A 57,671-nucleotide genomic window follows, 5' to 3' on the forward strand; every position below is an offset into this window, starting at 1 on the left:
GATTCCTTTTGTGAAATTATCCAGATGGAAGTGTTCATTAGGGGCATGGAGATTCTCTGTCGGAAGACCAAAACCCATCAATACGACAGGGGCATCCAGGACACGTCCAAATACTTCCACGATGGGAATGGATCCGCCTTCTTTCGGAAACAGCGGACGCACCTTGTAGACATCCTCATAAGCCTCTGCCGCAGCCTGGATAAAGGAGTTTTGAGAATCCATGGCGACAGGGTCCGCTTGAATGAATTTCTCCAGACTGACTTTGGTCCCGGCAGGCTTATGCTGCTTCACATGGCGTTCTATTGATTCATAAACCGCCTGTGGATTTTGATCACCAACGAGACGGCAGCTGATTTTGGCGGAGGCTTCCTTTGGAACAATCGTCTTCAGTCCCTCGCCCTGGAAACCGCCTGTCATGCCATTGATCTCGAGCGTCGGGCGGATGCCTGTTCTTTCTTTAAATGAAAACCCGGCTTCTCCGTAAAGGTCGTCTATATCCAGTGCGCGTTTCGTTTCTTCTTCGTCAAAAGGAACGGCAGCGACTTCCCGGCGGAGTTCTTCGGTCGGTTCCGGAACGCCTTGATAAAAGCCCTCTACAGAGACTCTCCCCTCTGAATCATGAAGGGAATCCAACAGGTTGACGAGCGAATGAACCGCATTCGGTACGCCGCCTCCATATGTACCAGAGTGAAGATCAGAGTTTGCGGTCCGGACCGTCATTTCCATCGCCAGCGCCCCACGAAGGGAGGTGCAGATCGCCGGCTGGTCTTTGCCGCTGAAGGAAGTATCACTAATCACGACAGAATCACAGGATAAACGCTCTTGATTTTCCTCAATGAAAGGACCGAGATGCGGACTGGCCACTTCTTCCTCCCCTTCGATGATAAACTTCACGTTCACAGGCAGCGCTCCATGCTCTTTCATCAGAAGCTCGGCCGCCTTGATATGAATGAACAGCTGGCCCTTGTCGTCGGTCGCTCCACGTGCATAAATCCTGCCGTCTTTGATGACCGGCTCAAACGGCGGTGTGTCCCAAAGGTCAACAGGGTCTTCCGGCTGGACGTCATAGTGACCGTACACCAGCACGGTCGGCTTATCAGGGGCATGGAGCCAGTCACCATAAACAAGTGGATGACCATTCGTTTCGATGACTTCCACATGCTCCATTCCGGCCTTTTCCAAAGCTTCGGCGGTCCATTCCGCCGCCCGGCGAACCTCTCCTTTATATGCAGACAGCGACGAAATACTCGGTATACGCAGATACTGCTTGAGTTCTTCGATAAATTGTTCCTTATGTCGTTCCACAGCTTCTCTCACTTTATTACCTCCCTTTTTCAAACCATATCCTCATTATACATGATGCAGACGGCTGTCCTTCTTTCTCCCATTGTCATCCTGCAGAAGAAAACGGACGGTGCAAGTCGAATGCACCGTCCGGATGTACTTCCTATATAAGAGAGATAATAAAGCTGATTACTACTATTAAGCCGATAATCATCAGGATCGTACGAATCATGCGATCACCTCATTGTGTTTGGATTTTCTTTTACTATTCCCTTAATCCTGCATTTTTGAAACAACGAAGAAAAAAAAGCTGCCGGAAAAATTCCCCGGCAGCCTGAGAACGGACAAATCCATCCTCCATTTTATTTTTTTACATGACTTCACGATCCCAGAAGCGGTGGGCGGCAACAGCTTCACCAAACTGTTTGGCGAACTGCTCTGCGTTGTCTCCTGTAATGACGCCGCTTTGGCCGTCCATATCGTTCTGCTGCACATATTCCACACCTTCGTGAGTCGCTCCAATTGGTTTGAAGTGCATGAACGCTTCAGACAGGAAGTTACCGGACTGCTTGGCGAACGTTTGATCCGCATCAGCACCTCCGACAGCATAAATCGCATCATAAAGAACGGAATCCACCGTGAGGAACGTATGGTCCACTTTCAGTTCTGAATTGTCATCACCTTTCAGCATCCCTTGACGGTTACTGATAATGTTTGTGATGATCCCTTGGGATTCCAGCTGCTCCAATGTCTGTCTCACATCCTGACCATTAAAACCGTCAGCAAGAATGACACCCACCGTCCTCGTTGCCGGAGAGTGAACCGTATTCGCCTGGCTGAGCGCCGGGGAAGATTTCGTCACGTTCGAACCACCGGATTCCGGAGGGGTTACACCGATGTTCTTCGCAAAGGACTGGGCGAGCTCAAGGCTTACGTTGGAGAACATCTCTACGATTTTCTCACGCACATCCTCACTCTGTACTTTTCCAAGTTCAAAGCTGAATGCATTGATGATGTGATTCTTTTCATGATCACTCATGCTGTTCCAGAACAGGGTCGCCTGGGAGAAGTGATCCTTAAAGCTTTCACTTCGTGCACGGACTTTATGGCCGTCCACTTTTTCCTGATAATGCTCAAAGCCGCCTTCTGCTTTGCTCGCAGGTGCCGGCGTGTTGCCAGCCAGACCATTTTTGTGATAAGCCACAGGTCCTTTATTGATCGTCTGACGTCCATAGCCGTCACGCTGATTGTTAAAGAACGGGCAGACCGGACGGTTGATCGGCAGTTCGTGGAAGTTCGGGCCGCCGAGGCGGATCAGCTGCGTATCCGTGTAGGAGTGAAGACGCCCCTGTAGCAGCGGGTCATTCGTAAAGTCGATGCCTGGTACAAGATGGCCCGGGTGGAAGGCGACCTGTTCGTTTTCAGCAAAGACGTTATCGACGTTGCGGTTCATCGTCAGTTTACCGACGATTTCGACAGGTACGTCTTCTTCCGGCCAAAGCTTCGTCGGATCAAGAAGGTCGAAGTCAAACTTATATTCATCTTCTTCCGCAATCACCTGGAAGCCAAGTTCATATTCCGGATAATCCCCGTTTTCAATAGAGGTCCAAAGGTCACCCCGGTGGAAGTCCGGGTCTTTCCCATTAATTTTCTGAGCCTCGTCCCAAACGAGGGAATGCGTTCCAAGAACAGGTTTCCAATGGAACTTCACAAAGTGTGCGACGCCTTCTTTGTTCACAAGGCGGAAGGTATGTACACCGAAACCTTCCATCATACGCAGACTGCGTGGAATGGCACGATCGGACATTGTCCACATCACCATATGCGCAGATTCCTGGTTATGGGCAACAAAATCCCAGAACGTATCATGGGCGGATGCCCCCTGCGGCATACCGTTATGCGGTTCAGGCTTAACAGCGTGAACTAAATCGGGGAATTTGATCGCGTCCTGGATGAAGAAAACGGGAATGTTGTTTCCTACAAGATCAAAGTTCCCTTCCTGCGTATAGAATTTCGTAGCAAAACCTCGGGCGTCACGAACAGTCTCCGCAGAGCCCTTGGACCCCTGCACGGTAGAAAAACGTGTAAACGTCGGGGTTGTCTTCGATGTATCCGTCAAAAAGTCAGCACTCGTGTATTTTTCAAGTGATTTATATAATTGAAATTCTCCATGAGCAGAAAAACCTCGGGCGTGCACAATACGCTCAGGGATACGTTCATGGTCAAAGTGGGTCATTTTTTCGCGAAAGTGAAAGTCCTCCATAAGAGTAGGGCCGCGCTCACCAGCTTTGAGGGAGAATTCATCCTCAGATACTTTCACTCCCTGGTTGGTGGTCATATGTTTACCAGAATCATCTACTCTGTACTGATCCAGCTGCTCATCCTTTTTTGTACGCTTGTCGCTCATTGTGCTCCTCCTCTGATTATGTTTAGAATGGTAAGTAAAAAATAACCATTACAATCTAAAAGTACCCGAGGGTCCGACAACTTAAACGACATTATTATTATTTTTAGAAAACAAAAACAATGAATCAGGTAGACCATAAAAAAAAGGGGGGACATCGTTGTCCCCCCTTTTTGATAGTTAAGGCAGCTGCGTCGTACCCATCAAGTAACGATCACATTCACGGGCTGCTTCACGGCCTTCATTGATTGCCCACACAATCAAGCTTTGTCCGCGTCGCATGTCGCCCGCTGCAAACACGCCATCTACATTGGTCGTGTATCTGCCATATTGTGCAGCTACATTGGAGCGGACGGTCGTTTCTATGCCCAGCTTCTCAATGAGATCCTGCTCCGGCCCGCTGAATCCAATCGCAAGCAGGACAAGGTCCGCCTTCCACACTTTTTCCGTCCCCGGAATTTCCGTACGTACTTTGTTCCCTTTTTCATCATAGGAAAGAGCGACATCAATGGTATGCACTTCCTTGATGCGGTTGTTCTCGTCACCGACGAATTTTTTCGTCATGACTGCATAAGCTTTCGGATCTTTCCCGAATTCAGCTTCCGCTTCTTTCTGCCCATATTCCACACGGTGGATAATTGGATACTGCGGCCACGGGTTTGTTTCATTATCGCGGACGCTGCTCTTCTTATCGTAGATATCAAATTGGGTCAGACTTTTACATTCATGGCGCATGGATGTGGCCATACAGTCTGTTCCTGTATCTCCCCCGCCGATCACGATCACATTCTTACCCTTGGCACTGATATAGTTGCCGTCTTCATGGTCCGAATCCAAAAGACTTTTCGTATTGGAATGAAGGAAATCCATCGCATAGTGAACGCCTTTCAAGCTTCTTCCACTTACGTCGATGTTCCTCGGTGTCGTAGCACCGCCGCATAGAATGACCGAATCATATTCTTCATTCAAGCGGGAAACAGGGTAGTTACGACCTACCTCTGTGTTGGTCAGGAATTGAATGCCTTCCTGCTTCAGAATGTTCACACGGCGTTCCACGACGGAGTACGGAAGCTTCATTTCCGGAATGCCGTAGGTCAGCAGTCCGCCGACACGGTCATTCCGCTCGTATACCGTCACCCAGTGCCCGGCTTTGTTCAACTGCGCAGCGGCAGCAAGGCCGGCCGGACCGGAACCGACAACCGCCACTTTTTTACCTGTGCGGGAGGCCGGCGGCTGAGGAGTTACCCAGCCTTCCGAAAAACCTTTTTCAATGATTGAACGCTCTACACTACGAATCGCAACAGGCGGCTCATTTATGCCAAGCACACAGGCGCCTTCACATGGAGCCGGACAGGCAAATCCGGTAAACTCCGGGAAATTGTTCATTTCATGTTCTTTCTCAAGAGCTTCCTTCCATTTCCCTCGATAGACGAGGTCGTTCCACTCGGGAATCAAGTGATAGACCGGGCATCCAGTCGTAATGCCGTTGATTTCCATTCCGGAATGACACGTCGGAACGCCGCAGTCCATGCAGCGGGCCCCCTGCTTTTGTACTTCTTCATCTGAAAGGGGAAGCGTGTAATCTTCCCAGTCTTTCGTTCGAACTTCAGGATCACGCTCAGGTATAGCCTGGCGCGTATATTCCATAAATCCAGTTGACTTTCCCATCAGGTCTCCCCCTCCGCTGTTATTTGACGGTTTCCACCGGTTTGTTTCTCTCTTCAAAAGCTGTCATTTCTGCGTCAAATTTGTCCAGTCCGCTCTCTTTCAGGCGCTGAATGCGTTCCTGCATGTGCAGGTAATCTCTTGGAATCACTTTGACAAATCGGCTCACGTACTGCGGCCACTCCGCAAGGATCTTCTGTCCCAACGGGCTGTTTGTATACGATACGTGACGATCGATCATATCATAAAGCTCCTGGATTTCCTGTGAATCCTGCAATTGCTGCAGAAGCACAAGCTCCTTGTTGCACTTCGTTTCAAAACGGTGGGCTGTTTCATCAAGAACGTAGGCGACGCCTCCGGACATACCAGCAGCAAAGTTACGTCCGGTACCTCCAAGGACGACGACCCTTCCACCCGTCATATATTCACAGGCGTGGTCCCCGACACCTTCGACGACGACATCCGCCCCACTGTTCCGTACACAGAAGCGCTCCCCGGCAAGACCGTTGATATAGGCTTCTCCAGCGGATGCTCCATAGAAAGACACGTTTCCGATAATCGTGTTTTCTTCCGGACGGAACGAAGACTTGGATGAAGGGTGGACGATGATCTTCCCTCCGGACAGTCCTTTACCGACATAGTCATTGGAATCTCCGATCAGGCGCAGTGACATCCCTTTAGGAATGAAAGCTCCGAAGCTCTGTCCTGCTGAACCTTTGAATGTCAGGTTGATCGTATCTTCAGGCAGGCCTTCTGCGCCGTAGCGGCGGGTAATCTCACTGCCCAAAATCGTCCCTGTCACCCGGTGGATGTTGCGGATCGACCCGGTATATTTCATCGGTTTACCCGTTTCGATCGCATCTTTACATAACGGGAGCAGTTCTTCCATATCGAGGGTCTTATCCAAACCGTGATCCTGCTTACGCACAGCAAATAAACCATAGTTGTCCGGTACATCGGGCTGGTAAAGAAGCGCAGACAAGTCCACACCCTTCGCTTTCCAATGATCGATGGCTTCGTTTGTTTCAAGCACATCCGTCCGTCCGATCATTTCGTTGATCGTACGGAAGCCGAGTTCTGCCATGATCTCCCTCGCTTCCTGGGCAATGAAGCGCATAAAGTTTTCAAGGTGATCGGCTTCACCGGTGAATTTCTTCCGAAGTTCAGGATCCTGGGTGGCTACACCAACAGGACATGTGTTCAAATGGCAGACACGCATCATGACACAGCCTAGGACAACAAGAGGGGCTGTGGAAAATCCATACTCCTCCGCTCCAAGAAGAGAGGCGACAACGACATCTCGGCCGGTCATCATCTTACCGTCTGTTTCAACGACAATGCGGTCACGAAGCCGGTCGAGCACAAGTGTCTGGTGGGTTTCAGCCAGACCGATTTCCCACGGAAGACCGGTATGCTTAATACTTGTACGCGGCGCAGCCCCTGTTCCACCGTCATAACCACTAATCAGAACGAGATCGGCACGGCCTTTCGCTACACCAGCAGCAATGGTTCCTACACCGACAGCCGATACAAGCTTCACGCTGACACGAGCCTTTGGATTGGCATTTTTCAAGTTGTAGATCAACTCAGCCAGATCCTCGATGGAATAAATATCATGGTGCGGAGGCGGTGAAATCAACTCAACGCCTGGCGTGGAGCCGCGGACTTCGGCTACCCACGGGTACACTTTCTTACCAGGAAGGTGTCCACCTTCCCCGGGCTTCGCCCCTTGGGCGACCTTGATCTGGATTTCATCGGCATTCACTAAATAGTGACTATTTACGCCAAATCGTCCGGAAGCTACCTGTTTAATAGCGCTTCGTTTCAGGTCACCATTTTCTTCCGGTTCAAAACGGGCCGGGTTCTCCCCGCCCTCTCCGGAGTTACTGCGGCCTCCGATCCGGTTCATCGCGACAGCAAGCGCCTCGTGGGCTTCCTGACTGATGGAACCGAAGGACATCGCACCGGTTTTAAAGCGCCGGGTAATGTCTTCAACCGATTCCACTTCATCCAACGGAATGGACGGCCGTTTTTTAAAGGATAAAAGTCCACGCAGGGATTGAAGGTTATGCTTTTCATCCGTCAGCATCTGCGAGTACTGCTTGAAAAGATCATAATCATTGGCACGGCAGGCGTGCTGCAGTGTCGCGATCGTCTGCGGATTGTACTGGTGATCCTCACCATTTTTGCGGTATTGATAATCATCACCCGCATCAAGCGTACGGTTTCCGCCACGGCCCTCACTGAAGGCTGTTTCATGACGCATCAATACTTCTTTTTCAATGATGTCCAGACCGATTCCGCCGAGACGGGAAGCCGTCCGGGTAAAGTATTGATCAATCACATCCATCCGAATACCGACAGCCTCAAAAATCTGGGCTCCCCGGTAACTTTGGATGGTTGAAATCCCCATTTTGGAGAGGACTTTAATAATACCGTCTGTTGCCGCTTTAATGTACGTCTGTACAGCTTCGTTATGGGAAACGGCTTCAATCTGACCGGTTTCAAGAAGGTCACGCAGCGATTCATAGGCAAGGTAGGGGTTGATCCCTTCTGCCCCGTAGCCCAGAAGTGTTGCAAAATGATGGACTTCACGCGCTTCCCCTGTTTCCACAAGCAGACTGACTTTCGTTCTCGTCCCTTCGCGGATCAGATGGTGGTGGAGACCTGAAACAGCAAGCAGCGTCGGGATGGCTGCATACTCACCATTCACACCGCGGTCAGAAAGGATAATCAGTGTCGCTCCGTCTTCCACCGCTTGATCGGCCTCTTCAAATAAACGGTCGAGCGAAGCTTTCATTTCATTTTCTTCCGCTTTAAATAACGTCGACAGTGTGACCGGTTTGAATCCTTCCACCGTCTGCTGGCGAAGCTGTTCGAGCTCTTTATTCGTCAGAATCGGTGTCTTCAGACGAATTTGACGGCAGCTGTCCGGTTTTGGAGCCACCAGGTTCCCTTCGGCACCAATGGTCGTTTCCACCATCGTAATCAGTTTTTCACGAATGGCATCGATTGGAGGGTTGGTCACCTGGGCAAACAGCTGCTTGAAATAGCTGTAAAGCAGCTGAGGTTTCTTGGAAAGGACAGCCAGCGGAGAATCATATCCCATCGAACCGACCGGATCTTTTTTATCCGTCACCATCGGCATGAGGATCTTATTCAATTCCTCTGTCGTGTATCCGAAAGCGAGCTGCTGATCGATCAGATTTCCGATCGGTCGGTGTTCTGCAGCCGGCTCAGGCAGGTCTTCCAAATCGAATTTATGATCATCAATCCATTCCTGGTACGGATGCTCACGGGCAATCTGAAGCTTGATCTCTTCATCCGGGATGATTTTCCCTTCTTCAAGATCGACGAGCAGCATTTTGCCAGGGTGCAGTCGATCTTTGTACAAAATATCATCAGCGAAAATATCGAGCGCACCAACTTCAGACCCGAGCACGATCATGCCGTCCTTCGTTACATAGTATCGGGCAGGACGCAGACCATTACGGTCCAGACAGGCACCAATCTGCTTCCCGTTCGTATAGGCAAGGGCTGCCGGGCCGTCCCATGGTTCCATCAGCGTACTGTGATATTCATAAAAGCTCTTCTTATCTTCCTGAATCGTCTCATCATTGGACCATGGCTCAGGGACCATCATCATAGCCGTGTGGGCCAGAGAACGACCGGATAAGTAAAGAAACTCAAACGCATTATCGAACATGGATGAGTCACTTCCGTTGGCATCAATGACCGGCAGAAGCTTATCCAGATCTTCTTTGCTGAAGTATTCAGACTCACAAAGCTCCTGCCTCGCTCTCATCCAGTTCACATTTCCGCGGAGGGTGTTAAACTCTCCGTTATGGATGGTATAGCGGTTTGGATGTGATCGTTTCCAACTCGGGAAGGTGTTCGTACTGAATCGAGAGTGTACTAAGGCGAGGGCGGTTTTAAAATCAGGATGGTTCAAATCAATATAAAAGGAGTCCAGTTGTTCAGGAATCAGCATGCCCTTATACACAATCGTATTGGAAGACAGGCTGCTGATATAAAAGTCATCATACTGGTCCAAGGAAGCAATTTCGCTTTCCGCACGTTTGCGGATGATGTATAAACGGCGTTCCAGATCCATCTGTGTCTGGATATTTGCAGAAGGAGCTACAAAAGCCTGACGAATGAATGGCTTCGTCTTTTTCGCATCTTTTCCTACGAAGGAGTCGTTGACGGGTACAGTACGCCAGCCAAGGAACTGCTGTCCTTCTTCCTCAACGATACGCTGAAAGCGCTGCATACAGTCGACTCTCAAGCCATGATCTTCCGGGAAGAACACCATGCCGATCCCGTATTTCCCAGCCTCCGGAAGGTATATATCTTCTTTCTCACATTGTTTTTCAAAGAATTTATGAGGAATCTGGGTTAAAATACCGGCACCATCCCCTGTACTGATATCCGCGGACTGACCGCCCCGGTGCTCCAGATTACATAAGATCGTGATGGCATTTTCTACAATACTATGACTCTTTGTCCCATCGATGTTGGCAATAACTCCGATACCACAAGCTTCATGCTCATTTTCCGGATGATACAGCCCCTGCGGAACAGGATATCCGTGTTTTTGCATTATCTTTCCCCCTAGCGGACTTATTCTTGAAGGTTGCAGGCAATAATAGAAAAATTCTGTCTTTTCAGTTTCTTACTAGTATAGCATGAACATATGGAAGAATCACGCCCTCATCAGGCATAACCGCTGAATTTTCATGCAAATACGACAATGACAATCCTTTACAAATCCACTTATAAAAACGATGTAAGCGCAACCAAATATTTTTTGAGATTTTTCAAAAGAAAATTTATTTTATTCACTTTTCCATACAAAAAACCTTTATCTACAAGCGTTTGAACGTATATTAAAACCTAAGGATGTATTTTCATACATAAAAAGGAATTTCATCTCTGCATTTAGAAAGTAGTAGGAAGGCAGGGAGGGTTTATGGATGGGAACAAAAACAAGAACATACGGAATTACAATTGGAGAGATGCAGACGGGGAGGCGAAATCAAATTACCGATGTACCCGGTGTCAAAGTCGGTCATCAAACACTGACAGACGGAGACACACACACAGGCGTAACGGTCATCCTTCCGCATGAAGGAAACCTTTTCAAACAAAAGCTGCTGGCCGCCTCGCATGTCATCAATGGCTTTGGGAAAACCACCGGATTAATCCAGATCGAAGAAATGGGAACGTTGGAAACCCCTGTCGCCTTAACCAATACGTTCGCAGTCGGCCGGGTTTACGATGCCCTCGTTGATTACAGCTTGGAGCGGAACCCTGAAATCGGACGGACGACAGGGACGGTCAACCCCGTCGTCGGGGAGTGCAATGATATGCATTTGAATGATATCCGAAACCGCAGTGTAGCGAAGGAGGATGTCTGGCATGCGCTGCAAAGGGCGGAAGATGAGTTTGAAGAAGGAAGTGTGGGGGCAGGGACCGGCATGGTATGTTACTCCATGAAAGGCGGCATCGGGTCAGCTTCGCGTAAAATCGACCTCGCCTACGGATCGTATACCCTCGGCGTTCTGACATTGACCAACTTCGGGACGCTGAGTGACCTGCGGATCGATGGAAGAGCGGTTGGGAAAGAGCTGAACGAAGCACATCAGGTACAGGAGAAGGACCGCGGTTCGGTGATGGTCATCTGCGCGACGGATCTCCCGGTCACAGAGCGGCAGTTGAAGCGGATACTCAAACGGGCAGCAGCCGGATTATCGAGGACGGGGTCTATTATCGGTAATGGCAGTGGTGAAGTTGTCATCGGTTTTACAACCGCTGGAACCATTCCGCATAACAAACCGGACCAGCCCCTGTCTTTAGAAATGCTTCATGAAGAGGATATTGATGCGGCATTCCGAGCTGTACGCGAGTCCTGCGAGGAGGCTGTATTGGAATCACTGCTTCATGCAGAGCCCGGGAAAGGAAGAAATGGACATGACCGGCCGACGCTGCCTGAACTTCTTGAGAAATTCAACCTTTCCCTCCATTAAAAAAGGAGGTCTCCTCATAGGACGGGAGACCTCCTTCACATTTAAGCCGCTTTTGATTTCCTGCCTCCGTGGCGTCGGTGATAGACGACATTGATTTCCGCACCGACCATTAAGATGATACCGGTCAGGAAGAACCAAAGCATAAGAATGATGACACCACCGAGACTTCCATACGTTGCAGAGTAGTTTCCAAAGTTCGTTACGTAAAACGAGAAAGCCAGGGAAATGACCTGCCAGAGAAGCGCAGTAATCACTGCCCCCGGAAGAATATGCTTGAATGGAATGTTCTTGTTTGGGGCGAAGTGATAAAGGGCCATCAATACGAGACCGATGACCGATATACTGATCACCCAGCGCAGCACCTGCATCAGTATTTCCGTCTGAGCTGGAAGGTTGATGAAATCAATCAAGACTTGTCCGAACACTGGGAGCGCAAGAGCGACGACAATCGCTACTATCATGCCTATCGTCAACGCGACCGCCAGCAGTCTCACTTTGATGAACGACCTCGTTTCTTCTACTTCATAAGCTTCATTGGCCGATTGTATGAACGCATTGATGCCACTGGAAGCGGACCAGAGCGTACCCAGAATACCAACTGTAAGAAGCCCCCCGTTCGGCTGTTCCACTACTGCAACGATATTTTCACGGAATACATCAACGGTGCCGCTCGGAAGAACGTTGCCCATGGCCTGGATCGCCGTTTCTGAATCAATATTCAAATAGGGGAGTATAGATAATAGCAGAATCAACATCGGAACAATGGATAGTAAGTAATAATAAGCCTGGGCAGCCCCAAGCAGAGGGACGTTATCTTTTTGAAATTCCTTGATGACCGCTTTCGTATAATCAATGATCTTCTTCAACGTTTCTCTCCTCCTTCACTCCACTTTAATAGTCTATCCCCCATTCAGGAGAAGATTAACCTAGGAATGTAGGAGGTGAAGCTTTTTGGACGTGTCCTTCCTGCGTGAGGAGGATGGAATTTTCATAGTTTCCCTGTATTTGGCTACCGTCCTTCTGGATATGTGAAGACCTTCCTGTTGAAGCAGGAGGCGGCTGATGCTTTGGTCGGAATATGGTTTCCTTTTATTTTCCCCCTGGATCATCCCGGTGATCCTTTCTTTCACATAACCCGATGAATATCCTCTTCCGTCCTCCCCTTGATACCCCGTGACGAAAAAGCTTTTCAAGGGATACAGTCCTTTTGGTGTCTGCATGACTTTATTGGCAGCCGCACGACTGATGGTGGACTCATGAACACCGAGCTGATCTGCCACATTCTTCAGCGTCAACGGCTGCAGCGAACGGCCCCGGAAAAACTCCTGCTGATGACGGACGACGACCTCGGCCGTCTGCAGGAGAGTGTTCTTCCTGCTTTCCAGGCTTTGAATCAGCCATCGGGCCCGTTTATAGTCTTCTTCAAAAAAACCGGCGGCCTCTGCTTTGGTATCGTATAACTCAAGGAGTTCGTGGTCCCACCCAAGGTATTTCGTCATGGAATAAGGGTCGTGAAGCTGATACCCTTCTGCCGTTTCTTCCAATATTAAATCAGGCGGGAGAGATGGAATGGATGGAGATAAAGTGGAAGCCGGCGGTCTCGGATTCAACTGCTTTAACCGCAAAAGTGCTTCCTCTCCTTCCTTCCGCTGTATGCCTGCAGACTTTTCAATCTCCTCCCAGTTTCCAAGGGCCAGATCATCCAAGTGATGCCGGATGATCAGCGGCAGTTTTTCATCCTCAGGAAAGCGCCGGGCAGCCTGAAAAACCAAATACTCCCTTATGTTCCGGCAGCCTACACCTTCGGGATCCAGGTTGAACATAGACATGCGTATGCTCCTCGCTGATTCCACCGTCGTAAGAAAGGTTTCTGCTGTCTCCTCGTCCGATGCTTCACAAAAACCGTCATCATTTAGATGCCCTGCAAGAAAAATCAGCATCTCTTTCGTCTGTGCAGGCACCTCCAGCAGCCTGATCTGGTCCCCTAGATTATCCCTCCATGATGCTTGATCAGGAGTCATCTCTTCCATAAAATTCATCGATCCACCTTGCTTGTAGAACATGGATGAAGCGTCGACAGAAAAATGAAGGAGCGGGTTTTCATCAACCTCCCGCTGCACATACTCCCATAACTCACCCGCTGAAAATTGAAGCATTTGAACGGCCTGGCGCATTTCCGTTGTCATAAATAACCCTGTCGTTTGTTTCTGAACAAGCTCAAGCTTCATGAGAACACCTCTTTGGTAACGCTTTCATAATGATGTACTTCTATGATGCTTGAACGGCAGTCATTTTTCAATAGCAAAAGCCTTCTTCCTTTATACGGAAGAAGGCTGCAAAGGTCATAATACATGTTCAGCCAGTGTTTGTTGAACGGATTCGATCGGGCTGTCCTTCTTGAAAAGTTTTCCGATCGGCTCGGATGACCCTGAAATCCATATCTTCAGCTCAGCATCCATATCGAAGCTTCCCGCTGTTTCTACGCTGAAATGGGTGATGCTTTTATACGGGATGGAGTGGTACTCCACTTTCTTCCCCGTCATGCCCTGCTTATCCACGAGAAGCAGCCGTTTGTTTGTGAAGATAAACGAGTCGCGGAGCACTTTATAACCGCTCTCTACCTGCTCTCCACCGGCAAGGATATCTTTCAAATCCTTTTCAAGCTTCGTTACGTCCACTTCGGACGCGTTTCCCATTAATCCATCTAAGAAACCCATTGGTTACGCCTCCTATTTCATTAACCTTAGAATCATATTCTCTGACGGATCCAGTTTGATCGTCAGCCAGTTATTTTTCGAACTGAATATACTTTTCTTGTTCTCCAGCTGCTGCCATTTCCCTTTTTGAATGGGGATATTAATCTCCCGCTTTTCCCGGAGGTTCCGGTTGAACAAAAAGAGAATCCGCTCGTCCGCCGCTTCATTTCCAAAATGGTCGACATTGTTTTCATTCCATCTCTCAAATCCGAAAACATCATCATCCAGGGCAAAGGACTTCCAATGCCCTGTACGAAGAACGTCATGCTCTTTCCGCCAACTCCCGATTTTGGTATACCAGTCAAGCAGTTCCTGGTTTTCTCTTCCCCACGGATAAGGTTTACGGTTATCCGGATCTGCTCCGCCTGTCAGCCCGGCTTCATCGCCATAGTACAGGGAAGGCACACCCGGAAAAGCATAGATCCATAGACTGAGAGCCTTGATCTGCTTGAAGATGAGCTGCTCTTTCTGCTCATCGGAAAAGTCATCCGGCAGAAAGTCTGCCAGCATCGTATAAATTCTTTCGACATCATGACTGGAGAGCATGTTCATGACGGCATAGAAGTATTCTTTCGGATAGTGCTCACATAAAGTCATCAAGCGCCTGTGCACCGTGTAGGCATCCATGTCCCCCTTAATAAAGTCGAGCAGGATCCGCCGCATCGGGTAATTCATCACTGAATCCAGGACGCCCCCGAGAAAATAGTCGCGGCGTTTTCCATAGGCTGATTTGTTGGACGCATCCTCCCACACTTCCCCAAGCAGCACACTGGATGAATCCTTCTCCTTCAGCTGGGTATAAATCTGCCGGATCAAGTCATCGGTCAACTCGTCCGCTACGTCAAGACGCCAGTGCTTCATCCCTGACTTCTGCCACGTTTTGATGACACTGTCTTCATCGTGAATCAGGAAGTTCTGGTAATCTTCATTTTCCTTCCGGAGTGTAGGGAGAGTCCCTACTCCCCACCAGGCATCATATTCGTTGGGATAGTTGTGGAATGTATACCAGCTGTAATAAGGGGAATTTTTGGATTGATAGGCGCCAAGGGAGTCGTACTTCCCTTCCCGGTTGAAATAAATACTGTTGCTCCCGGTATGACTGAACACCCCGTCCAGCATAACTTCCATGCCTCGTTTTTCCGCTTCTTCAATCAGCGCCTCGAAGTCTTCCTTTGTACCGAGCAGTTCATCAATCTTATGATAATCTCCCGTATCATACCGGTGATTACTTTCGGCTTCAAAAATTGGATTCAAGTAAAGAACGGTAATGCCCAGTGTCTCGAGGTAATCAAGTTTTTCCGTAATGCCTTTCAGGCTGCCACCGAAAAAGTCCCAGCGGATGACTTCTCCTCGCTCATTGCGGATATAAACAGGGTCATTCTCCCAATGGGCATGTACAAGGCTCGTTTCCGGTGCTTTTTTCATATCAATGTCACCGGCTGCATAAAAACGGTCGGGAAATATTTGATACATCGTAGCATTCTTCCACCATTCCGGCGTTTCGTAAACAGGATCATAAACCGTAATCTGCCAGGAAGGGGGGATATGATCATAAATCCGGCCTTCCCCGCTCTCATTACTCCGCTCCCGTCCGTAAAAAAGGGTGCGGTCTTCGGAGATGATTTCAAAGAAATACCAGATCAGCTGTGGACTTTCCGGCATTTTTATGGTCGTTTCATATGTCGTGCACTGGTGTTCCTCGCTGCATACGTCCATTTCCTTCGTCTTTTCATGATCCGTACGGTCAAGGATATAGTGAAGGATGACGTGGGATACACGATGGCGGTTGAGCACATCCAGTTTCAGTGTAACAGCAGAACCTTTCGGCGCAGCACCGAAAGGCTCTCTATAGGATTCCTCAAAGCTGTTATGATACATTTCCTTTTGTCTCACAAATCCGTCCCCCTATATAACTACTTCAGCGCCCCGACACGATTGATTTTCCAAATCTCCCCTGCGTATTCCTGGATCGTGCGATCACTGGAAAACACACCGGATTGGGCGATGTTTACGAGACTCTTCAAGTTCCACTGACGCTTTCGCTGATAATCCTGACTGACTTTCTTCTGAGCCAGCAGATAATCTGGAAAATCTTTCAGTACAAAGTACTCGTCATTATAGGTGACCAAAGCATCGTAAATGGCCTGGAATTCCGTTTCGCCTTTAGAAAAAGGACTGTAGTGAATCAATTCATCGAGAATACGGCGGATCCGGTCGTCATTATGATAAATCTCACTGGAAGAGTAGGAGCCTTGATTGTAATACTCCCAGATCTCCTCAGAAGTGAGACCGAAAATGTAAATGTTATCATCCCCGACGTGGTCGTGGATTTCGACGTTCGCCCCGTCCATCGTCCCCACGGTCACTGCGCCGTTCATCATGAATTTCATATTCCCTGTACCCGAAGCTTCCTTCGTAGCCATGGATATCTGCTCACTGATATTGGTCGCTGGAATGATTTTCTCTGCCATGGACACGGAATAGTTCGGAAGGAACACCACTTTTATATAATCGTTTACAGCAGGATCGTTGTTGACCACTTCTGCAATACGGTTGATCAATTGGATGACCGTTTTCGCGAAATGATAACCCGGGGCTGCCTTGGCTCCGAAAAAGAAAGTCCTCGGTACCATTTCCATGGCAGGGTCTGCCTTCAATTCATTGTATAAATGCATAATATGAAGAGCATTAAGCAGTTGACGCTTATAACCGTGGAGCCGTTTAATCTGGACATCGAATATGGAGTGCGGATTGACGGTGATTCCCTGCGTCTGCTGCACCCACTCTGCAAATTCCACTTTATTCTGGTGCTTGATATCGTGAAGCTGATCAAGGAAGCTTAAATCATCTTTCCGGCTCATCAGCCGGCTTAACTGCTGCGGCTCGTGGATCCAGGTGTCGCCGATCGCTTCCGTAATGAGTGACGTCAGTTTACGGTTGCTGTGCATCAGCCACCTGCGGTGAGTAATTCCGTTGGTTTTATTGTTGAAGCGATCCGGGAATGTATGGAAGAATCGTTTCATTTCGCGATGTTTTAAAATTTCTGTATGGAGTTTTGCCACACCATTAATGCTGTGACTTCCGACAATGGATAAATGGGCCATTTTCACCTGACCGTCCGCTACGATGGCAAGGTCGGCAATGCGGTCGAAATCGCCTGGGTAAGTGCTCCACAGCTCCTGACAGAAACGCTCATTGATTTCATTGATGATCATGAAAATCCGTGGCAGCAGCGAGCGGACAAGACCTACAGGCCAGGACTCAAGCGCTTCACTAAGGGTTGTATGATTCGTATAGGAAACCGAGGACCGGGTGATCTCCCATGCCTCCTCCCAGCCGATTCCTTTCTCATCCATAAGGATCCGCATCAGTTCAGGAATGACGAGGGCCGGATGGGTATCGTTGATATGGAGGGCTGCTTTTTCAGGGAAGGAGGACCATGGCACTCCCAGTTTTTCAAAATAGCGGACAACCGACTGGACACCGGCGGAAACGAGGAAATATTCCTGCTTTAAGCGGAGGCGTTTACCGTCTTCTGTAGAATCATCCGGATATAGGAAATCCGAAATAGATTCCAGCGAACGTTTATGGCCGAGAAAATGACCGAGCTCCCCTTCTTTTTCAGCACGGGACATTGTGTCTCCGACAGATGGTTCTGCAGACCACAACCGGAGCGTATTCACGGTTTCGTTTTTATATCCGGCAATCGGGACATCATAAGGCACCGCCTGGATCGGTTCGTAGTGCTCATACTTAAAATGCAGCTTTCCGTCCTTGTCACGGGTGGAAGATACCTGTCCGCCAAAACGGACTTCGATTGCTTCATCCGGGCGCCTCACTTCCCAGACGAAGTCTTTGGAAAGCCAGTAATCAGGAAATTCCACTTGTTTCCCGTCGATGATATGCTGATCAAACATGCCGTACTTATACCGGAGGCCATAGCCGTGACCAGCCATCTCCAAAGAGGCCAGGGAATCCAGAAAACAAGCCGCCAAACGGCCGAGACCGCCGTTGCCGAGTCCTGCGTCACTTTCCTTCTCTTCCAACCCGGACAGGGACAAACCAAGCTCCTCCAGTCCTTCTTCTACAAGTGTCAGAACATCCATGTTTAATAGATTGTTCCCAAGCAGACGCCCCATAAGGAATTCCATCGAGAAATAAAACACCTGCTTCGTTTTATTACGCTTGTAATGCTGCTGGGTGTGAAGCCATTTGGCATTGATTTTCTCCTGAATCAGCGTCCCTAACGCGCGGTACGTATCATACTCCGAAGCTGTCTCCAGCGTCCGCCCATACCGGTCCTCCAACTGCTCCTTAAACGCGGCCTTGAATTCCTTTTTGCTACTGAACATCACCATAAAGGTTCCTCCTATCAGCTCTACCGGAACATCGTTTGATACAAATCCATGTACTGCTCCGCAGAGTTTTTCCAAGTGAACTTACTCTTGCAGATGTTTTTTACAAGATTCTGCCAAGAAGCAGGCTCCTGATAGAATTCGACGGCCCGGCGGATCGTGTACAGCATGTCGTGGGCGTTATAGTTTGTAAATGAAAATCCGTTCCCTTCCCCAGTCTCTTCATTATATGGCTGGACGGTGTCCACAAGTCCCCCTGTTTCCCTTACGATTGGAGCAGACAGATACCTTAAGGCAATCAGCTGACCAATCCCGCACGGTTCGAAACGGGAAGGCATGAGGAACATATCACTGGCCGCATAAATCTGACGGGATAATGGTTCTGAAAAACGGATATTCGCTGACATTTTTTCGGGGTGTCTGTGCTGTACCCATTGAAGCAGCTGCTCATATTGATATTCACCCGTACCAAGCAGGACGACTTGAACATCATCATGATAAAGCAGCTCGTCAATCACCCTTCCGATCAAGTCGAACCCTTTTTGTTCCACCAATCTGGAAACGATGCCAATCATCGGTACTTCCTTACGTACAGGCAGACCTAATTCAGCCTGCAGCCACATCTTGTTCTGAGCCTTCTTGATCAGGGAGCTGCGATACGGAAAAGCAAGGGCTTCGTCTTTCATAGGGTTATAGTTATGCTCGTCGATGCCGTTGACGATTCCGATTAATTCGTCAGTCCGTTTTCTAAGTACTCCGTCTAGGTTTTCCCCATAATAGGGCGTTTGAATCTCTTTTGCATAAGTTTCGCTGACCGTTGTAATAAAATCGGCGTAGTTCAAAGCACCCTTCATGAAGTTGATGTTCCCGAAAAATTCGAACGCATCATCTCTCATCATGCTTTCATCAAAGTCCATCAGATCATGCAGGACGGACTGCGGATAAATCCCCTGATACTTCAAATTATGGATCGTGAAGACCGTTTTCATACCTTGAAGCTTTTCCACATCCTTATAATGGGTATGTAGGTAGACAGGGATGAGACCGGTCTGCCAGTCATGGCAGTGCAGGATATCCGGAGTCCATTCCAGCGTGCAGATAAAGTCCATAACCGCTTTATTGAAGAAAACGAACCGCTCGGCTTCATCTCCATACCCATAAAGATTGGAACGTTTAAAATAATATTCGTTATCTATGAAATAGACGGGAATGCCCTCATAGTTGATATATTCGATTCCTGCATACTGGCTCCGCCAACCAAGCGTGATATCCAGTTCATCCAGGTGGGTCAGCTGTTCCTTCCAGTGATCATCCATGTTCTCATATTTCGGCAGGACGACACGGACATCGGCGCCCTGTTTCTTCAAGGCATGCGGCAGAGTACCGAGCACATCAGCAAGACCACCGGTTTTTACAAAAGGGGTGCATTCTGAACCAACCATTAAAATATTCACGTATATCCACTCCTTATCTTTGTTCAATCCATCACTTAACCATTGTTAAAGAAAAAGGACTGCCCGAGCGGTAAGGTCCAGACAGTCCCTGACAAAGGGGATTACATTGATCGCCGCTTCGCTAGTACGTACGGCTTTTCAGGTGCTCCAATCAGCGTCTTGCCACTGGAAATGGTGCAATCCTTATCAAGAATGACATTTTCCAGGACCGCTCCTTCTTCGATCTCACAGCGCTGCATGATGATGGAGTTTTTAATGACCGCCCCTTCTCCTACTTTGACACCGCGGAACAGGATGCTGTCCTCGACTTCCCCTTCAATGACACACCCGTTGGCCACCATTGTGTTTGTCACGTGTGATGACTGGGTATAATTCGATGGTGCTTCGTTTTTCACCTTCGTGTAAATCGGGGCATCCTCTTTGAATAACTCATCATGCTCAGAGGCATTCAACAACTTGGAGCTGTTGCGGTAATAACTTTCCACCGAATTGATCAGCGCATGAGTGCCGTGGTACTCATAAGCATTGATATGAATGTTCGGAAGCTTTCCTTTGATCCCATCCAGGAAGAAGTTGGAGCATCCATGGGCAATGCACTTCTCAATCAGATTGTATAGAAATTCCTTGTCAATGATGTACATATCCATATAGACGTTATGGCTGCTTCGATCATTGTGAATATTCGTCACACGGTTATTCCCATCGATATCGAGCTTGTGAGCGCGCTCATGCTCGGAATACATTTCGTCCACTTTTTTATAAATGACCGTTACGTCCGCCCCTGATTCCTTATGCTCCTGCAGGACATCCTGATAATCGATGTTGCAGATGTGCTGGGAACCGGAGATGACGATATAATCCGCCAGCGTCCGGTTGATGAAATCGATGTTGTTATGGAAATGCTGCAGATCCCCGCGGGAAATATCGGTCGGATCATTCCAATCAGGGGGCAGGATAAAAAGGCCGCCCCGTTTGCGGTCCAGATCCCAGGCTTTTCCTTGTTCGAGATGGTCCATCAGCGAACGGTATTTTCTTCTTGCAAAGACAGCTACGGATTCAATCCGGGAGTTGGTCATATTGGAAATAGCGAAATCAATCATCCGGTAGCGTCCGGCAAAAGGAACCGCTGCCCCGCAGCGGAAGTATGTGAGTTCATCGAGCATATCCTGCTCATGGTCCAGGTTAATAATTCCAGCGATACGATCCATAATATCCTCCTCAAAAATCAGTTTGTAGCATAGCTTGTTGCCAGAACACTTCCTTCATCTGCCACCAGCGTGATTTCGCTGTCTGGTGAAGGATCACCGATCACGGCTCCATCCTCAATCACCGTTCCTTTGGAGATGATGGCACGGTTGATCGTGACATTTCTGCCGATTTTGACATCCGGCATGATGACAGAATCTTTCACAACGGAGGATTCACAAACGTGAACACCATAGAAAATCACCGATGTATCCACCTTGCCGTAAATCCGGCACCCTTCATTAATCAGCGCATTTTTCACAGAAGCTGACGGTGCAATATACTGCGGCGGCTGGTTTGGATTTTTAGAATAGATCCGCCATCTGGAATCACTGAGGTTCAGTTCAGGATTCTTCTTAAGCAGGTCCATATTGGCTTCCCAAAGGCTGTCGACCGTTCCGACATCCTTCCAATAGCCTTCGAATGTATAGGCCATCATCTTTTTATAATCGTTAAGAAGAGATGGAATGATATCCTTCCCGAAATCATGGGAGGAATCTTCTTTTTCCGCATCATCAATCAAGTACTGCTTCAGTACATCCCAGCGGAAAATGTAGACGCCCATGGAAGCCAGGTTGCTCTTCGGATATTCAGGTTTCTCATCAAATTCTGTAATCTTCCCGTTATCGTCTGCGTTCATAATTCCAAAACGGCTCGCTTCCTCCCAAGGAACTTCAATAACAGAAATCGTCACGTCCGCATCCGTTTCCTTATGGTAATCAAGCATCGCGCCGTAATCCATCTTATAAATATGATCCCCGGACAGCACCAGCACGTGCTCCGGATCATACTGGTTCAGGAATTTCAGGTTACGGTAGATGGCATTCGCCGTTCCTGTATACCATCCTCCGCCTTCCGACTGCATGAATGGAGGGAGCACCGACACGCCTCCGAATTTACGGTCCAGGTCCCATGTATCTCCAATGCCGATGTAATCATTTAAAATAAGCGGCTCGTACTGTGTAAGTACGCCGACTGTATCAATGCCGGAATTCGTACAATTGCTCAGCGGAAAATCAATGATCCGGTATTTACCGCCGAAATATACGGCAGGTTTGGCGATCTGTTTCGTCAATGATTTCAATCTGGTCCCCTGCCCACCAGCTAGAAGCATCGCTACACATTCTTTATTTTTCATGATTCTCCTCCTTGATTTACTGATGTTCTTTTCAGGAAGCTCACACCGAGCGGGGGAACCGTCATGGTGACATGCTGGTTCTGGCCCTGCCATGGAGAGGATATCGTGTCCAGGGGCAGTCCATTTCTCTGCCCGGAACCACCAAAGTGCTCCGCGTCACTCGAGAAAATTTCCTCGTATGAGCCTTGTTCAGGCACTCCGACTTTATAATCGTGGTAGACCTCCGGAGTGAAATTGCATACAATGACTAATTGATCGTTTGATGTCCGGCTGTTCCGTACAAAAGATATAATGCTCTGCTCATAGTTATTCGGATCGATCCATGTGAACCCTTCTGGTTTATGATCGAGCTCCCATAATGCAGGCATCTCCTGATACATCTGTTGAAGCTGTTTCGTGTACTCCAAAATGGAGGCGTGGGAATCGTATTCCAGCAGCTCCCAGTCCAGGTCCTCCAAGTCCTTCCACTCGTCGAATTGTCCGAATTCACCTCCCATGAATAGAAGCTTCTTACCGGGATGGGCGTACATATAAGCGAGAAATGCACGCAGGTTGGCGAATTTCTGCCAATAGTCGCCCGGCATTTTATTTAATAACGATTTCTTTCCATGGACGACTTCGTCATGAGAAATCGGTAATACAAAGTTCTCGGAAAAGGCGTAATGAAGAGAAAAGGTAATTAAATTATGATGGTACTTCCGGTGGATCGGGTCCATTTCCATATACTTGAGCATGTCATTCATCCAGCCCATGTTCCACTTATAATTGAACCCGAGTCCGCCGATATGTGTCGGGGCACTGACAAGCGGCCAGGACGTCGATTCCTCCGCCATCATCAGCGTATCCGGAACTTCTTCAAAAACGGCTTTATTCATTTTTCTGATGAAGTCGATGGCTTCAATATTTTCACGCCCGCCGTATTCATTCAGCTCCCACTCTCCGTCTTCCTTACCGAAATCGAGATAGAGCATACTGGCAACAGCATCCACACGCAGTCCATCCAGGTGATACTCTTTCAGCCAGTACACAGCATTGGAGATGAGAAAGCTCTGTACTTCATTTCTGGCAAAATCAAACGTAAGCGTCCCCCACTGTGTTTTCTCAGCTTTACTAGGATTGGCATATTCATAAAGCGCTTCCCCGTCAAACCTGCGAAGCCCGTGTTCATCCTTGCAGAAGTGGCCCGGTACCCAGTCCAATATGACACCGATTCCAGAATTGTGACATTGATCGACAAAATACTTGAAGTCATCCGGGGTGCCGTAACGGGAGGTCACGGAAAAGTATCCGGTCGCCTGATAGCCCCAGGAGCGGTCAAACGGATGCTCCGTCATAGGTAGAAGTTCGATATGGGTATAGCCGAGTTCTTTCACATAAGGAATCACCATATCTGCATATTCACGGAAATTGTAAAAAACCTCCGACTCTATGTACTTCCAGGACCCTAAATGAAGTTCATAGATCGACATGGGTGATTCATAGGGATTACGTCCTTTCCGCTGGTTCATCCAGTCATGGTCGCCCCATGCATAATCATCCAGCGGATAGACAACCGAAGCGGTATTTGGACGGAGTTCGCTTGAAAATGCATACGGATCAGCTTTCAAGCGGAGATGTCCGTGAGGAGTTAAAATTTCGTATTTATAAATCGTTCCTTTTTCCAGACCGGGAAGAAAGGCGATCCACATGCCGTTGTCATTGATCTTTTCCATTGGGTGTTCCCGTCCGTCCCAGTTGTTAAATGGACCGACGACACTGACCTTAACGGCGTTCGGAGCCCAGACCGCAAAACGGATGCCCTGCTCTCCGTTTCTTGTATCCGGATGAGCCCCCAGCAGTTTGTGGCTGTACCGGAGGTTCCCTTCATGGAATAAATAAATATCATGTTCTAAAGATGTATCCTGGACCACACCATCACTCCTCGTCTCAATAATCAAACTTTATGACTAGACCTGCTGCCTATCAATCAATTCGGAAACGTTTGTTATCTCCTATATTCATCATAAAATCACCTGTATAGATTTACAATTACAATTGATAAAAATATTCTGAAAAGTTTTGTCGAAAAATGTCGAATAACCATGGCATCCGTCCATTTGTTAATTTTTCGTTAAGAACCTTTATAAGTAAGCGTTTACATATTTTGTTCTATTCCCCGGCTCACAAAATTAGAAACCACCGATTCTCTGAGTCTATGGGCCCCCTCCTTTTATCTTCTATCATGGACTGGCAGATATTTTCTTTTCCAGAAGCGTTTCAGCAAAAAAGAATAGTGGTATAGCTTTTACAAACCGAATTTAAGAGAGGTGGAACGAGATGTCATTAGCAGGACTTGGACTACTCATCATCGCAATTGCATTTGCCTTCATCAGTATCTTTGTTGTGAAAACATTAAAGACAGCATCCCATACGATGTCCAGTGTTTCCAATACATTGGAGAAAGTGGAAGGCCAGATTCAGGGGATTACATCTGAATCAGAGAGCCTGTTGAAAAAAACCAATTCAATGGCGGCTGATCTTGAAGAGAAAACCCAGAGCATCAACGGCTTGATGGATGCCGTCAACAATGTGGGCTCGACCGTAGGAAATGTGAACAGTTCCCTTCAAGGGGTTTCAGAAAGTGTGGCCCACGCCTCCCACGAGCGTAATGAGAATGTCATTAAAGCCATGCAGTGGGGCGATGCAGCCATTGATTTATATGTGAAATGGAAACGAAAGAAAATAAAGGAGTGAGGTTGGCATGGATTTTCTAGGAATCGGCGTACTCATCATCGGAATCGCTTTTGCTGTGGTCTCTATTTTTCTTATTAAAGCTCTTAATAACCTTGCCGGTGTTTTAAGCGGGGTCCGCGAAACCGTGGATCAGCTCCCGGAACAGTTGGACTCCGTCATGAAGGAAACGACCGGCGTCCTGCATAACAGTAATGATACACTGGCCGATGTGAATGAAAAGATTAAAGCATTGAGCCCGTTATTCTATATCGTTGGGGATATTGGGGAATCCTCCAGGAAGCTCACTTCTTCTCTTGTAGATATGACCTCTTCCTTGAAGAATACCACCTTTGAAGGCGAACAAAAAATTAATGAAGAAGGCTGGCGGGGCATTTATGGAGCGCTTGCCATGACCTATTACCTGTCTCAGAAAAGAAAGGCGCTCAAATCAGCCGCCCAGCTGGACCGTACGACATCATGAAGACTCTTGAATGGATATCAGGATTGACGGCAGGGGCTTTGACAGGCGTACTTATCCACTCCCTTACGCGTGATCCATCCATTGCCAAAATGAGGGTGGAGCGTAAAAAGGGTGAATTTTACCAGGCAGGCAGAATTCAGTATGAAGACATTCAGACCGCCAGAGAAACAATGAGGAATGAAGCTCAAAAAAATATAAGGATAGAAAGGTGATTCAATTATGACAACTCAACAGACGACCAAAAAAAGCGGGAGCAAAAAGCTTCCTATCGCTATTGTAACCGGAGCTCTTATCGGAGGTGCGATCGTTCTGGCGAAAGACCCTGAACAACGCCGCCGTTTGAAAGAAGGATCCCGTGCCAAGAAGGATTCTGTAACGGAATACGCTTCTGAGGTAAAAGAAAATCCATCAGAGAAAAAAGATGATCTTGTTACACGTGTCCGCAATATCGTCAATATCGCATCTGAAGCCGCTGCCACAGTACAGGAGGTTTTCAACAACCAAGGCAGAGAAATCACCGACAAAGTGAAGGACATTAAAGAAGAGTCTGAAGAAATTGTTTCCACAGCTAAAGACGCCGGCGAAGAACTGCAGGAAGTCGGAGACAAAGCCAGAGAAGCGAAAGAAGAGCTTTCCAGCGATGAGGAAGAGCAGACCACTCCAACAGCAGGAAAAACCTTCACCCCTTCCAACACACAGGACAACGTCACTGAAATCAATACACGCTCTTAATAGAAAAAGTCCCTGAGACAGCCGCCTCAGGGACTTTTTTTAGGAAACGCTGAAGCTTCCCTTTACGAACAAATCATTCAATCAGCCATCGCTGTCAACTGCTGGGAAGAAGCCGCTACTTTACCAACGGCATCATTGATTTCATCAATAACGTGCGAAAAATGCTGCAGCTCCTCTTCCATACCTGCATTGTAGGCTTTGTTCTGCCCCATCGCCGTAACAATTTCCGTAAAGAAGTGATTGATCTGTTCCATACTGTCCGCACCCTCTGCAATCATCTCATCGATACTGCCTACATGACCGGACACGTTATGGATCTGTCCACTTGTAGAATGAATCAACTGGGAAACTTCTGCAGCAGAGGTTTGTGTCTGCTCCGATAATTTACGTACTTCAGCGGCTACAACCGTAAACCCTGCTCCATGCTCCCCTGCTCGCGCAGCTTCAATTGAAGCGTTCAGGGACAACAGGTTGGTCTGTTCAGCGATGGAAGAAACGATCGTCACAATTTTACTGATTTCTTCAGCTATCCGGCTCAATTTTTCCATATCCCCGGAGATTTCCCTGATGGTCTGTTGAATCTGATTCATCTGCCGCTGGTGTACTTCCAACTGCTTCTTACCATCAAGCGACTGCTGCTCCACTTGGCGGGCTACCGCTGTTCCATTTTTAGAGTCGGTGACCATTTTTTCCGTTTGATCGGTCAGCTGTTCGGTAGAAGCACTGGCTTGCTGGGAAACAGCAGCCACTTCTGCGGACATCTGATCCACTTTCAGGTAAGCTTCTTCTCTTTTCTCTATTTCTTTTTCCCGTAAAGCATCCACTTCTCTTTGAAACATTTCCAGGACGAGCTGCTGTTCGATGCTCAGTATTTTTGTCGTCGCTGCAACCGCCTGCCGGTAATCGTCTTCTTCCAAATGCCTGTCGTATACCTCCAGGAAGGAGAGCAGTAAATCCTGAAAAGCAGACATGTACCATTTAGGCTCCAATCCGATTTTCAAGTGTACCGCGGCAATACGCTTCCTTTTTTCAATATATGACTCATCGATGACGCCCGAAAACATCTCTTCCATATGAACAGCCAGTGTTTTCCGCAGGCGCTCAACGGTACTGTGTTCCTCAATCATTTTTTGAAGCGCCGGCTCACTTTCAAGATTCACGTAAAATTTCTTCACAACCGCTTCCATTTCCACGCTTACCAGCGGCTGCAGGTCCTGCAAAACAGCGAGGTCATCTGTCGTCAGCTGAATCATTTCACATTGACGATGAACAGCCGATCCTTCCGGGACGTCGATCACCCCTGTTCTTCCCTCTCCCAGCTTCTTACGCACGGCCTCTTTTCTCTTATTCCACCAACCCATTCTAAATCCCCCTGCATGTCTTTTTTTCTTATATCGTCGTCTTAGTAACAACAGTTAAGGGGGAAAGGGCTGCACTACTCCTCCAGATGGTTTTTGATTTTTTGCAGCATCTCCTGCATCTGCTTGATTTCTGTGGGTGTCAGCGGATGGGTCACTTCGCTTTCTAAATCGTAGCGGATATGCTGAAGCTGCTCCTTCCGCTCCTTACCAAGAGACGTTAAATGAATCAGTTTCGTGCGGGCATCCTTTTCAAGCGATGCTTTATAAACCAGATCCTTTTGGATAAGTATATCAATCAGCTTGGACAAAGAAGAAGCTTTGATTCCAAGCTCTTTTTGCAGATAGGACTGCGTCACCCCGTCCTTCTCATAAAGAACGAACATGACATTCACATGAGAAACGCTCAAATCTTCCTTTTGGAGCCTCTCGTTCTGAAGCTGTTTGATTGAATGGGATATTTTCTGAATCTGATAGCCAATATCCTCATTGTGTGATTCATTCATCGCGTTCACCCTTTCTGCCGCTATTTTATCACAAACCGACTGCATTGGATGATCATTTAATTAGTTTCCTAACTAAATGTGTGTTATGATGATTTTCGAATGGCTAAAGGAGGTATGTACGATGAAACCATTATCCAAAACGGGGGTATTTGCCTTAATGCTCGCGGCCAGTCTGACTGTCATGGTCGGCAGCGCCATTACTCCCGCCTTACTTGATATATCCCAGCACTACAATATGGAGGACTCAGCCGCCTGGTTGACGACACTCCCTTCGCTCGGCGTTGTCCTGTTCGCTCCGCTCGCCGGTAAATTCATCGACAAGTCCGGACCCTACAGGGCTTTGTGTACCGGGCTGATTTTATACGGAGCATTGGGGATAAGCGCCATCTGGCTGGACGGGACGGTGTTGGTCTTCGCCGACCGCATTCTCCTCGGCGGGGCAACGGCTGTCGTGATGTCTTCGGCTACCGGGCTGCTTGCCGAATTTTTTGAAGGAGAGCAGCGACTGAAGATGATGGCTCTGCAGGGCATGTCCATTGAAGCTGGAGGTATCATCTTCCTGAGTATCGGAGGCATCCTCGGAAGCTTCGGATGGCAGTTCCCATTCCTGTTGTATCTTCTCGGTTGGATCGCTCTTGTTTTTCTATTATCTTTCGTGCCCTTTACAAGAAAAGAAACCGGAGGGGAAGAGGAAGCCGATGGTGGAACTTCTTCCGAAAAAATCTGGCCGGTGCTGTTATCCGCTATGCTCGCCATGACCATCTTTTTTGTAACGATGGTCTCTGTGCCCTTTTACCTGGCTGAGCACTTTCACATGACTTCCACAGGAACGGGATACTTTTTGGCGATGATCTCTCTTGTGGCCGTCATATCAGCCAGTCAGATGCCTAAGGTGGTCAATAAAATCAGTGACTACTCCACGCTGATGACCGGGTTCTTTTTATTCGGAGGCGGCTATCTGCTGCTTGGGCTGAACCAGACCTCCCTCCTGCTTGCCGCAGGGGCGGGAATTTTGATTGGCTTTGGCTTTGGCTTTACCATTCCACTTGCCAACCACATGACCGTGGAAAAAAGCAGCGCCGCCAAGCGCGGGAAAAATCTCGCCTACTTTTCTTCCGCTGTTTTTCTTGGACAGTTTTTATCCTCTTTTGTAGACAGTATTTCCGACGATCTGTCCGTCGTCTATCTTTTAACGGCTTCGGCCGGATTGTTGATCAGCGCCATTTACTTCATCACAATGAAAAATGTGCGCACGGGAGTGCAGAAAAAGAAATCCCCTTCTGAAGGGTGACAGCAAAAGGCCTGTCCATGAATGGACAGACCTTTACTTATGCGTCGCCTTTATAGCCAAGGCGGGCACGGTCGATATATTCATCCGGCTCGGAACCGAATTCAGTACTGTGATTCTTAAATTGAGCCAGCCGCCCGTTACGGTGCTCACCGTGACTATTGCGTTCCTTGAACTGCCGGTCGTGCTTCTTGTCCTTCTTGCTCATCCCAATCACCTCATACAAGCTTAAGTGTTACACGCTTAGTTTGGGAAAAGCGGGCATCGCTTATGCATGGTGAAGAACGGTGGAACTTCCCCATTTCTCCAAATGCTTCCTGAATAAGGCCATCACCACAAGGTGTGCTTTCGCCTGGGTGTATTTATAGAAAAACCAGGGCAGCGAAGGCATGTAGTCGTGAATTGCTACAATGGCTTCCTGACGGCCGGGGATTTTCCTGAATTCCAGGCGGCCGCGCACATTTTTTCCGCTGTCGGCGAGCATACCTCCGGAAATGTAATAAAGAGCACGGTCCCCGGTACTTCTGTCTTTGGCATAATCGAAGGATAAAAGCGGAGACTGTTTAAAGACGACCCCGATTTTACAGCAGTTGTCTTCATCCACTTCCGTTTTCACCCACGGATTGAGTGTGTTTTCCAGCCATTTCACATAGTAACGTCCAACCCAGTCTGCATCATATCCTTCTGGAATCGGAATACGCTGGACAGACCGGACATCCTGCTGCATCGGTTGAAACATCGGAAGGGCTCTCTTTCCATCTTTGTTCTCTTCTTCCTTTGCAAGAGCTTCCCTGGCCGCCTCTTCAAAAGAAATGCGGCCTTCACTTAACCCTTCCACTTTATTTTCTTCTTGTGTGACCATAGGATGGGTCAAGCTTTCAATCAGGGGATAGACCATTTCCTTCGGCGAGCCCGTGACAAGACGCACCCACAATTTGGAGAGTTCAACGGTTAAAAAAGGAACGTTAATGGTGAGCGGCTTTCTACCCATCACAGCAGCCGTCCGTTTCATCATCGTCTCGTAGGTCATGACATCCGGACCGCCCACGTCTACCGGACGTCCTTTCACCTCTTCATTTCCAATGCTGCTGTCCAGGGCATGCAGCACATCCGGAAGGGCGATCGGCTGGGTCTTCGTCCGGGTCCATTTTGGCAGAATCATAAACGGCAGCCGTTTAACCAGCTTTTTCAGAATCGGGAAGGAAGATCCTTTCGGCCCCACAATCAGCCCGGCCCGGATCGTGGTCACGGGTACTCCGTAGGCTCCAAGAATTTCTTCCACTTCCAGTCGGCTCTTCAAGTGTCGGGACAGCTTTTTTTCCTGCTCCGGGATGATACCGCTCAAATAGATGATTTGGCGGACCCCTTGTTTCTTTGCAGCCTGGGCAAAGTTATCAGCTAAAATGACATCCATATCTTCAAACTTTCCCTGGGTCAGCTTCGCAGAAGGCAGCATGGAATGAACGAGGTAGACCGCGATGTCCACCCCCTCCAGGCCTTTTTCAGCATCCACCATGGAGTAGAGGTCACAGGAACGCCATGTTACCTGTTCCTCATCTTCTTTTTGGTCACCACTTCTGGAAAGGGCAATGATGTCGGCGTGCTTTCTCAACTTTTCCATCAGGTTCTGTCCTATATATCCACTCGCGCCTGCAAGCGCAATGACCGGTCTTTTTTCTGCCATGCTCGTCACGTCCTTTCAGGTATAATGTACGTGTACCCCGTCTGTCATCACTCTTAACCCTTCAAGAACGTATATAAAAAAAGGTGAACCACCCACACAGGCGGTCCCCCTTCTCACATTGTCCAGATTCGCATCCAATTTTCCCACTTTGGAAAGAGCATCCACTTTTATCTTCCCTGAATGAAATAGCACACCGGTACTGTAGAGACACCTTTCCGCCTCCCTCGTGTTACGTGGAGCGTTCGCTGGTGACGCCTGTGGGAACAGCGCGAGCCGAAGATCCACTGGATCAAGTGTTCTTCTTGATCCAGTTAGCTGAGGCCGTGCCCGCGGCAAGCATCCACCGATAAGCGGAGCGTACCCATCACTCTTATGTGCAGATCGGTCACGACCTTAGTGCTGACTGGTAACGTTTGTAGTAGTGTTCGACGTTATTCAGGAGCAGGAGTTCAGTATAAAGGTACGCCTTCATGTTGAAGTCCTGGAAATCGATGGTCGTCATTTCCTGGATCTGTTTAATCCGGTAATTGAGTGTATTGGGGTGGATAAACAACTCGCCGGCGGTCTGCTTTCCTTTCCCATTGTTAGCAAGATAGGTTTCCAATGTGAGCAGAAGTTCCGTCTGTTTATCCATATCATTTTTCATCAAGGCCAGCAGATCTTCACTGTAATAATCCTCGGAACTGTTTTTTTCATAAAGGGCGGCCAGGTATCTGTACAGGCCGAGCGTCGCGAATTCCCGCGGCATCGTTTCCGGGCGCGGGTTAATGAAGTTGGCCGTTTCAATGACCTCGAGCGCCTCCAAAAAACTTTTCCTCATCAAGGACAGTGTTGTATATTCCTTGCCGACGCCAATCAGGAAATGATAAAACGCTTCTTCTCCTGTTTCTTTTTTCACTTCCTCAATAAAATCCCTCGCTGTCGTTCTTGATGAAAAGCGGTCGGACGCCCTTCCCTCCACGAGCAGAATAAGCTGGAATTCTGTTTTCAGCACATACATCGGACGCGTGATCCGGAAGCGGTGCACCGTTTGTAGAAGATCATCAAGCATGCTCTTATATTGAGGTGCGGTGACCGAAAAAACGACGACGGAAAAACGGTCGGCCAGATTCAGTTTGGCGAGGGCGGCTTCGTGACGGAACTGGCTTTCACTGCCGTACTCATGCTGCAGTAGCTGCCACAAAAGCTCCTCTTTCCGTCCTTCCTTAGCATTGTCTCTCATGAACTGATCATAAATGAGTCTGCCTATATGATTGGTGATGTCTTCAAGGAACTGAAAGTCCGCGTCATCCAGCAGCAGACCGGCCTCCTGCACCCAGACATACCCCATCGTATGATTCAGGTGCCTGGCTGCCACGACGACACGCTGCTGGAAGCCAAGCTCTTCCATAGGATGGACACGGATCGGGTCCGGCTGCATTTCCAGGCGCTGGACGATGCCCTCTTTTTTCAACCGGTCAATAATGAAGATCGGGCATTTTTTGGATAGAATGGTTTTCTGCTGAGTTTGATCGAAATCATCATGAGTGGAGCTGTAGGCGATCAATTCAAAGTTTTTGTTTTCAATAATCACAGGCTTACCGAGTCTGGAGCTCAGCAGCTCCGTCGCTTTATGGATATCTTCTGCCTGCAGAATCCTATCTTTAACTTCCATGGGAATCCTAACCTTTCTAAGTAGGCTGAATGTCTTCATTCGTTACCCTCCATTATATCGGTTGTCACTGGAAAGAAAAAGAAAATGGTCAAAGGGGCGGGAAAAAGAGCCGACTTCCTTCAAATAAAAAAGGCTCCCCTGAACGGAGAGCCTTTATGAGCATGGTTTAAAACATCTCGGAAATGGTTTTCGCCTGCATGTGAAGGGCAATATAATCAGGCCCGCCGGCTTTAGAATCTGTCCCGGACATCTTGAAGCCGCCGAACGGCTGGTAACCGACAATGGCACCTGTGCAGTTACGGTTGAAATAAAGATTTCCGACGTGAAAATCGTATTTCGCTTTTTCAAGGTGGTCGCGGTTATCGGAAATGACAGCACCTGTGAGGCCATATTCGGTATTGTTGGCAATATCAATCGCTTCATCAAAGTCTTTCGCTTTTGTAAAGCAGACGACAGGTCCGAAGATTTCCTCCTGCTGCATGCGGGAATTTGGATCAAGATCGGCAAAGATGGTCGGGTTGATGAAGTACCCTTTGGAATCGTCTCCTTTGCCGCCGGTGACAAGGCGACCTTCCTCCTTGCCGATTTCCATATAGCTCATGATCTTGTCATAAGCTCCCTGATCGACGACAGGCCCCATGTAGACATTCTCTTCAGAAGCGTTGCCGACCGTTAGTTTTTCAGTGGCTGCTTTGACTTTCTCCAGTACTTCGTCATACACATCTTCGTGAACGACGGCACGGGAGCCGGACGAGCATTTCTGTCCGGAAAAGCCGAACGCCGAAACGACGATGGCATCGACAGCTGTATCAATGTCTGCCTCTTTGTCAACGACAACCGTATCCTTACCGCCCATTTCAGCAATCACCTGTTTCAAGTGATTCTGGCCTGGCTGGCGTACGGAAGCCCGTTCCATGATACGCAGACCGACATCGCGGGAGCCCGTAAAGGAAATCAATGCGGTTTTCGGATGATCGACGAGATAGTCGCCGACTTCGCCGCCGCTTCCCGGCACAAAGTTCAGGACGCCTTTCGGCAGACCGGATTCCTCCAGGACCTCTACAAACTTAGCAGCGATGACGGCACTGTTACTGGCCGGTTTCATAACCACCGTGTTTCCGGCAACGAGCGGAGCGACGGTTGTACCAGCCATGATGGCGAGAGCCAGGTTCCAAGGAGGGATGACGACCGCTACTCCAATCGGCTGGTAGACATAGCGGTTTTCCTCTCCCGGGCGGCTTTCTATTGCTTTTCCTTCTTTCAGTTCAATCATCTGACGGCCGTAATACTCAAGAAAATCGATCGCTTCAGCTGTATCTGCATCGGCTTCCTTCCAAGGCTTACCAACTTCATAAACGAGATAGGAAGAGAACTCGTGCTTACGGCGGCGGATTTTGGAAGCAGCGCGGAATAGAATTTCTGCACGTGCCCTTGGATCCCATTTTCTCCAGTCTTCAAAAGCGTCGGACGCAGACTGTACCGCTTTTTCCGCCAGCTCCTGATTCGCTTTTGAAATCGTACCCACAACCTGCTTCGTGTTCGCCGGATTGGTGGACGTAATCGTATCATCGGTCCGGACACGCTCTCCGTTAATCAGAAGGTCATGGTGCTGCCCCAGCTGCTCCTTGACCTGCTTCAATGCATCTTCAAAGGCTTTCTTGTGCTCCTGCTGTTCAAAATCCGTGAATGGTTCGTGTTTGTAAGGCTGTACCATAATAATATTCCCCTTTCTGATTGTGTGGTTTTATTTAGAGAAAATCCCTTTAACGGCAAAGGCAATGTTGGCCGGACGCTCGGCTAAGCGCCGCATGAAATATCCGTACCAGTCCTCACCATAGGGAAGATACACGCGTACTTTATATCCTTCTTCCACCAGATCCTTCTGCATTTGGTTTCTCATGCCGTACAGCATTTGAAACTCAAACTGTTCACGTGGGATGTTGTGCTCTTCTGCGAGAGCCTTTGTATACTCCACAATCCGGTCATCATGACTGGCCACAGCCGTGTAATGTCCGTTCAGAAGGTTTTTCTTGATCAGGTGCTTCAAATTATCATCCACCAGCTTTTTCTCGGAAAAGGCGACTTTCGGTGATTCTTTATAGGCCCCTTTTACAAGACGAAGATAAGGATCGCAGTCATTCAGGGCATCCAGATCTTCATCAGAACGGTATAAGTAAGATTGAACGACCGTGCCGAGATTTGGATACTTCTCCTTCAATTCTCTATAAATATCAAGTGTCTCCCCGCATCTGGAGGAGTCCTCCATATCGATGGTGACCGTAATATCGTGCTTCTCCGCTTCCTTCAAGATCAGGGACAGATTCTCGATAACGAGGTCCCGGCTGATATCAAGCCCGAGGGAAGTAAGCTTCAGTGAAACTTCCGATCGGAGTCCTCCGGAAGCAATCTGCTGGATGGTCCGGATACACTCCCCGGCGCGGTCTCTCGACTCTTCTTCACAATCAACAAATTCCCCTAAATGGTCTACAGTGACCTCGAGCCCGTCATGGTTTAACTGCTGTATAATTGGAATTGCGTGGGAGAACGTCTCTCCCCCCACGATCTTGTCAGCCCCGAACTTAGCGCCAAAACGCTTTGCAAAGCGATCTAACAGCTTGTTGTTGGAGAGGTATAAGAAAAAATTCTTGCTGATGGCTTCCAAGAACACCACACCCTTTCATCATTCTCCTATCGATTACCATGCGGGCCGTTTAGGTGGAATGTCGTATTTTAATTGTTAAGAAAATTGTAACGAATAACGCTTACATTATACAACGTGCACCAACCACAAAGATAAGCACGGTAATTTAGTGTTTAAACACAACGGATGGCTTTTTACACTCCATATATTATATTGATAAAATAAATAAGACCCACCGGATGAATCATTCCGGGGGTCTTATTCACTTTTCATGCTACGCTTTTTTCCAATAGGCCGCTTCCTTGTTGGAGCGGATCGGCGGGAACTGATCCCCGTTTTCCAGTTCAATATGTTTTTCATCTTCGGTTACGTCGTTCTCACTACCCCCATCAACTAACCCATCAAATTGATATGTTCCTTTTTCAGGTGCTTTTTCGCCAGTCTTAAAACGGTCTGCCATCTTAAAAAACTCCTTTCAAAAAGTTGGTTGTTGTTGTGTACACATCCTTTATATATCACAGAAATTCCCATGATAAACATTTTTCTCATATAAAAAAGTGTAAAAGTCTTACAAATTATAGAGGACCCTCTCCCAACCCGCCCGGAGTTGGATTGGTTTACATGGAAACAGGCCGGGTACTATCATTCTCGTAACCCATTCTCATGGGACACACTCTAAACAAGCAAAGGAAGTGAACATCATGGAATTATTTAACAACAAAGGGAGGACAGCTATCGTCACCGGTGGCGGGAGCGGCATCGGAAAAACAGCTGCGCATACCCTGGCAGAAAGCGGAGCTTCTGTAGCCCTGATTGGACGCACAGCTGAAAAAGTGGAAAAAGCAGCGGCAGAAATCAGTGAGGCAACCGGTTCTGAAGTTAAAGGTTATTCCGGCGATGTCACAGACACCTCCGATATCAAACGGGTGGTCGAGACCATCTACAATGACTTCGGACAAATCGATATTCTTGTAAACAATGCAGGAACAGCCGCGTTCAAAGATATCAACAATCTGACCGAAGAGGATTGGGACACAGTGATGAACACGAATGCCAAATCCATCTTCTTCATGACTCAGGCCGTTGCCCCTTATATGAAAGAACAGGCATACGGACGCATTATCAACACAGCTTCTGTTGCCGGTGAAGTGAGCCTGTCCTTCAGCTCTGTGTACGGCACAAGTAAGGCAGCAGCCATCCACCAGACGAAGCAGCTAGCCCTTGAGCTTGCGCCTTACAACATTACGGTGAACGCCATCAGCCCATGGTTCTTCAAAACGGATTTGAACGAAGAGGCACTTGCCGATGACAGCTTCCGTTCTGCCATTGAAGATCGTTCTCCAATGAAACGTCTCGGACAGCTGGAAGAGCTTCAGTCCTCCATTCTGTACCTCGCTTCTTCAGGTTCCAGCTATGTATCCGGCCAGAATATATTCATCGACGGCGGGATGACGTCCTACGGTTTATAAGAAGAAGCGGAAAATAGAACTCATAGAAACAAAAAGACTCTCCTCTGTGTATGCAGAGGAGAGTCTTTTTTCATCCATTTGTTATTTCATGACAAGGACCGGACACGAGGCCTGTTGGACGACTTTGCTGCTCACACTTCCGAGTAGCATTTTTTTCATGTTTCCGAGACCGCGGCTTCCGATAATAATGAGGTCCATGTCGTGCTTATTGGCATAGGCAACAATCTGGACGGCCGCGTTTTCTTTCACAGGGCTGACTACAACTTCTGTAATGACATCGATGTTGTGAGATTTGAATTCCTGTTTGAGCTCTTCCATTTCCGATTGAAACCGGTCGGCCATTTCCCGGCCAAGACTTTTGGATACGGCAGCGTTTGTAGCCGGCCCTGTTGGTGTGACGACAGCAAGCAGGTGAATCTCGCGCTGTGGAGCTTCCACCGCCTGAAGATTCGCCTCGGCCACAGCTCTTTTACTCATTTCACTTCCATCATAGGCAACAAGAATGCGTTTTGTAGTCATAGAAAAACCCTCCCGATCAAGATGGTATTCACACTTCTATCATACCACGTTGTAAGCGCTCGCTTAAGAGGATAGGTCTATTTTCTATCCGTTATGACCAAAATGATGGAAGAAACGTAACAAGGAGCTGAAATTAATGAGCCGCTTTGATATTGTTATGCACTATTCCTATTCAGCCATCATGTTTATTGGAGCTGTCACCTTTTTTATATGGAGCCAAAAGCCACGCGGAGTTTCCAAGGGAGAATACATCATTGCGATGATCATTCCTCTTTGGTCAGGAACCGCCTACTTATCCATCGCCCTCGGTCAGGGGGTTTTACTGGAGCCGGATCAAACCATTTACTTTGCCCGCTACCTGGACTGGGTGGTCACGACCCCTCTCCTGCTGCTGGCGCTTGCATTGACAGCGATGTTTTACGAGCCGAAAAAAGATAAGGCCCTGATCGGCGGTCTGATTACAGCCGATGTGTTTATGATCTTAACCGGACTGATCGCTGATTTTTCGAACGATACGCTGAAATACGTCTGGTACGGACTTGGTATAGCCGCCCTTTTCATTGTTTTGTATATCATCTGGTATCCCCTGCGGAAGATGGCTGCCAAGAGCGGGGACGGGCTGAAACGTCATTATGGGCGGATGGCCATCTACTTGACGTCTTTCTGGGTACTCTATCCGACGGCGTGGGTTCTCGGCCCTTCAGGTGTAGGGGCATTTGAAGAAGTCATGGAGATTACAGCATTCATCGTGCTGCCAATCCTCTCCAAGCTTGGATTTACGCTGCTTGATTTAAGAGGGCTCCGCAGGTTAAGAACCCCCGGCGTGGATGCCTGACGACCTGTTCCACGTGAAACACATCCAGAAACAGGGAAACACCCATGACAAGTGTCATATAAAAGTGCTGACGTTTATGTCTTCTGATACGTCTCCTTTTCCCCTATTGTTAGAATTACGAATTACTACGAAGGAGTCGTTACGATGGATAAGGAGAAAGAAAAAGAGCTGAAGAAAAGCGTCGCCCGCTTTGCAGAACCAGATCGAAACGCCGGCATCCGCCAGCTGATCAATACACTCGTTCCATTTCTAATCATATGGGCCGCAGCCTATCTAAGCATGGCTGTCTCCCCTTGGCTCGCCGGCGGACTCGGCGTGCTTGCCGGAGGTTTTGTCGTCCGTCTGTTTATCATTTTTCACGACTGTACCCACCAGTCCTTTTTCAAAAATAAAAAGGCCAACCGCGTGATCGGGACGATTACAGGGATCCTGACGCTGTTCCCTTTCGATAAGTGGAAGCGGAGCCACTCCATCCACCACGCGACAAGCGGCAACCTCGATAAGCGTGGAACAGGTGATATCTGGGTCATGACCGTCGATGAATATGTACAAGCGTCCTTCAAAGAACGCCTCATCTACCGTCTGTACCGAAACCCTGTCATCATGTTTGGTCTGGGACCGATTTATTTGTTCCTCGTGTCCAACCGTTTCAACCGCAAGGGCGCAAAGCGAAAAGAGCGTGTGAACACCCACGTGACAACGGCTGCTGCCGCATTGATATATGGAATGATCATCTGGATGGCCGGATGGGAAGCCTTCCTGATTGTGCAGCTGCCGATCCTTTATATATCCGGTGCACTGGGCATCTGGTTGTTTTACGTCCAGCACCAGTTTGAAGATTCCTATTTTGAAGAGGAATCCGAGTGGAATTTCGTAAAAGCAGCTGTTGATGGAAGCTCTTATTATAAACTTCCGAAAGTCCTGCAGTGGATTTCCGGCAACATCGGCTTTCACCATGTGCACCACTTGAGCCCGAGGGTTCCCAACTATGCACTGGAAAAAGCACATGATGCAACACCGCCGCTCCAGTATGCAACAACAATCACGCTGAAAACGAGTCTTGAGTCCATCAAATTCCGGCTCTATGACACCGAGAACAAAACGTTCCGGACGTTCAGGGAAGTCCAGCCGCTCTTGAAGAAGAAAGCAAGTGCAGCGGTTTCCAGCCGCGTGCAGAATGAAAGTTGATTCAAAGCCCATTCGTTGAGAATGGGCTTTTTCCTTCATGACAGCCGCCCGAATTTCCCATATGCTAGACACAGGAGGTAGCGTTCATGCAGAAGTGGTATCATATTATCCCAAAAAACACAGGACTCAGCATATACGTCTGGATCATCTTTTGTATCCTGCCGTTTTTCTTTATCTTCCGGGCATCTTCCATTTACGAAATTTTGACCGGACTTCTTCTCGTCTTCATTTTCTTTCTGGCCTATCGGTTTTCATTCGTATCGGACAGCCGTCTCGTTTATCTGTGGGTCAGCGTTGAGATGGCGATCAGTCTTGGAATGACCTTGTTGTTCGGCTACATTTACTTTTCCTTGTTCCTGGCTTTTTTCATCGGGAACATCCGTCACTTCGGAGGGTTTCTTTCTTTATATATTGTTCACCTGACTCTTACACTTGCAACGATCGCCTACACTTTCGTGCAGCAGCTGGATTCGATTTTTCCGAACCTTCCATTTATCATCATTACCGTCATCGGGGTGATCCTGCTGCCTTTCACTGTCCGTTACCGCAACCAGCAGCAGGATCTTGAAAATAAGCTGGAGGACGCCAACCAGCGGATTTCCCAGCTTATGGTGATTGAAGAGCGGGAACGAATTGCCCGTGACCTCCACGACACACTCGGGCAGAAACTGTCCATGATCGGATTGAAAAGTGACCTCGCCGCCAAGCTGATGACGGCCAAGCCGGACAAAGCGCAGAAAGAAGTGGAGGATATCCAGCAAACCGCCCGCAACGCTCTCAAGGAGGTCCGGGAGATGGTTTCCAACATGCGGGGAATGAAATTGAAAGATGAACTGATCCGGGTGCAGCAGATCATCGAAGCTGCGGAAATGAAGTTCACCTATGAAGGCAACCTCGGGAATACTTCCATCCCTGCCTTAACGGAAAATGTTCTCAGCATGTGCTTGAAGGAAGCCGCCACCAATATCGTCAAACACAGCCGGGCCACCCATTGTCACGTCCAGATTGCAGCCTCTGCCATGGAGTTGACGGTCACCATCGAAGATGACGGCATCGGCCTTCCGGAAACGATGGACCCGTTCCAGGGCCACGGCCTGCAGGGAATGCGGGAACGACTGGAGTTTGTAAATGGACGGCTTGATTTGGAAAGTGACCAGGGAACGAAACTGACCCTGCACATTCCCACAGTCATTCAGCAAGGGAAAAAGGAGGAACTCTTATGATTCAAATTGTCATTGCCGAGGATCAGCGCATGCTGCTCGGTGCACTCGGGGCGCTGCTTGATTTAGAAGAGGACATGGAAGTCGTCGGCCAGGCTTCCAACGGTGAAGAAGCCTGCAGCCTCGTCCGCCGTCTGAAACCGGATATCTGCATCATGGATATTGAGATGCCGGTCAAAGATGGGCTGGATGCCGCGGAAGAGTTGTATGAGGAGCCCTGCAAAGTGATCATCCTGACGACTTTTGCCCGTCCCGGTTATTTTGACCGTGCCAGAAGAGCAGGCGTCAGCGGCTATTTGTTGAAAGACAGTCCAAGTGAAGACCTGGCAACAGCCATACGTAAAATTACAGCCGGACAGCGCATCTTCGACCCTGAGCTCGTCGACCTTGCCTTCGCCGATCAAAACCCGCTCACAGAACGGGAGCGGGAAGTGATGCAGCTGATGGCGGACGGCCGAAATACGAAGGACATATCTAAAGCTTTGTTCATTACCCCCGGAACCGTCCGGAACTATGTATCTGTCATTCTGGAGAAGCTGGAGGTTTCCAACCGGATTGAAGCGATTTCCATATTCAAGGAGAAAGGCTGGTACAAAGGACAGCGCTGACGACGAGAACCGGCGTCACCAGTGTCTGTATACAGATATATGTAAAAAAGAGGGTGGTCTTCTGCATACCGGAGGATTCCCCCTTTTTTTAATAGAGAGAACTTCAGTCCAGTTCGCGAAGCTCCCTGAAGCGCACATAGACAAAGAGGACATACAGCGTAACAAGTACAGATCCCCCGGCCATGATTTGATGGATCGGCACTCCTGCCGCCAGTATAAGAGAGGTCACGCCGTAGCTCACTGGAACGAGACCCATCGATGCAAGCGAAACAAGACCCATCACCCTGCCCATCATTTTTTCTTCAATGAAACTTTGAAGCACAGAGATGACCGGGATGTTGCAGATAGAGAGACAACATCCGAAGACGACGAGGCACCCAAGGCTGAACCATACCCCTTCTGTGAAGCTTAAAGCGAAAAAAGCGGCTCCGGCAGCCATGAGGGCGGTGAGACTCGTTTTCCCTCTTCTTCTTTTCAAATTAAGGATACCGATGACTACAGATCCGAGCAGCATTCCCACTGCCAGACCTGCCTCAAGAAAGCTGAAGTCAAGGGCCGTGCCATTCAGACGCTGCTTCACAAAGAGAGGCAGCCCCATCGTCATCGGCCCGACCATGAACAGATTCAATAAAATGCTCATTCCAATAATCAAGGAAAGCACACGCGAGTTTTTGACGTAGCGCACGCCTGCCTTGAAAGAGTCCCAGAACGCTTCCTCCTTCTCTCCGGCTTTCTTCTCTTCCTCCACCTTCATAAGAAAAATAAACAGACTTCCGGTAAACAGCATCCCAGCGGTGACCGTGAATACGAGCGCATAACTGCCAAAGGAAACGAGAATGCCTGCCACCATAGGCGCTAGAATGAACGACGTCTGGTTCGTCATTTGAATCACTGAATTTCCACGGGTCAATTGATCCCTGGAAATGATTGACGGTAGAACCGCCCCCTCTGCTGCCCAGAAGAACGCATCTAAAATACCAAAAGCAAACGCAAAGCCGACGAATGTCCAAAGACTGATGTCCCCGAAGAAATACCAGCAGACGAGTCCTGTTAACAGCACCCCCCGCGTGAAATCGGACAGGAACATCAGTTTCGTCCGGCTGAACCGGTCGGCGATTGTTCCACTGACAATCATAAAGACCAGCCGTGGAATACTTGCTGCCACGTACAGCACACCGAGCGAAGCTTCCAGACGAAGCTCATGGACGACATACCAGCTTTGAGTAAATAAAAAGAACGAAATACCGAAACTGGACAACAAGGCCGCTCCCCATAACAGGAGAAAATTTCTATTTCGAAAAATGGAACGCTGTTCTGCCAACGGTGTATCTTTAGAAACGGTAATGGATGAACCGGACATGACTACCCCCACCTTTTTTGTAAGTTCCTTTAAGTGTAAGGAATATCCATGTCCTTCTCGATGTGCCCGGGATGGATTCTTCCTCCGCCTGCAGACGGATTTTATAAAAGGCTCTGTTATTGCTTGGTGTTGTTATTTAACATGTGAGCTCCTATCACCCCTTTCTGTCATGGGATTTGTAGGAGGCGGCCTTGGGAATGACTCCCTTTCCGCGGGGTACCGTGAGCCTCCTCAAACTTCGTTCCCCGCGGAAAGCGGACGGTTTTCCCTGCCATCCCATGCTCTGAGTAAACAACGGACCGGACCCTTAATTCCAGACGGAGACGATTTAGTAATCGTTTAAAATATCAACAACAGACTTTAACAGAGCTTTATAAAAAAGATGAGTCGGACATCGGTGCCTGGCGACCATTTTTGTCGAATAGCATGATTTTAGCACTTCCCTGTTGTAAGCAGGCGTTAATTTTGGTACTATTTTTATTAACTAAATAGTTTCTTATTTCAAATTTCATTTGAAGTAAGGATAGAGGTGCAATGACAAGAGTACGCATGTGGAGGAGAATGAGATCCATGGATGCATGCGGAAAGGGGAAATTGCCGAAGTGTACGGACTCTCATGGTCCTGAAGCTGGGTCTGATGCTCAACAGGCACAGAACTGTCATATAGGAAACTATATGGAGGGCTATCTTACGCAGGAACGGTATAAAAGTTTCTACGGCAGCATCGAAGCCCTTGATGCTGTCGTTTTTGATTTTACTGCCGTATGGCCCTCACGACCTCGAACGTACAAAATACAAGAAAAGGTGTGAGGTTAATGAACTTCGGGCAAGTACTGACAGCGATGGTGACCCCTTTTGACAACGACGAGAATATGGACCTGGAAGCAACGGGAGCTTTAGTCAACCACTTGATCGAGAACGGCAGTGACGGCCTGGTTGTCGGCGGGACGACCGGTGAATCCCCGACACTGACAACGGATGAAAAACTCCAGCTGTTTGAACACGTGGTAGAAGTTGTAAACGGCCGCGTCCCGGTCATTGCCGGTACAGGATCCAATAACACCCGCGCATCCATTGAATTGACGAAAAAAGCCGAACAGACAGGCGTGGATGCCATCATGCTTGTGACTCCTTATTACAACAAGCCGACACAGGAAGGACTGTACCAGCACTTCTCAAAAATTGCCGCAGCCACTTCCCTTCCGGTCATGCTGTACAACATTCCGGGACGCAGTGTCGTCAACATGGACCCGGAAACGATTATCCGCCTTTCTGAGATTGACAACATCGTTTCCGTAAAAGAAGCGAGCGGTGACCTGGAAGCCGCGGCGGAAATCATCCGTGAAACAGACCGTGACTTTTCGGTATACAGCGGGGAAGATTCCAACACCCTTCCGTTTGTCGCCATCGGAGGAACCGGCATCGTCTCCGTCTCCTCCCATATCATCGGGAATGAGATGCAGCAGATGATTCAGAGTTTCAGAGAAGGAGACGCCCCATTTGCCGCGCGTCTTCATCAAAAGCTTCTCCCTGTCATGCACGCTGTTTTCTCAGCGCCGAGTCCCTCCCCGGTCAAGGCGGTGTTGAATGAAATGGGCGTTCATACCGGAGGCGTCCGCCTCCCGCTCCTTCCCTTAACGGAAGAAGAGACCGCCCGCGTCATGGAGACCTACAACAGTCTTCAGCCTAAAGAAGCACCAAAAGCCCATATGGTCGGTTGACAGAAAAAAGGCTGCCGGGAACATTTTCCCGGCAGCCTTTTTCTGCTTTCTTATACTTCGATGGTCCAGCCGAAGCTGTCTTCTTTTCTTCCACGCTGAATGCCTGTAATCGTATCATACAGCTCCTGGGAAAGCGCACCGATTTCGTGGTCGTTGATCACCATTTTCTTCCCAAGCCAGTTCAACTCACCGACGGGAGAAATGACGGCCGCTGTTCCAGTTCCGAACGCTTCCTCCAGTTTTCCCTGTTCATACGCTTCATACAACTCTTCAATAGAGATGCGGCGTTCGGTCACTGGAATGTCCCATTCTTTCAGTACTTCAATGATTGATGTTCGTGTAATCCCCTGCAGAATGCTTCCGCTCAGGGCAGGGGTCACAATTTCCCCATCGATTTTAAAGAAGATGTTCATGCTGCCGACTTCTTCAATGTAGCGCTTTTCCACACCATCCAGCCAAAGGACGTCAGCATTGCCTTCCTTCGCTGCCTTCGCCTGGGCCTGATAGCCGGACGAATAGTTACCGGCGGTTTTAGCCATTCCGGTTCCGCCTTTGACGGCTCTTGTGAACTGGTCTTCCACATTAATGGTAACCGGCTTGATTCCTCCGGAGAAGTACGGACCGACCGGTGACATGATGATCATGAGCTTATACGTTTTGGACGGAGCAACAGCGAGGCTCGGTTCCGTAGCGATGATGAACGGACGGATGTATAGCGAAGTTCCCTCAAATTCCGGTACCCAGTCCTTTTCCAGAGCGACAAGCTCCTTCAAGTAGCCCAGCACCTCGTCTTCATCGACAGGTGGGATGCTCAGACGGTCACCGGATAGGTTCAGGCGCTCAAAGTTCTTTTCCGGACGGAACAGCAGGACACGTCCGTCGTCTGTACGGTAAGCTTTCAATCCTTCAAATACAGTCTGCCCGTAATGGAAGATCATGGCGGCCGGATCAAGCGTCAGCGGCTCGTAAGGAACGATGCGCGGCTCGTGCCAGCCCTTCCCTTCTTCATAATCCATTACAAACATATGATCCGTGAACGTTCTTCCAAAAGGAATCTGCTCCGTTTCGGGTTTCTCCTTTTTATAGGCGGCTTCGACGATTGGTAGGGACATAGATAAGACTCCTTTTCGATTGGTTTCACCTGCCATCACAGGCGGAAATATTAGTACTCATTGTACGCCCTCCTTCAAACAAATGAAAGAGGAAGATGCTGAAATGTTCAAAAAATTCACCGCGGTCACGCGTTACAAAAGTACAATAGGGAATCCCTCGCTTGTCTGCTATAATAGCAAAAGGTAAATAACGGAAAAACGGAGGGATCGATGTGTTTGATGTACTGTTGATTGAAGATGACCGGACATTGTTTCAGGAAATGCAGGAAAGGCTGTCCCAGTGGTCGTATGCGGTCCACGGGGTGCAGGATTTCAGCCGGGTGATGGAAGTATTCACGTCCGTTGAACCGCAGCTTGTGATCATCGATATCCAGCTCCCGAAGTTCGATGGCTTCCACTGGTGCCGGATGATCCGGGAGCATTCCAACGTCCCCATCATCTTTCTTTCCTCCAGGGATCACCCGACGGATATGGTCATGTCGATGAATCTTGGAGCCGATGATTTTGTACAGAAACCGTTCCACTTTGAAGTATTGATCGCTAAAATCCAGGCCATTCTCCGACGTGTCTACAACTACAACACCCACGCCTCTGAACTGCAGACGTGGTTTGGCGCAACGGTGGACTTTGAGCGGGGCCGGGTGACGGCAAACGATACGTCCATTGATTTAACGAAAAATGAAAGTTTCATTTTAAAGCAGCTGCTCGAAAAAAAGAACAAAGTGGTCTCCCGTGAGGAAATCATTCAAAAGCTGTGGGAGGATGAACGCTTCGTGAGTGACAATACACTCACAGTCAATGTGAACCGGCTGCGCAGACGGCTGAATGAGATCGGTCTGGAACACGTCATCGAAACAAAAGTCGGGCAAGGGTATACAGCCAGAGACGAGGCAGGCTCATGATTTTCACCTATATGCGGGAAAAGCTGAGCTGGATTCTTCTGTTCATGTCCCTTCAAATGCTTGCCCTCCTTATTGGATACCTCGACTCGTCCCTCCCATTCCGTGCCGTTACGTATTACGTATTTTTATCGCTGATCATTTTCAGCTTGTTTCTGCTCCTCCGTTTCCAGAAGGAGACCCGGTTTTACAAGCAGTTGGTGGAGCGGGACAATGACCTTGATCTGACCACGATTCCTGAAGCTGAGAGTCCCTTGGAGTCCGTCATTGAAACGAGCATCCGTGAGCAGCTGGAACGATTGAAAAAGGAAGCTGCCCATCATCAGGATCTTCTGCAGGAGGAAAAAGATGACCTGCTCGGATGGATCCATGAAGTGAAAACGCCGATGACTGCGATGAAGCTGATGATCGAAGGGATTGAAGACTACCCGCTGCGCTCGCGTCTGACCTATGAATGGATGCGGATCCATCTTCTGCTCGACCAGCAGCTGCACCGGAAGCGGATCCCTTTTATTGAAAATGACTTATACATAGAAGAAACCGCGCTCGAGCCTTTATTGTTCAGTGAAATTAAAACCTTGAAATCGTGGTGCATGCAGAAAGGCATCGGCTTTGACCTTGAGCTGGATCAGAAATCTGTTCTGACCGATGCGAAATGGCTCTCCTTTATGATCCGTCAATTGCTATCGAACGCCATTAAATACAGCCCTTCCTCAGACATTACGGTAACAAGCGGCAGAAAGAGTGGCCGATCTTTTCTTACGGTTGCTGATCAAGGGCGGGGCATAGCAGCACAGGACAGACCACGCATTTTCGAAAAAGGGTTCACGTCAACAACCGCTCACCAAACTGAAGCAGCATCGGGGATGGGCCTTTACCTCGTTGACCGCATCCGCCGCCCGTTGAACATTGAATTGGATGTTCAATCGGAACCCGGCCTGGGATCCATGTTCACGCTTTGGTTCCCGGAACCGAATACGTTCACCAAGATCAGGAACCGCCCGGATCGTCCCCCACAACAGGATAGAAAGTGATACACTCATAGTTATTCTTTACCACTGTTTTTTGAGGGAGTGTTAACATTGAATCAAACCAGTCCGGCAGCCAGCCTGCTTGAAACCATCCAATGGTTCGTCTTTCTGCTTGCTAATGCGGTTGCGCTGCCGATTGTGATCGGATCGATTTATCAATTAGACTACATAGAAACCGCCGGATTGATCCAGCGGACCTTCTTCACCGTTGGGATCGCTTCCATGCTTCAAGGGCTGTTCGGCCACCGTCTGCCGATCATGGAAATTCCCGCAGGCATCTGGGTCAGTATCTTTACCGTTATGGCCATGACCGGTGCAGAAGCAGGCGGCAGTTATACAGGAACACTTCAGGCGCTGGAGATGACGATGATCATGACAGGCGGTTTTTTGTTCCTGTTTGGGGCGTTTAAAGTGTCGCAGAAAATCCTGCCGATCTTCACCCCTCTTGTGACAGGGGCATTCTTCCTGTTCTTGACCGTACAGCTGAGTGGAACGCTGCTGAAAGGGATGCTCGGGCTGCAGGGAGACAGTGGAACAATCCAGGGAACGACCGCAGTCCTTGCCTTTCTGACGTTCTTTATTGTGCTCGGATTATCGACGTTTGCCAGAGGATGGCTGAGCAGCTATGCCGTTTTCATCGGCATTGTGATCGGCTGGGTCATTCACCGCCTGATTCTCGGCGGGCAGATGACGGAAGCGGAGATGCCAGTATTTTCAGTTCCCGAGCTATTCGCTTTCGGTCTACCAACGCTGGAGTGGAGCCTGCTGCCGATGGCGTTCATTACAGCTGTCATTTCGATTTCGAATATCGTCGCCTCCATTACAGCAGTGAAACAGACAGTAGGAGAAGGTAAAGAAAATAACGGCGTCCAGGTCGACAGAGGAACGATGTTTTCCGGAATCAATACGATGATTGCCGGCGGCATGGCAACCGTCGCCAACGTCCCGGGAGCTACGTCCGCAGGTTTTATCGCCATTACCGGGCAGAAGCGGAAAAACCCGTTCATCTACGCTGCCATCCTGCTGTTGTTTACAGCCTTTTTTCCGCCGGTGACACGGGTGATTTCAAGCATCCCCTCCTCGGTTGCCAACGCGGCGCTTATGGCGACATTCGTCCAGCTTGTGGGAATCGCGATTAACAACTTCACGCTGGAGCCTCTGGATTCCAGAAAGATTACCATCGTCGGCATTGCCTACCTTTTCGGGATGGGGACGATGTTTCTTCCGGCGGAAGTGTTTTCTGCGATGCCTGCGCTTGTGCAGAACTTAATGAGCAACGGTCTGCTCGTCGGTACCGCCCTTGTCATTGCCATGGAACAGCTGTGGCGTCCTAAGAACTAACCGCTATCCTTCTACCTGATGGTAGAAGGATACTTTTTTATGGATTCTCCTCCTCGTGAAACGTATAGAAGAGCCGCATCGTATAGACTAGCGCCACATGAATAGGGAGCGGATCGTTCATGTTTATTTTTACACTCTTGTCCGGGTTGTGTTTACTCTTTTTCCCTTTACAAGGGATAAGAGATTTTAAATCGGAAAAATGGTCGTACAAGATCACCCGGATGATTTTCATCGCTTTGGCTCTATTACTCATTACAGCAGGTATCATTGGGATTATAGACTTTGTTCATAACCCCAGGGGTACTTTTTAACGAAACAAAAGGACCATTCATGTAAAACCCTGAGTTATTCTGCACCTCCAAAGTCGACGTACGAACGTGACTTGAACCTCATTTAAGCTTCTAAGGTGAACCCTGGTCTGCTTTTTCCAAACCTATCGGGAGAGCTCTTATTAAATGAAAGCCATGTGACAAAAGTGTCACTTCCACCCCCTCTTTTGTTAGCTGAATCGAAGGAAACACGTCCCCGGTAAACGTACAATGAAGTCAGATGAAAAAGGAGGTTGAATGAATGAGTTTATTAGAAGCAAGAAAAATCCATAAGAGCTATGGAAACAAATTTATGAAGCAGCACGTTCTGGAAGGCATCGATGTCACGATTGATAAAGGGGAGTTTGTCACCATCATGGGCGCATCGGGTTCCGGGAAAACGACCTTGTTGAACGTCCTCTCTTCTATTGACCGGGTCAGTCACGGATCGATCGTGATCAACGGGCAGGAAATTACCGGACAAAAGGACAAACAGCTGGCAGAGTTCAGAAAGCATCATCTCGGGTTCATTTTTCAGGAATACAACCTGTTGGACACACTGACGGTGAAGGAAAACATTCTGCTTCCGCTTTCCATTTCGAAAACGGATCGTAAAGAGGCGCAGCGGAAATTCAACGCGCTTGCCGAAGAACTTGGCATCGAGGATGTCCAAAACAAGTACCCGAACGAAATATCAGGTGGACAGAAGCAGCGGACTTCAGCGGCGCGGGCCTTCATCCATGAACCGAGCATCATTTTTGCCGATGAGCCGACAGGGGCATTGGATTCCAAGTCCGCATCCGATCTGCTGGGCAAATTGAGCGGCCTGAATGACACACGGGAAGCCACCATAGCGATGGTCACGCACGACCCGGTAGCTGCGAGCTACAGCAGCCGCGTCATCTTCATCCGCGACGGGCAGATCTACACCCAGTTGAATAAAGGTGGACAGACGCGGGAGGCATTTTTGAAGGACATCATGAAAACCCAGGGTGTATTGGGTGGTGTAAGCTATGAGCATTAATCAGCTGATCCTCCGAAATTTGAAAAAGAATATCAAGAACTATTACTTATACGTTTTCGCCCTCGTCTTTTCCGTCGCCCTTTACTTTTCCTTCGTGACCCTTCAGTACGACCCGGCGATGAGTCAGGACGGATCTGTGAAAGGAAGTGCAGGATTGATGGTCGCTTCGGTTCTATTGATTGCCATCGTGGCCGTTTTCCTCCTTTATGCCAATGCTTTATTCGTGAAACGGCGCAGTCAGGAAATCGGACTGTTCCAGCTGATCGGCATGACGAAAAACCGGATTTTCCGGCTGTTGGTGGTAGAGAATCTAATTATCTACTTCGGATCGATGGCGGCCGGCATTTTTATCGGGTTTGCGATTTCCAAGCTGATTCTCATGGGCTTTTTTAAGATTGTCAATGTTGATGAAGTGGCCGACCTGCACTTCTCCATGGCGGCCCTTGCCCAGACGGTGATCGTATTTGCGGGCATCTTCCTGCTCATTATGGCGACGATGTACATCTTTATTCGGAAGCAGTCCATCCTCTCCCTTTTCCGTGTTACCTCGAGCACGCAGGGTAAAGTGAAAAAACTCTCCGTGTGGGAACACATCATGGGAGTGCTCGGCATAGGAATGATTGCTTCGGGCTATTATGTGTCCACACAGCTGTTTGAAGGGGATATTACCTCGATCAACGGGCTGTTTATCGCCATGACGTTCATTCTGGCATCCACGATCATCGGCACCTACTTTTTCTACAAGGGTTCTGTGCGCTTTGTCAGCAACCTGCTTAGAAAACGGAAAGCCGGCTATATGAACATCAACGAAGTGCTTTCGCTGTCTTCGATGATGTTCCGGATGAAATCCAATGCCTTCCTGCTCACCGTGATTACGACCGTTTCCGCCCTTGCTATTGGACTGCTGGCACTGAGCTATATTTCACTGTACTCAGCGGAAAGCCTTGCGGAAAATAATGCTCCTGATGATTTTGCCATCACCAACGAAGAAAAAGCGATGGCCTTTTCCGATACATTGGAGGAAGAAGGTTTTGACCATTCCTACAGACAGGTGGAGGTGCTGCAGGCGAAATTCAATGTGGAGGATATTCTGGATGTGGACCTCGAGGATATGAATTTCAACGCAGAAAATACAACCATTCCTGTCATCAGTGAAACCGCCGTGCCTGAGCTCGACTTGGAAAGAGGAAGCATGATCATGACCGGCTACAACGATATTATGCAGTCCTATATTTCCTTAAAGGGCGATGGAAAAGTGGAATGGCTGTCTGAGAATGACGCCGTGGATCTTTCCTATCAAGGACTGCGGGAAGACTATGTGATTTCCTCCTATTACACCGCCGGCGGTCTGCCGATCGGCGTCGTGTCCGAGGAACAGTTTATGGACATGAAAGAGCAGCTGGAACCTTCTATTTATACCGGGATTAATCTGGAGGATGACAGCAGGAATGAAGCAGCTTTTCAATTGTTTGAGGAAGCCGGTTTAACAGAAAGTTTCGAGCACCGGTCCCAATGGTACGTGGAAACCTCCCAGAAACAGAACATGGGGGCCGTCATGTTTATCGTCGCCTTTTTAGGACTCACCTTTCTCATCACCTCCGGCTGCATCCTCTACTTCAAACAGATGGATGAAGGGGAAGACGAAAAGGAAAGCTATACGGTACTGCGGAAGCTCGGCTTTACAAGGGGCGATCTTCTGCGCGGCATTCAAGGCAAACAGCTCTTCAACTTCGGGGTGCCGCTCTTGATCGGTCTGCTGCACAGCTACTTCGCCGTGAAGTCCGGCTGGTTCTTTTTCGGTAATGAAATCTGGACACCAATGCTGATGGTGATGGGCGTCTACACAGCTTTATATTCCATCTTCGGTCTCCTTTCTGTCTTATATTACAAAAAGGTGATCAAAGAAGCGCTGTAATTGTCGAGCGGCTCTTTTCCTCCCGGACGGTGCGGTCTGGTATAGTAAAGGCATGAGGTGAAACGATGAATTCGAAACATATACTCGATCAAATGAAACAACACCAGCCTTCTGTGCTCGGTCACGAACAGTTCCGTAAATTCTCTGTCCTTCTGCCGCTCATGGAAAAGGATGGAGACATCCACGTTCTGTTCGAGGTACGGGCCAATACACTAAGGCGCCAGCCCGGAGAGATCTGTTTCCCAGGCGGAAAAATCGATCCAGATGATTCTTCTGCACGTCAGGCCGCCATCCGGGAAACGGAGGAAGAATTAGGCATCCGCCGCGGACAACTGTCCGACGTCCATCCGCTCGACTATCTCGTCTCCCCGTTCGGAATGATTGTCTACGCTTTTGCAGGGTACTTGAATACCGACGAAAGTGCCTTTGAAAAGAATCCGGATGAAGTGAAGGAGCTCTTTACCGTTCCGCTTTCCTTCTTTATGGACCAGGATCCGGAAATCCACTACGTCCATTTCGAGGCCCAGCCGGCGGAAAACTTCCCCTACGAGCTCATCCCGGGTGGTGAAAATTACAATTGGCGCACGCGTCAGATGGAAGAATATTTTTATCAATATGGAGACAAGGTGATCTGGGGAATGACCGCAAGAATCCTCGCCCACTTTGTTGACGTGTTGAAAAAGAAACAGTAAATTCAAAAGGAAAAGCCTGTCCTGTGATCAAGGTTTGATCACAGGACAGGCTTTAGATATAGGGTTAAAAGCTGGCTGCACAGGTCTTATGTATTATGGTAAAGCATCAAAAAAGGACCGTCCTTCTTCAACAGCCTCCTGGAACATAAAGAACGTAAACATCAACAGAACGAATAGAAAGGCGATCGATCCCCATTTGATTACATTCTCCCACCTCTTCGGCAATAACCCGGTACTCTGAATACCAAGACGTTTAAGAACAACATCCATCAGCAGGAATAAAGGAAAAGCTGCGATGATTGAAATGAGAAGTCCAAACGCCTCTTTCAATTCCATTTCTACAATAAGAGTGCCGTTGTGGGAAACATTCTCAGATGGAAGCGGGGCTGTTTCAACAACCTCCCCCCTCCAATTATATTTTTCAACGGTTTCCTCCTCCATCCCTACACCAAACGGAACGTGATAAGAACTATATTCAAGCGTCAGCTGAATACCAAAGATCATGAGAACAGCTATCGGCGCTGCCAGCCATCGAATTATGTTTTTCAAAAGCTCCTCCTCCTTTTCCATAATCAGGATAACATTTGAATTTCCATTTTTACCATCATAGGGTTAGAAAAACATAGAGTGAAATCTGATGTTACCATAAAGGAACAGGAGGCGATGATGTGACAGAAGAAGAGATGTGGATGCAAATCGAACGCCTGCGGGCTGTTGAAAAAAGACAGAGCGAAACATTGAAGGCATTAACCGGAAAAGGCCTCTACGAAACACGCCTGAAGCCTGACGAGCATGGTACGATCTTCATTGATCCTGACGATCCTGTGCAGCAAAAGTTGTGGAACCTGGAATAAAGCATACAAAAAAACGCTGCGGTCTCACGCAGCGTTTTCTGTTTCTAAAAGATCTTTATACTTTTCCTGGATGAATCCAATGATGGTTCCAAGCGTCTGTCCCTTGAAAGCATCCGGAACCGATTCACCGTTCGGATCAGTGTAATAAAAGGCGCCTTTTTCTTCACTATAGGAGAAGCCCAGCTTGGTCAAACGATTGTTCAATTCCTCTGGATTTTCTTCAAGGCCCGTCTGCTGCTTGAAATACTCTGTCGGATATACCCACACATCCACATCGTCACTGCCGGTCTCTACAATGAATAAGTCCGTATCATACTGCGAAATCCACTGATTTTTTGAGAAAAGGGCAACTCCCGTTCCTTCCAATCCTGCAATGCCTACTAAATTCACTCCAAAGATTTCATTGATCATCGTATACCGTTCCTCGGCCGTCAGTCTTTCTTCAAATGACAGCCAGTACAACTGCATCACGCGGACTTTCGAAAGCTTCGCAATCCGCTCATCGCTCAGTTCCCAAGGGGATGCCGTTTTCCTGATGCGGTCCAGGACATCATCTGAATAGGTGGCTGTCTGCTTTCCAACCCCCAGATCAGATATAGCCTGAAGATCTATGCCGTACACAGCATCCACTACTCTCATCAATGTATAAGGCGTGACCCTGCGGTTATTTCGATCCAGATAATGGTCCATAACTTCCGATTTGCTCATCTTATCGATAGAAGCTTTGGTTTCTTTATACGAGAGTGGGCCCCGGGTCTCCTGCTTCAAATCCTTGTAGACTCCGTATACGATGAGATCCGGGTATTTTCCTTCCTCTGTATGAACTTCCTGTTTCCAGCTTTTCGCCTCTACCTGATGAGGAATTGCAGCCGATGCTCCTGCTGTGAACAAAGTGAACGCCGTCAATATTACTGCAGACTTCTGCATCCATTTTTTACGAAAACGCTCCATTTCTTCCTCTCCCCTATCGTGTGTCCGCTACCCTCCCAGGCCGTACACAACAAAATATAGATGATGTACTCTTTCGTTGAATGGTCTATTTTAACTATACCCGATGTTGTCGAATAAAGACACATCCAACCGATGAAAAGTGTGAACAAGCGTCCTCCACAGGGTACACTAGGAGAAAAAGGGAGAGAATGACGATGAGCACCTATTCGATTGTCTGGTTCCGGAATGACCTGCGTGTCCACGACCATAAACCCTTGACTAGAGCTGTCACAGCAGGGCATCCGGTCATCGCACTTTATATTTTCGATCCATATGAATACAGGGATCTTTCCTATGGTTTTAAAAAAACCGGGCGTCACCGGGCACAATTTATCCAGGAGAGTCTGGAGGACCTGCGGACGAATCTCGCTGAACTGAACGTCCCGCTTTTGATTAGGTATAAGGACCCAGCAGAAGCTTTCCTCGAGCTTTCCGATGATTTGACTATTAACGGTGTGTACCTTCATGAAGAAATCGCAACGGAAGAGCAGCAGACCGAAAGAGGAGTTCGAAAGGCTCTGCCCGGCGTACCTTTTTACGTCGATCACGGACATAACCTGTTTCCGCCGGAAGACCTGCCATTTTCCACCCGGGATGTGCCGGATACGTTTTCCCAGTTCAGAAAAAGAATCGAAAAAAATGGGGTGACGCCGCCTAGAGCGATCGCTCCACCTCAAGCAGCTGTGAAAGTGGAGCTTCCAAATAGGATGGAGGAAGGGAAGATTCCGGACGTAGCTGCCTCAGGCCTGGAGAACGAGTGGAAAGAGCCGCGATACCATGGCGGATCGACAGCGGCTAAACAACGGCTCCGGGACTACATCTTTACTAAGGACCGCCTCCGGGTTTATAAGGAAACGAGAAACGGGATGCTTCTAGAAGACGATTCCTCTAAATTTTCTCCATATCTGGCGAACGGCAATTTGTCCCCGCGGGTCGTGTATGAGCAGATCCAGCACTATGAAAAAAACCATACGAAAAACAAGTCGACCTATATGCTATATTTCGAACTGCTCTGGCGGGACTACTTCCACCTCGTTCACCGGAAATACGGCGATCGTCTCTTCTACAGGACAGGGCTGAATGGTTTGGAGATCCCCTGGAAAACAAACGAGGAGCATCTGCAGGCGTGGATGGACGGCCGCACGGGCTATCCGCTCGTAGATGCGGGCATGCGGGAATTAAAACAGACCGGTTTCATGTCCAACCGGGCACGCCAGAATGTGGCGAGCTTTTTTACAAAGAACCTCGGTCTGGACTGGCGGATCGGGGCCGCCTGGTTTGAATCACAACTCGTCGATTATGACGTAAGCAGCAACTACGGCAACTGGCTGTATATCGCGGGAGTCGGAAATGATGCTGTTTCCTTCCGGGTTTTTAACGTGGAAAAACAGGCGGAGGATTATGATCCTGATGGCGATTACCTGCGCTGGTGGGTCCCTGAGCTTCGTGAACTGCCCGTACCTTGGATTTTCAAGCCGAGGGCAATGGGAATGATTGAACAGGAACAGTACGGGGTTCAGCTCGGAGAAAATTATCCGTTTCCGATCATCGACTTGTACGAATCGATGCGGGAGATGAAGACCGCTTTTGAAGAAGGGACAAAATAGAGAAAAGCCGCGGACATCCTCATGTCCGGCGGCTTTTTTCAGTCCTGCCTCGTTTTCCGTTTTTTCCGTAGATAAAAGAGGAGGGATCCAATGATCAGGAGACCTGCGACAGCGGTAATGATGATGTTCCGAATGTTAGGGACGGCGAGTTCCACCATCATATTCGTTGTACCGGCAGTCTGAATATCCCACTGCAGTTCATTTCCGTCTGTCCGGTCGGCGTTGTGGTCTTTCGGTGCGATCGGAAGGTCGAGTGTGAACGTCAGATCCAGCTGATCCGAAACCATCTGCTGCATCCCGCCCATGATTCCGCTGTTTTCAAGATTTATTTCACCTTCCACCTGATATGTAGTCGTAAACCACCCGGGCTCCTCCGACCATTCTACGGGTAGACCTTCCATCACATCCCCGATTCCAGCGGCTGCCGGTTGTTCCAGCTGATCCGGAACCTGGATTTCCTCGACGTTTTCAAAAGCCTTTCCGGCGGTAAACCCGGTGTAGCCATCTTCTTCGTAAGGTTCCACCTGATAGCCGCGGGATTCGAGGTCCTGTTCCGCTTCATCAATCACACCCTGCATCCGCTCCATGAACAGACCCGCCTCTTCCTCGTTCACACCAATCTGCACCTGTGCCTCACCGCTTTTATCTTTGTTGACGGTCAGCTTCACATCGCCTTGCACACAGCCGCTTATTACAACCAGACTGAACAGAAACAGCACTCCCAGTCTCATTCTCATACTCCTTCTCCCCTTTTCAAAAAACACTCTCGAATATATGCACCGATATCCCTCTGACTTTCCCGTTTTCCATACCGCCCGTGATGTGCCCCACGATCATCTACACGGCTGCCTAGGCCCAGAAACGGCTCGGACGGCTTGAAATCGAGGCCGATGACAGGTACATCAAGGGTGGGGGATGTACCGAAATGAAACCGGGCAGAAGGGAATCCTTCTACGTTCATGGATGAATCGTAGGACACATCATAGACATCTGTAAACCTTCTCCTGTGTTCTCTGCCAAGCAGCAGGATAAGGGAAGGTTGTAAATAATGCAGCGTTTCTTCAAGCATTGCCGTTACTTCAGGAAGACGCAGCAGCTTCTCTTTGTTTTTTATTTTACCCATAAACTGGAGCGTCGGAAAAGGAAAAGCATCGACATGAACAAGAGGGGGCTCGTTTTGATAAAAAGAAGCTCCCATCCCGTTCATAAACCCCTCAAGCTTCGCTCCACCCTTTCTGCCAAACCATCGGGTATACGCCTCTTCCCCCTTAAAATAATCCTCATATTTCCTGATGACGGCTGTCTGCCGGTCATCATCTTCTTGAAAAGATGCGAGTAGATCTGCACTTTCCTTGTCAAATGACTGCGCCGTCGTCTGCCATTCAGCCTGGTCGTTCAAAACATATCGGGACGTCGGGTTTGTCCCAATGGTGACGATCGGATGATCCCGCCTCTCCCCGAGCCATAAGACAGGCACCGACCGGTGGATGAGCTCGTTACGGACATCTGAACGTCCCAGTCTGCTTTGAATATCAACCGCCCTGCTGAGCAGCTGGCGGGCTTCTTTTAAATCATCGGCCATCGATTTCCCT

At 48.6% G+C, this 57,671-nt stretch carries 48 protein-coding genes and 1 riboswitch (1 of these 49 running past the window's edge); of the genes, 20 read left to right on the plus strand and 28 right to left on the minus strand.

Annotation, left to right across the window (positions count from 1 at the left end; genetic code table 11):
- The 4 genes from ACXAGL_RS06210 to gltB all read right to left on the minus strand — a co-directional run.
- Nucleotides 1–1,317, minus strand: partial view of a dipeptidase gene (locus tag ACXAGL_RS06210; protein WP_474990407.1) — the 5' portion only. It extends 36 nt beyond the left edge of the window; 1,317 of the gene's 1,353 nt are visible here — the first part of the coding sequence; its start codon is at nucleotides 1,315–1,317; the stop codon falls past the left edge of the window.
- Between the two features lie 337 nt (nucleotides 1,318–1,654).
- Nucleotides 1,655–3,691, minus strand: coding sequence for a catalase (locus ACXAGL_RS06215; protein WP_474969979.1), 2,037 nt, complete (start codon nucleotides 3,689–3,691; stop codon nucleotides 1,655–1,657).
- 177 nt (nucleotides 3,692–3,868) lie between these two features.
- A complete protein-coding gene (locus ACXAGL_RS06220; RefSeq protein ID WP_474969980.1) occupies nucleotides 3,869–5,356 on the minus strand; it encodes a glutamate synthase subunit beta in 1,488 nt (495 codons plus the stop codon).
- A gap of 19 nt (nucleotides 5,357–5,375) precedes the next feature.
- Nucleotides 5,376–9,956, minus strand: a complete 4,581-nt coding sequence (gene gltB, locus ACXAGL_RS06225; RefSeq protein WP_474990409.1) for a glutamate synthase large subunit — start codon at nucleotides 9,954–9,956, stop codon at nucleotides 5,376–5,378.
- 373 nt (nucleotides 9,957–10,329) lie between these two features.
- Here gltB and ACXAGL_RS06230 point away from each other — a divergent pair, with 373 nt between their 5' ends.
- Nucleotides 10,330–11,382, plus strand: a complete 1,053-nt coding sequence (locus ACXAGL_RS06230) for a DmpA family aminopeptidase (protein ID WP_474990411.1) — start codon at nucleotides 10,330–10,332, stop codon at nucleotides 11,380–11,382.
- Nucleotides 11,383–11,423: 41 nt separating this feature from the next.
- On the opposite strand, the gene ACXAGL_RS06235 is transcribed toward ACXAGL_RS06230, so the two are convergent.
- The 9 genes from ACXAGL_RS06235 to glgB all read right to left on the minus strand — a co-directional run bounded on the left by ACXAGL_RS06235 (nucleotide 11,424) and on the right by glgB (nucleotide 24,240).
- Nucleotides 11,424–12,248 (minus strand): YihY/virulence factor BrkB family protein, encoded by an 825-nt coding sequence (locus tag ACXAGL_RS06235; protein ID WP_474970742.1) that lies wholly within the window; start codon nucleotides 12,246–12,248, stop codon nucleotides 11,424–11,426.
- A gap of 60 nt (nucleotides 12,249–12,308) precedes the next feature.
- A complete protein-coding gene (gene rpoN / locus ACXAGL_RS06240) occupies nucleotides 12,309–13,610 on the minus strand; it encodes an RNA polymerase factor sigma-54 (RefSeq protein WP_474990413.1) in 1,302 nt (433 codons plus the stop codon).
- A 114-nt stretch (nucleotides 13,611–13,724) separates the two neighbouring features.
- Nucleotides 13,725–14,099 (minus strand): PH domain-containing protein, encoded by a 375-nt coding sequence (locus ACXAGL_RS06245; RefSeq protein ID WP_027956766.1) that lies wholly within the window; start codon nucleotides 14,097–14,099, stop codon nucleotides 13,725–13,727.
- A gap of 12 nt (nucleotides 14,100–14,111) precedes the next feature.
- Nucleotides 14,112–16,031: a glycoside hydrolase family 13 protein gene (locus tag ACXAGL_RS06250; protein WP_474990415.1), complete on the minus strand. Its 1,920-nt coding sequence runs from the start codon at nucleotides 16,029–16,031 to the stop codon at nucleotides 14,112–14,114.
- 20 nt (nucleotides 16,032–16,051) lie between these two features.
- Nucleotides 16,052–18,490, minus strand: a complete 2,439-nt coding sequence (locus tag ACXAGL_RS06255) for a glycogen/starch/alpha-glucan phosphorylase (RefSeq protein WP_474992340.1) — start codon at nucleotides 18,488–18,490, stop codon at nucleotides 16,052–16,054.
- Between the two features lie 26 nt (nucleotides 18,491–18,516).
- Nucleotides 18,517–19,947, minus strand: a complete 1,431-nt coding sequence (gene glgA / locus ACXAGL_RS06260; RefSeq protein WP_474969986.1) for a glycogen synthase GlgA — start codon at nucleotides 19,945–19,947, stop codon at nucleotides 18,517–18,519.
- Nucleotides 19,948–20,048: 101 nt separating this feature from the next.
- Nucleotides 20,049–21,155 (minus strand): glucose-1-phosphate adenylyltransferase subunit GlgD, encoded by a 1,107-nt coding sequence (glgD, locus tag ACXAGL_RS06265; RefSeq protein ID WP_474990417.1) that lies wholly within the window; start codon nucleotides 21,153–21,155, stop codon nucleotides 20,049–20,051.
- A 17-nt stretch (nucleotides 21,156–21,172) separates the two neighbouring features.
- Nucleotides 21,173–22,330, minus strand: coding sequence for a glucose-1-phosphate adenylyltransferase (locus tag ACXAGL_RS06270; protein ID WP_474969988.1), 1,158 nt, complete (start codon nucleotides 22,328–22,330; stop codon nucleotides 21,173–21,175).
- Entirely contained in the window at nucleotides 22,327–24,240 is a 1,914-nt protein-coding gene (glgB, locus tag ACXAGL_RS06275) for a 1,4-alpha-glucan branching protein GlgB (protein ID WP_474990419.1), read from the minus strand. The genes ACXAGL_RS06270 and glgB overlap by 4 nt, the downstream gene beginning before the upstream one ends.
- A 406-nt stretch (nucleotides 24,241–24,646) precedes the next feature.
- On the opposite strand from glgB, the gene ACXAGL_RS06280 reads away from it, so the two are divergent.
- From ACXAGL_RS06280 to ACXAGL_RS06295, 4 genes are read left to right on the plus strand one after another with little or no spacing between them, the layout of a single operon-like run.
- Entirely contained in the window at nucleotides 24,647–25,063 is a 417-nt protein-coding gene (locus tag ACXAGL_RS06280) for a DUF948 domain-containing protein (RefSeq protein WP_474969990.1), read from the plus strand.
- Between the two features lie 7 nt (nucleotides 25,064–25,070).
- Nucleotides 25,071–25,523: a DUF948 domain-containing protein gene (locus tag ACXAGL_RS06285; RefSeq protein WP_027956774.1), complete on the plus strand. Its 453-nt coding sequence runs from the start codon at nucleotides 25,071–25,073 to the stop codon at nucleotides 25,521–25,523.
- Nucleotides 25,520–25,735 (plus strand): hypothetical protein, encoded by a 216-nt coding sequence (locus ACXAGL_RS06290; RefSeq protein ID WP_474990421.1) that lies wholly within the window; start codon nucleotides 25,520–25,522, stop codon nucleotides 25,733–25,735. The genes ACXAGL_RS06285 and ACXAGL_RS06290 overlap by 4 nt, the downstream gene beginning before the upstream one ends.
- A gap of 7 nt (nucleotides 25,736–25,742) precedes the next feature.
- A complete protein-coding gene (locus tag ACXAGL_RS06295; protein ID WP_474969992.1) occupies nucleotides 25,743–26,255 on the plus strand; it encodes a hypothetical protein in 513 nt (170 codons plus the stop codon).
- Between the two features lie 77 nt (nucleotides 26,256–26,332).
- Here ACXAGL_RS06295 and ACXAGL_RS06300 read toward each other — a convergent pair whose 3' ends face one another.
- The gene (locus ACXAGL_RS06300; RefSeq protein ID WP_474990423.1) at nucleotides 26,333–27,616 is read right to left on the minus strand and encodes a globin-coupled sensor protein; all 1,284 of its coding nucleotides are present in this window, start codon (nucleotides 27,614–27,616) and stop codon (nucleotides 26,333–26,335) included.
- Nucleotides 27,617–27,690: 74 nt separating this feature from the next.
- The gene (locus ACXAGL_RS06305) at nucleotides 27,691–28,119 is read right to left on the minus strand and encodes a MarR family winged helix-turn-helix transcriptional regulator (RefSeq protein ID WP_474969994.1); all 429 of its coding nucleotides are present in this window, start codon (nucleotides 28,117–28,119) and stop codon (nucleotides 27,691–27,693) included.
- 121 nt (nucleotides 28,120–28,240) lie between these two features.
- On the opposite strand from ACXAGL_RS06305, the gene ACXAGL_RS06310 reads away from it, so the two are divergent.
- Complete coding sequence (locus ACXAGL_RS06310; protein WP_474990425.1) at nucleotides 28,241–29,410, plus strand: MFS transporter; 1,170 nt, start codon at nucleotides 28,241–28,243, stop codon at nucleotides 29,408–29,410.
- Nucleotides 29,411–29,447: 37 nt separating this feature from the next.
- Here ACXAGL_RS06310 and ACXAGL_RS06315 read toward each other — a convergent pair whose 3' ends face one another.
- The 6 genes from ACXAGL_RS06315 to ACXAGL_RS06340 all read right to left on the minus strand — a co-directional run bounded on the left by ACXAGL_RS06315 (nucleotide 29,448) and on the right by ACXAGL_RS06340 (nucleotide 35,846).
- Nucleotides 29,448–29,615, minus strand: coding sequence for a hypothetical protein (locus ACXAGL_RS06315; RefSeq protein ID WP_474969996.1), 168 nt, complete (start codon nucleotides 29,613–29,615; stop codon nucleotides 29,448–29,450).
- A gap of 60 nt (nucleotides 29,616–29,675) precedes the next feature.
- Nucleotides 29,676–31,091, minus strand: coding sequence for an NAD(P)H-binding protein (locus tag ACXAGL_RS06320; protein WP_474969997.1), 1,416 nt, complete (start codon nucleotides 31,089–31,091; stop codon nucleotides 29,676–29,678).
- A 385-nt stretch (nucleotides 31,092–31,476) separates the two neighbouring features.
- On the minus strand, nucleotides 31,477–32,784 hold the full coding sequence (locus ACXAGL_RS06325) for a PucR family transcriptional regulator (protein WP_474990427.1): 1,308 nt from the start codon (nucleotides 32,782–32,784) through the stop codon (nucleotides 31,477–31,479).
- A 127-nt stretch (nucleotides 32,785–32,911) separates the two neighbouring features.
- Entirely contained in the window at nucleotides 32,912–34,459 is a 1,548-nt protein-coding gene (gene pruA / locus ACXAGL_RS06330) for an L-glutamate gamma-semialdehyde dehydrogenase (protein WP_474970735.1), read from the minus strand.
- A 30-nt stretch (nucleotides 34,460–34,489) separates the two neighbouring features.
- Complete coding sequence (locus ACXAGL_RS06335; RefSeq protein WP_474970000.1) at nucleotides 34,490–35,407, minus strand: proline dehydrogenase family protein; 918 nt, start codon at nucleotides 35,405–35,407, stop codon at nucleotides 34,490–34,492.
- 253 nt (nucleotides 35,408–35,660) lie between these two features.
- Nucleotides 35,661–35,846, minus strand: a complete 186-nt coding sequence (locus ACXAGL_RS06340) for a YjzC family protein (RefSeq protein ID WP_027956040.1) — start codon at nucleotides 35,844–35,846, stop codon at nucleotides 35,661–35,663.
- Between the two features lie 241 nt (nucleotides 35,847–36,087).
- Here ACXAGL_RS06340 and ACXAGL_RS06345 point away from each other — a divergent pair, with 241 nt between their 5' ends.
- Nucleotides 36,088–36,855, plus strand: coding sequence for an SDR family NAD(P)-dependent oxidoreductase (locus ACXAGL_RS06345; protein WP_474990429.1), 768 nt, complete (start codon nucleotides 36,088–36,090; stop codon nucleotides 36,853–36,855).
- 81 nt (nucleotides 36,856–36,936) lie between these two features.
- Here the strand turns inward: ACXAGL_RS06345 and ACXAGL_RS06350 are convergent, their stop codons facing one another.
- The gene (locus ACXAGL_RS06350) at nucleotides 36,937–37,374 is read right to left on the minus strand and encodes a universal stress protein (RefSeq protein ID WP_474970001.1); all 438 of its coding nucleotides are present in this window, start codon (nucleotides 37,372–37,374) and stop codon (nucleotides 36,937–36,939) included.
- Nucleotides 37,375–37,510: 136 nt separating this feature from the next.
- Between ACXAGL_RS06350 and ACXAGL_RS06355 the strand changes: the two genes are divergently transcribed.
- The 4 genes from ACXAGL_RS06355 to ACXAGL_RS06370 all read left to right on the plus strand — a co-directional run bounded on the left by ACXAGL_RS06355 (nucleotide 37,511) and on the right by ACXAGL_RS06370 (nucleotide 41,225).
- Nucleotides 37,511–38,209 carry a bacteriorhodopsin gene (locus ACXAGL_RS06355; protein WP_474990431.1) on the plus strand — a complete coding sequence of 233 codons (699 nt, stop codon included), beginning with the start codon at nucleotides 37,511–37,513 and terminating at the stop codon, nucleotides 38,207–38,209.
- Between the two features lie 144 nt (nucleotides 38,210–38,353).
- Complete coding sequence (gene desA, locus ACXAGL_RS06360; RefSeq protein WP_474970732.1) at nucleotides 38,354–39,397, plus strand: Delta(5) desaturase DesA; 1,044 nt, start codon at nucleotides 38,354–38,356, stop codon at nucleotides 39,395–39,397.
- An 86-nt stretch (nucleotides 39,398–39,483) separates the two neighbouring features.
- A complete protein-coding gene (locus tag ACXAGL_RS06365; RefSeq protein WP_474970731.1) occupies nucleotides 39,484–40,620 on the plus strand; it encodes an ATP-binding protein in 1,137 nt (378 codons plus the stop codon).
- Nucleotides 40,617–41,225 (plus strand): response regulator transcription factor, encoded by a 609-nt coding sequence (locus tag ACXAGL_RS06370; RefSeq protein WP_474970005.1) that lies wholly within the window; start codon nucleotides 40,617–40,619, stop codon nucleotides 41,223–41,225. The genes ACXAGL_RS06365 and ACXAGL_RS06370 overlap by 4 nt, the downstream gene beginning before the upstream one ends.
- Before the next feature lie 103 nt (nucleotides 41,226–41,328).
- On the opposite strand, the gene ACXAGL_RS06375 is transcribed toward ACXAGL_RS06370, so the two are convergent.
- On the minus strand, nucleotides 41,329–42,585 hold the full coding sequence (locus tag ACXAGL_RS06375) for an MFS transporter (RefSeq protein ID WP_474970730.1): 1,257 nt from the start codon (nucleotides 42,583–42,585) through the stop codon (nucleotides 41,329–41,331).
- A gap of 516 nt (nucleotides 42,586–43,101) precedes the next feature.
- Nucleotides 43,102–43,279, plus strand: a riboswitch (Lysine riboswitch).
- Between the two features lie 121 nt (nucleotides 43,280–43,400).
- Between ACXAGL_RS06375 and dapA the strand changes: the two genes are divergently transcribed.
- Nucleotides 43,401–44,306 (plus strand): 4-hydroxy-tetrahydrodipicolinate synthase, encoded by a 906-nt coding sequence (gene dapA, locus ACXAGL_RS06380; protein ID WP_474990433.1) that lies wholly within the window; start codon nucleotides 43,401–43,403, stop codon nucleotides 44,304–44,306.
- A gap of 50 nt (nucleotides 44,307–44,356) precedes the next feature.
- Here dapA and ACXAGL_RS06385 read toward each other — a convergent pair whose 3' ends face one another.
- On the minus strand, nucleotides 44,357–45,418 hold the full coding sequence (locus ACXAGL_RS06385) for a branched-chain amino acid aminotransferase (protein WP_474990435.1): 1,062 nt from the start codon (nucleotides 45,416–45,418) through the stop codon (nucleotides 44,357–44,359).
- Nucleotides 45,419–45,630: 212 nt separating this feature from the next.
- Here ACXAGL_RS06385 and ACXAGL_RS06390 point away from each other — a divergent pair, with 212 nt between their 5' ends.
- The 6 genes from ACXAGL_RS06390 (at nucleotide 45,631) to ACXAGL_RS06415 (ending at nucleotide 52,628) form a co-directional block, all read left to right on the plus strand.
- Nucleotides 45,631–46,320 carry a response regulator gene (locus ACXAGL_RS06390; protein WP_474970727.1) on the plus strand — a complete coding sequence of 230 codons (690 nt, stop codon included), beginning with the start codon at nucleotides 45,631–45,633 and terminating at the stop codon, nucleotides 46,318–46,320.
- Nucleotides 46,317–47,351: a sensor histidine kinase gene (locus ACXAGL_RS06395; RefSeq protein WP_474990437.1), complete on the plus strand. Its 1,035-nt coding sequence runs from the start codon at nucleotides 46,317–46,319 to the stop codon at nucleotides 47,349–47,351. The genes ACXAGL_RS06390 and ACXAGL_RS06395 overlap by 4 nt, the downstream gene beginning before the upstream one ends.
- Before the next feature lie 39 nt (nucleotides 47,352–47,390).
- On the plus strand, nucleotides 47,391–48,689 hold the full coding sequence (locus tag ACXAGL_RS06400) for a purine/pyrimidine permease (protein WP_474970011.1): 1,299 nt from the start codon (nucleotides 47,391–47,393) through the stop codon (nucleotides 48,687–48,689).
- Nucleotides 48,690–49,259: 570 nt separating this feature from the next.
- A complete protein-coding gene (locus tag ACXAGL_RS06405) occupies nucleotides 49,260–50,021 on the plus strand; it encodes an ABC transporter ATP-binding protein (protein ID WP_474970724.1) in 762 nt (253 codons plus the stop codon).
- A complete protein-coding gene (locus ACXAGL_RS06410; RefSeq protein ID WP_474990439.1) occupies nucleotides 50,011–51,936 on the plus strand; it encodes an ABC transporter permease in 1,926 nt (641 codons plus the stop codon). The genes ACXAGL_RS06405 and ACXAGL_RS06410 overlap by 11 nt, the downstream gene beginning before the upstream one ends.
- A 65-nt stretch (nucleotides 51,937–52,001) precedes the next feature.
- The gene (locus ACXAGL_RS06415) at nucleotides 52,002–52,628 is read left to right on the plus strand and encodes an NUDIX hydrolase (RefSeq protein WP_474970014.1); all 627 of its coding nucleotides are present in this window, start codon (nucleotides 52,002–52,004) and stop codon (nucleotides 52,626–52,628) included.
- A gap of 93 nt (nucleotides 52,629–52,721) precedes the next feature.
- Here the strand turns inward: ACXAGL_RS06415 and ACXAGL_RS06420 are convergent, their stop codons facing one another.
- Nucleotides 52,722–53,177: a hypothetical protein gene (locus ACXAGL_RS06420; protein ID WP_474990441.1), complete on the minus strand. Its 456-nt coding sequence runs from the start codon at nucleotides 53,175–53,177 to the stop codon at nucleotides 52,722–52,724.
- Between the two features lie 119 nt (nucleotides 53,178–53,296).
- Between ACXAGL_RS06420 and ACXAGL_RS06425 the strand changes: the two genes are divergently transcribed.
- A complete protein-coding gene (locus ACXAGL_RS06425) occupies nucleotides 53,297–53,482 on the plus strand; it encodes a hypothetical protein (RefSeq protein ID WP_474970016.1) in 186 nt (61 codons plus the stop codon).
- 24 nt (nucleotides 53,483–53,506) lie between these two features.
- Here the strand turns inward: ACXAGL_RS06425 and ACXAGL_RS06430 are convergent, their stop codons facing one another.
- Nucleotides 53,507–54,433 carry a hypothetical protein gene (locus ACXAGL_RS06430; RefSeq protein WP_474990443.1) on the minus strand — a complete coding sequence of 309 codons (927 nt, stop codon included), beginning with the start codon at nucleotides 54,431–54,433 and terminating at the stop codon, nucleotides 53,507–53,509.
- Between the two features lie 194 nt (nucleotides 54,434–54,627).
- On the opposite strand from ACXAGL_RS06430, the gene ACXAGL_RS06435 reads away from it, so the two are divergent.
- Nucleotides 54,628–56,079 (plus strand): DASH family cryptochrome, encoded by a 1,452-nt coding sequence (locus ACXAGL_RS06435; RefSeq protein WP_474990445.1) that lies wholly within the window; start codon nucleotides 54,628–54,630, stop codon nucleotides 56,077–56,079.
- A 38-nt stretch (nucleotides 56,080–56,117) separates the two neighbouring features.
- On the opposite strand, the gene ACXAGL_RS06440 is transcribed toward ACXAGL_RS06435, so the two are convergent.
- Together ACXAGL_RS06440 and ACXAGL_RS06445 are read right to left on the minus strand one after the other, a co-directional pair.
- Nucleotides 56,118–56,816 carry an LPXTG cell wall anchor domain-containing protein gene (locus ACXAGL_RS06440; protein WP_474970019.1) on the minus strand — a complete coding sequence of 233 codons (699 nt, stop codon included), beginning with the start codon at nucleotides 56,814–56,816 and terminating at the stop codon, nucleotides 56,118–56,120.
- Nucleotides 56,813–57,661, minus strand: coding sequence for a hypothetical protein (locus tag ACXAGL_RS06445; RefSeq protein ID WP_474990447.1), 849 nt, complete (start codon nucleotides 57,659–57,661; stop codon nucleotides 56,813–56,815). Before ACXAGL_RS06445 ends, ACXAGL_RS06440 begins: the two co-directional genes overlap by 4 nt.
- Nucleotides 57,662–57,671: the final 10 nt, after the last annotated feature.

It is taken from the genome of Halobacillus sp. ABA4_118, from assembly GCF_056160205.1.

What these genes read in the sequence shown, in the direction of transcription:
- ACXAGL_RS06215 (WP_474969979.1), bottom strand. Translation starts at nt 3,691, where the DNA reads ATGAGCGACAAGCGTACAAAAAAGGATGAGCAGCTGGATCAGTACAGA.
- ACXAGL_RS06220 (WP_474969980.1), bottom strand. Translation starts at nt 5,356, where the DNA reads ATGGGAAAGTCAACTGGATTTATGGAATATACGCGCCAGGCTATACCT.
- gltB (WP_474990409.1), bottom strand. Translation starts at nt 9,956, where the DNA reads ATGCAAAAACACGGATATCCTGTTCCGCAGGGGCTGTATCATCCGGAA.
- ACXAGL_RS06230 (WP_474990411.1), top strand. Translation starts at nt 10,330, where the DNA reads ATGGGAACAAAAACAAGAACATACGGAATTACAATTGGAGAGATGCAG.
- rpoN (WP_474990413.1), bottom strand. Translation starts at nt 13,610, where the DNA reads ATGAAGCTTGAGCTTGTTCAGAAACAAACGACAGGGTTATTTATGACA.
- ACXAGL_RS06245 (WP_027956766.1), bottom strand. Translation starts at nt 14,099, where the DNA reads ATGGGTTTCTTAGATGGATTAATGGGAAACGCGTCCGAAGTGGACGTA.
- ACXAGL_RS06255 (WP_474992340.1), bottom strand. Translation starts at nt 18,490, where the DNA reads ATGTTCAGTAGCAAAAAGGAATTCAAGGCCGCGTTTAAGGAGCAGTTG.
- glgD (WP_474990417.1), bottom strand. Translation starts at nt 21,155, where the DNA reads ATGGATCGTATCGCTGGAATTATTAACCTGGACCATGAGCAGGATATG.
- ACXAGL_RS06270 (WP_474969988.1), bottom strand. Translation starts at nt 22,330, where the DNA reads ATGAAAAATAAAGAATGTGTAGCGATGCTTCTAGCTGGTGGGCAGGGG.
- ACXAGL_RS06280 (WP_474969990.1), top strand. Translation starts at nt 24,647, where the DNA reads ATGTCATTAGCAGGACTTGGACTACTCATCATCGCAATTGCATTTGCC.
- ACXAGL_RS06285 (WP_027956774.1), top strand. Translation starts at nt 25,071, where the DNA reads ATGGATTTTCTAGGAATCGGCGTACTCATCATCGGAATCGCTTTTGCT.
- ACXAGL_RS06290 (WP_474990421.1), top strand. Translation starts at nt 25,520, where the DNA reads ATGAAGACTCTTGAATGGATATCAGGATTGACGGCAGGGGCTTTGACA.
- ACXAGL_RS06295 (WP_474969992.1), top strand. Translation starts at nt 25,743, where the DNA reads ATGACAACTCAACAGACGACCAAAAAAAGCGGGAGCAAAAAGCTTCCT.
- ACXAGL_RS06300 (WP_474990423.1), bottom strand. Translation starts at nt 27,616, where the DNA reads ATGGGTTGGTGGAATAAGAGAAAAGAGGCCGTGCGTAAGAAGCTGGGA.
- ACXAGL_RS06305 (WP_474969994.1), bottom strand. Translation starts at nt 28,119, where the DNA reads ATGAATGAATCACACAATGAGGATATTGGCTATCAGATTCAGAAAATA.
- ACXAGL_RS06310 (WP_474990425.1), top strand. Translation starts at nt 28,241, where the DNA reads ATGAAACCATTATCCAAAACGGGGGTATTTGCCTTAATGCTCGCGGCC.
- ACXAGL_RS06315 (WP_474969996.1), bottom strand. Translation starts at nt 29,615, where the DNA reads ATGAGCAAGAAGGACAAGAAGCACGACCGGCAGTTCAAGGAACGCAAT.
- ACXAGL_RS06320 (WP_474969997.1), bottom strand. Translation starts at nt 31,091, where the DNA reads ATGGCAGAAAAAAGACCGGTCATTGCGCTTGCAGGCGCGAGTGGATAT.
- ACXAGL_RS06325 (WP_474990427.1), bottom strand. Translation starts at nt 32,784, where the DNA reads ATGAAGACATTCAGCCTACTTAGAAAGGTTAGGATTCCCATGGAAGTT.
- pruA (WP_474970735.1), bottom strand. Translation starts at nt 34,459, where the DNA reads ATGGTACAGCCTTACAAACACGAACCATTCACGGATTTTGAACAGCAG.
- ACXAGL_RS06340 (WP_027956040.1), bottom strand. Translation starts at nt 35,846, where the DNA reads ATGGCAGACCGTTTTAAGACTGGCGAAAAAGCACCTGAAAAAGGAACA.
- ACXAGL_RS06345 (WP_474990429.1), top strand. Translation starts at nt 36,088, where the DNA reads ATGGAATTATTTAACAACAAAGGGAGGACAGCTATCGTCACCGGTGGC.
- ACXAGL_RS06350 (WP_474970001.1), bottom strand. Translation starts at nt 37,374, where the DNA reads ATGACTACAAAACGCATTCTTGTTGCCTATGATGGAAGTGAAATGAGT.
- ACXAGL_RS06355 (WP_474990431.1), top strand. Translation starts at nt 37,511, where the DNA reads ATGAGCCGCTTTGATATTGTTATGCACTATTCCTATTCAGCCATCATG.
- desA (WP_474970732.1), top strand. Translation starts at nt 38,354, where the DNA reads ATGGATAAGGAGAAAGAAAAAGAGCTGAAGAAAAGCGTCGCCCGCTTT.
- ACXAGL_RS06365 (WP_474970731.1), top strand. Translation starts at nt 39,484, where the DNA reads ATGCAGAAGTGGTATCATATTATCCCAAAAAACACAGGACTCAGCATA.
- ACXAGL_RS06370 (WP_474970005.1), top strand. Translation starts at nt 40,617, where the DNA reads ATGATTCAAATTGTCATTGCCGAGGATCAGCGCATGCTGCTCGGTGCA.
- ACXAGL_RS06375 (WP_474970730.1), bottom strand. Translation starts at nt 42,585, where the DNA reads ATGTCCGGTTCATCCATTACCGTTTCTAAAGATACACCGTTGGCAGAA.
- dapA (WP_474990433.1), top strand. Translation starts at nt 43,401, where the DNA reads ATGAACTTCGGGCAAGTACTGACAGCGATGGTGACCCCTTTTGACAAC.
- ACXAGL_RS06385 (WP_474990435.1), bottom strand. Translation starts at nt 45,418, where the DNA reads ATGTCCCTACCAATCGTCGAAGCCGCCTATAAAAAGGAGAAACCCGAA.
- ACXAGL_RS06395 (WP_474990437.1), top strand. Translation starts at nt 46,317, where the DNA reads ATGATTTTCACCTATATGCGGGAAAAGCTGAGCTGGATTCTTCTGTTC.
- ACXAGL_RS06405 (WP_474970724.1), top strand. Translation starts at nt 49,260, where the DNA reads ATGAGTTTATTAGAAGCAAGAAAAATCCATAAGAGCTATGGAAACAAA.
- ACXAGL_RS06410 (WP_474990439.1), top strand. Translation starts at nt 50,011, where the DNA reads ATGAGCATTAATCAGCTGATCCTCCGAAATTTGAAAAAGAATATCAAG.
- ACXAGL_RS06415 (WP_474970014.1), top strand. Translation starts at nt 52,002, where the DNA reads ATGAATTCGAAACATATACTCGATCAAATGAAACAACACCAGCCTTCT.
- ACXAGL_RS06430 (WP_474990443.1), bottom strand. Translation starts at nt 54,433, where the DNA reads ATGGAGCGTTTTCGTAAAAAATGGATGCAGAAGTCTGCAGTAATATTG.
- ACXAGL_RS06435 (WP_474990445.1), top strand. Translation starts at nt 54,628, where the DNA reads ATGAGCACCTATTCGATTGTCTGGTTCCGGAATGACCTGCGTGTCCAC.
- ACXAGL_RS06440 (WP_474970019.1), bottom strand. Translation starts at nt 56,816, where the DNA reads ATGAGAATGAGACTGGGAGTGCTGTTTCTGTTCAGTCTGGTTGTAATA.
- ACXAGL_RS06445 (WP_474990447.1), bottom strand. Translation starts at nt 57,661, where the DNA reads ATGGCCGATGATTTAAAAGAAGCCCGCCAGCTGCTCAGCAGGGCGGTT.